The organism is Nodosilinea sp. P-1105 (assembly GCF_012911975.1).
Classification (GTDB): Bacteria; Cyanobacteriota; Cyanobacteriia; order Phormidesmidales; family Phormidesmidaceae; genus Nodosilinea.
This window is the reverse complement of the sequence record NZ_SMDQ01000029.1, coordinates 1-56,881: the sequence shown is the minus strand read 5'-3', so window position 1 is coordinate 56,881 and position 56,881 is coordinate 1. Positions and strand designations below refer to the sequence as shown.

Below are 56,881 nucleotides of genomic sequence, written 5' to 3'. Positions count from 1 at the left end.
GAATAGAGTCGCAGGCTGGGCTCAAAGGGGCCTTTGGGAGCAGGCAGCCAGTTCGATTCGCGCTCGGGGCCGGGTGACTCCGCCTGCACATAGATGTCCAGGGAGCCATCGGCGTTAAAGGTCAGATCGCTGTGGCTGCTGAGCGCGAATCGGTCCAGGGGATTGGGCACCTGGAAGCCATCGTGGTCATACATGGTGAGCGACCAGAAGGCATTGGCGGGGGGAGTTTGACTGGGCTCAAAGTGCAGCACATACTTATTCTCGCCGTGCAGCGGTTGGCCTTCGCCATCCACATAGGCGGTGGGGTAGACCGCATCCTCCGGCAGGTTGCAGCCCAGGCCCGCCAGGGCCACGAAGGCCCGACGCAGGTAGGAGGTGCCGTAGGTGCCCATGTTCTCGGTGCCAATGTTCCAACCGTTGATGAAGGCTCCAGCTTTGCGCATGGCCGCAGGCATTGAATCCAGAGCATCTTTGGCCGCCTGATTGATGGTGGCGATCGCCCCAGCGTCTAGCTTGCTGGCATCGAAGGGCTGCCCCGGTGTAATGCCCAGCGCCCTCAGCCGAAACAGCATCGGGTAGTCGTTGGCGTGGGGCGGGTGCTTCCGCATGAGATCCGCTAGCCGGGTGAGCACGGCAACGCCATCTAACTGGTTCACCTGAGTTTGCGGAGGGGTTTGGTTATCAACGGTGGGATCAGTCTGGACAGTTTGGGGGGGCATATACCCTTTACCCCACTGGGAGAGGGGAGTTAGTTGATAGCCATCCTGGATCTGGTGGACGCTGGCATAGTCGGCGGGGCCATTGGTTTGGGTACGGCCGATAATCCAAACAATTGGGGTAGGGGCAACAATTTGGATAACGCCCTTTGGCAGCGTGCCCTGCCAACCGGGCGGCGTGATAGCGTAGGTGCCCACCTGGGTACCCGTGGTGCGACTACCCACCACCGCAAACACCTCGGTCCACATATCCAGCATAGGCAGCAGATAGTATCGCCCCTGGGTATCGGGGGCAGACAAGACGATCGGCCCTTCGGACAGGTCGAGCCAGGCAAAGGAGTAGAGGGTATCAAAGTTGAACCGCACCACGTCTTTTTCATGAGCTGCCGGATAGGCGCGGACATGGGCAAACTGGTTCACCGGGGCACGCATATTGACCGAGGACGCATTGGCCACGTTGGTAGCCTGACGCCTGGTCACATCCATCATCACGATGGGGTAAGCGTACAGGTAGGCATCTCTGGCAATAGCGTAGAGTTCGTCAACGGGTTTAGCTGCAATGGATTGATCTAAGATTTGCGAATTCATCACGGGCCTCCGAAAAACTGGATGACGTGTTGATTGCGCGATCAGGCGCACCATTATCGATTCCTATTTAAGTCGTATAAAAGCATCATCAACTAATTGATAAAATTACGAATTTAATGATGCCAGAATATCTCTTATAAGTCAAAAAATCAAAGTGAAAATAATTAGCCAAACCTAAATCTCAGTCAAACTGGAGTCTAACACTATAGTTGCTAGTTTGATTTGAAATTAATAAAAAGATTAGACGCAGATAGAATGATTGTGAAACTTAGGGAAAAGTTAAGCTCAGGGACACTTGAGAAAAAGACTTGAAACTATCCCTATGCCTTGACTTTAGCCCCTCCACTCGAAAGGAACTATATGTTTTAGTTAACTTTAAAACCTGACTCTGTCGTCTTCTGTAAACTGACGCCATCGCAATAAGAATGTTTCTTTAGACATTAAATAGACTGGTTATGACAAGCCATCACAGAGTGATCAAAAATATTAGTAGTTTCTGGGTAGTTTCTGGGTAGTTTCTGGAGTGATTTCAAAGATTTTGTAAATCAGGACAATCTAGTTGGCCTGGCCCTGGCGGTGGTTCTGGGGGGAGCCTTTGGGGCGATCGCATCTTTAGCTCTTTCATCACAGCCATCACGATTATGAAAACAGATTTTGACCAAGGCGATCGCCCGCCAATGACGATTACTGACTGCCTCTCCAGACCATCAACCCACGAAAGCCATTGCAACCCAGCCCACCAGCTTCGCTTTGGCAGCTTTGTGGCTGGCTGGCGGCTGTTCCCCTGATGCTAGGGAACCCCTCATCAGCTCATGCAGCACCTTCTACGAATGGCGAATGGGGAATGCCCCGCAGGTCAACTTTGAGGCGGCTGTGGGCACCTCAAAGGTCCAAGCATCGGGGTCAAATTTAGATTTTAAGCCTGGGCAATTTTTTTTAGCGCCGCCGACAACTCTATCAACTTATGGATAATCACCATGCGTTTACGCTCTCTCCTGGCCTTTTTGGTGGGTCTGATATTCAGTGTTTTTGTTACTCAGACGGTTACAGAGGTCCACGCCATGAGCACCCTAACTCCCACTGAAGCTCGTGCCATTGCCAAGGAAGCCTATATCTACGGCTTCCCGCTAGTAGATAACTACCGGATCATGCATTCCTATTTTGTGGATAGTGACGGCAGCGAATTTAAGGCTCCCTGGAACCAGATTCACAATGAGGCCAGGGTGTATACGCCAGCAGACAAAGCGATTCAGACCCCCAATTCCGATACCCCCTACTCTCAACTCGGCACTGACCTGCGCACCGAGCCCCTGGTGCTGACGGTACCAGAGATTGAGCCCGATCGCTACTACTCCCTGCAATTCATCGACCTCTACACCTTTAACTACGCCTATGTGAGCAGCCGCACCACCGGCAACGGGGCCGGTCGCTATCTACTGGCGGGACCCTACTGGCAGGGCGAAACGCCCGCAGGCATTGATGCCGTGATCCGGTCTGAAACCGAGCTGGGCTGGGTGCTCTATCGGACTCAGTTGATTGATCCTGACGACATCGACAATGTCAAAGCAGTGCAGGCCGGCTACGAGGTGCAGCCCCTCTCCAGCTTTATGGGACAGCCTGCTCCCGAAGCCGCCCCGGCAATCGACTTCATCCAGCCCCTCACCCCTGAAGACCAACGCACGTCGCCCCGGTTCTTTGAAGTGCTCAATTTTTTGCTGCAATTTTCTCCGACCCATCCCTCTGAGCAGGCGTTGATGGAACGCTTTGCTAAATTGGGGATTGACCCGGACAGCAGCTTTGATGTCGATGCGTTGTCTCCACCCATCCAGGAGGCGATCGCCCAGGGAATGGCTGATGCCTGGGAAACGTTCGCCGACTTTAAGCGGACTCAGATCGATACTGGGAAACGGACAGCTGCCGACGGCTTCGGGACTCGGGAATTTTTAGATAACGACTACCTGGGTCGCATGGCCTCGGCGGTGCTGGGTATCTACGGCAACTCGAAGGAGGAAGCCCTCTACCCCGCCTACTTTGTGGATGCCAGTGGGGAGCCCCTGGATGCCGCTCAGCACAACTATGTCTTGCGCTTTCCACCCGACGAGCTGCCGCCAGTGAATGCGTTCTGGTCAATCACCATGTATGAGTCGCCCGCCAGCTTGCTGGTGGAAAACCCGATTGACCGCTACCTGATTAATTCTCCGATGCTCCCCGACCTGGTGCGCGACGCTGATGGCGGCCTCACCCTGTATCTGCAGCACGACTCTCCCGGCGCAGAAAAAGAGGCCAACTGGTTGCCCGCACCCGATGGGGAATTTATTACCGTCATGCGCCTGTACTGGCCTCAGGAAGCCGCCCTGACGGGAGCATGGCAAGCTCCTCCCTTGCAAAAAGCAGACGCCGAGGCGACAGCAGGCGTGCCCGTGACGGTTGACAACTTTGTGCGGGCAGAGAGCGACCTCTATTTAGGGTCTGTGGTGCAGAGAGATGCGTTGGGGCAGTTAGACCATAACCGTGAGCCGACCCCCATTGATCAGCAAGACGTCATTCGGATGAACCGCGACACCCTGTACTCTGCCACTGTGTTTGATCTGGAGGCCGGGCCAGCAACCATCACGTTACCCGATGCGGGCGATCGCTTTCTGTCTATGCAGTTGATCAATCAGGACCACTACACCCCAGCCGTCATTTATGAGGGCGGCCCTTACACCCTGACTCAGGAGGACATGGGCACGCGGTATGTGCTGGCCGCGATTCGGATTCTCGCCGATGGGTCTGATCCGGCTGATCTGGCCCAGGTGCATGCCCTGCAAGATGCCATCACCATTGAGCAGGCCAGTCAGGGGACGTTTTCAGTGCCCCAGTGGGATCTGGCCAGCCAGAAGCAGGTGCGCGACGCCCTCCTGGTATTGGCATCAACTCTGCCAGATACCCGTGGCATGTTTGGTACGAAGGAGCAGGTCGACCCGGTGCGCCACTTAATCGGTACTGCCCTGGGCTGGGGCGGCAATCCTGAAACGGAAGCGCTCTACCTGAATGTCACCCCGGCTCAAAATGATGGCTCGACGGTGTATCGGCTGACGATAGACGAAGTCCCCGTCGATGGCTTCTGGTCAATCAGTATGTACAACGCTGAAGGTTACTTTGAGCCCAACGACCTCAATGCTTACTCCATCAATAACTTGACGGCAGATAAGGGCGAGGATGGCTCCGTCACCGTCCAGTTCGGCGGCTGTGATGGCAATACCACTAACTGTCTGCCCATCACCCCGGGGTGGAACTATATGGTCCGCCTCTATCGCCCCCGCAGCGAGATTCTGGATGGTACCTGGACTTTCCCTGAGGCCGAGCCTGTTCAATAAGGCCGACATTGACATTGCCGATCCAGGCATCGCAAGCTCTACATCCCCACATACTCTTGGATGGACTGCACCTGCAAGGGCTGCTGCTGTAAGGAGCGAATCGCTGCAGCAGTGGCTTTAGCGCCAGCAATCGTGGTGATAATTGGCACCTTATATGCTAAGGCAGTGCGGCGAATGGAACGATCATCCTCTAGGGCTGTACTCCCGGCTGGGGTATTAATAATCAGCTGAATTTCGTTATTTTTGATCGCATCTTCGATATTAGGCCGCCCTTCATGCACTTTAAGAATTAAATCAACGGTGAGGCCTTGATGTTTGAGCGCTTTGCAGGTGCCTGCGGTGGCAACTAGCTTAAAGCCCAGATCGGCTAAGTCTTTGGCCACAGGGATAACAGCAGCCTTATCGCGATCGTTCATGGAGATAAAGATGGTGCCTTGCAGGGGCAGCTTTTGGTTGGCCCCCAGCACCGCTTTAGCAAAGGCTTTACCAAAATCCATATCAATCCCCATCACTTCTCCGGTGGAGCGCATTTCAGGGCCTAACAGGGCATCGGTACCCAGGAACTTGTCGAAGGGTAGCACCACCTCCTTCACGGCAATGTGGTTGGGAATCACTTCTTCGGTAAAGCCCAATTCGTCCAGGGTTTTGCCAGACATCACCCGTGCCGCCAGCTTGGCCAGAGGATGGCCGATCGCCTTGGAGACAAATGGCACGGTGCGGGAGGCGCGGGGATTGGCTTCCAGGATGTACACCTGATCACCCTTGACCGCGAACTGAATGTTCATCAACCCAATCACATTCAGCCGTTTGGCGAGTTTGATCGTCCAATCGCGGATGGTGGCCAGCGCGGCGTCAGACAGGGTAATGGTGGGGATGGAACAGGCGGAGTCCCCAGAGTGAATACCGGCCTGTTCAATGTGTTCCATAATCCCACCAATCACCACCTGGCCGGTGTGATCGGCGATCGCGTCTACATCCACTTCGGTGGCATTTTCCAAAAACTTATCAATCAAGATCGGGTGATCCGGCTCCACCAGCACTGCGTAGGTCATATAGCGCTCCAGGTCCGCGTCTGAATAGACGATTTCCATGGCTCGCCCTCCCAGTACATAGCTGGGCCGTACCACCACCGGGTAATCGATCGCCTGGGCGATCTTCAACGCCTCTTGATAGCTGCGGGCAATCCCATTGGGGGGCTGGAGGATATCCAGTTCCCGCAGGATGGCCTCGAATCGCTCCCGGTCTTCGGCGATATCGATGGAATCTGGTGAGGTACCCCAAATGGCAGTGGGGGGGTGGATGAGTGGATGGGTGGATGGATCGGCAGCGGGGAGGGAGGAAAGGTATTGCTGCAGGGGTAGAGCCAGTTTCAGGGGGGTTTGACCACCAAACTGGATGATAATCCCCACAGGGTTCTCGGCCTCAATGATATTGAGCACATCTTCTTTAGTAAGGGGCTCAAAGTAGAGGCGATCGCTGGTGTCATAGTCCGTCGAAACCGTTTCCGGGTTCGAGTTAACCATGATTGTTTCGTAGCCATCGTCCTGGAGTGCAAAGGAGGCATGACAGCAGCAGTAGTCAAACTCGATGCCCTGGCCAATCCGGTTAGGGCCACCGCCCAGGATCATCACCTTAGGGCGATCGCTGGGCAGGACTTCGGTCTCGTCTTCGTAGGTGGAGTAGTAGTAGGGGGTAAAGGCTTCAAACTCGGCGGCACAGGTGTCCACGGTTTTATAGACAGGAATCACCGCTAGGTCCTTACGATACTGGCGCACGGCATCTTCGCTGGTGCGGGTGGCATAGGCAATCTGGCGATCGCTAAAGCCCTGCCGCTTAATCGCTCGCATCTGGGCCGCATTGAGGTCAGCCAAGGCGGTGCGCTTCAAGAACTTTTCAGTCTTCAGCAAGCCAGCCAACTGGTTCAAAAACCAGGGGTCGATGCCCGTCAACTGGTAAATGTCATCCACTGCTAGGCCTAATTGCATCGCATGGCGCAGTTCAAAAATACGCTCAGGATGGGGGGTCCGCAGCCGGGGCCGAATTTCATTCAGGCTGGGTAGGGTTTCGGCGCGATCGCAGCCCCACCCTGACCGACCAATCTCCAAAGAGCGCAACGCTTTTTGAAACGACTCCTGAAAGGTGCGGCCAATGGCCATCGCTTCCCCCACCGACTTCATTTGGGTGGTGAGGGTAGCTGTGGTGCCCGGAAACTTCTCAAAGGCAAACCGTGGGATCTTGGTCACCACATAGTCGATGGTGGGCTCAAAGCTAGCCGGGGTTTTCTGGGTGATGTCGTTAGAGATTTCATTCAAGGTATAGCCCACGGCCAACTTAGCGGCAAACTTGGCGATCGGGAACCCGGTTGCTTTAGAGGCCAGGGCCGAACTGCGAGACACCCGGGGGTTCATTTCAATCACGATCACCTCCCCATCGTCGGGATTCACCGCAAACTGAATATTCGACCCGCCCGTTTCCACCCCAATCTCCCGGATGATTTTGATCGAAGCATCCCGCAGTCGCTGATACTCCTTATCAGTCAGGGTTTGGGCCGGGGCCACGGTAATCGAATCACCTGTGTGCACCCCCATTGGATCCAAATTCTCAATCGAGCAGATAATCACCACGTTATCTGCCAAATCCCGCATTACTTCTAACTCATACTCCTTCCAGCCCAACAGGGATTGCTCAACTAAGATTTGCGACACCGGGCTGGCATCTAGACCAGAGTTAGCGATAGTTTCAAACTCTTCCTGGTTATAGGCAATGCCGCCGCCTGTGCCCCCCAGGGTGTAGGCCGGGCGGATAATCAAGGGAAACGTGCCAATCTGCTGGGCAATCTGCCGCGCTTCATCCATCGTTTCTGCCAACCCCGAGGGGCACACCCCCACCCCAATTCGGCCCATGGCTTCTTTAAACAGCTTGCGATCTTCGGCCATCTCAATGGCGGCCAACTTCGCCCCAATCAGCTCCACCCCATAGCGCTCTAACACACCATTCTTAGCCAGGGTGACCGCAATATTCAGGGCGGTTTGGCCGCCCATAGTGGGTAGCATCACGTCAGGGCGCTCTCGCTCAATCACCCGCTCCACAATATCTGGGGTCAAGGGCTCGATATAGGTGCGATCCGCCGTCTCTGGATCGGTCATAATTGTGGCCGGATTCGAGTTCACGAGGATGACCTCGTAGCCCTCTTCCCGCAATGCCTTGCAGGCCTGGGTGCCAGAATAATCAAACTCGCAGGCTTGGCCAATCACAATCGGCCCAGAGCCAATCAGCAGAATCTTGTGGATGTCATCACGGCGAGGCATAGGCGGCAGGGGTGCTTATGGAAAATCCAAATCATTTTAAGGGGTATTAGTGGCAGTCGCGTGGTGATATTAGGACAATCATGGCCAAAAATCCCCAACTCAGTGGCTCTGAGAGCTGGAATGTCAGCACTTAGTGATATCAGCCTTGATTAAGGGAGCGATAGTAAACGCCCAACCCACGGTTGAGGGTTGACCCACCGCTTTTTGGCCAGTGGACCAAACGCTTTTTGACCAGTAAACGTGTTGGTCTAACCAGAACTAGTGTTAAGATAAGAGACTTATGAATTAAACCTAGTGCCTTGGGGCATTAGGATCATGCTCACCCTGCACTTTTGACAAAGGTTTTGCCACTATAGCCTTATGATTAAGCTCCGACTCAAGCGTTTTGGTAAAAAACGGGAAGCCAGCTACCGCATCGTGGCCATGAACAGCGACAATCGTCGTGATGGCCGTCCCTTGGAAGAACTTGGCTTCTACAACCCCCGCACCGATGAAACTCGGCTGGAGGTTCCGGCCATTATTCGTCGCTTACAGCAAGGGGCCCAGCCCACGAAGACGGTTAAGCATATCCTTGAGAAGGCGAATATTTTTGAGCAGCTCAAGGCTGAGTCATAGTCTTGCAACCTGCGCCGCTTTAGCCTTAAAACTCTCCCAGCACCACCATGGACAGGCCTGACTTTTCAGGGCTAGTACAGTTCTTAGTAGAGCCCTTTCTCGACTCCCCCGATTCCCTTCGCATTGATTGTGAAGAGAATTCGGCTCAGTCGAAAGTTTGGATTCGGATCGCCTTTGATGGTGATGAGCGGGGGCGCGTCTTTGGGCGGGGTGGCCGTAATATCCAGGCTATCCGTACTGTGGTGCGCGCCACCGCCACCTTGGCCGGTTGGTCAGCCCACTTTGATGTGTATGGCGCCGCTGAGCAAGGCGGGGGGGACGGTGCAGAAAAGTCTCGTGCGCCCCGTCGCGCCGATCAGCCGGGGTCCAAGCACCATCGTCCCAAGCCCCGGCCTCGCCCTAAGTCTTCCTAGCCCCAGCCGTAGGGTGGGCATTGCCCACCACTCGGTAGACAGGTTCCTAGAAGTCACCTTAGCCTCAGGCTTCTTAGTCCCAGGCTTCCTAACCCCAGAGCTTTACTCGCCAGTGTTGTGGCTGTTGGTTTCAAGTTTGCTTAAACGCCTAGTCGCTCCCTAGCCTTTGCCGCCCCTACTGCATGGTTTCTTCGGTTCGCGTTTCTATGCCCAGCCCAGAGAGCGCGATCGCGCTCTCTGGCTACCGAGACGAAAACTTAAAGCTATTAGCCCGTCAGACCGGTGCCTCCCTGGTGCTGCGAGGCCAAGAATTATTGATTTCCGGGACTGAAAACGGCGCTGATCTGGCCCGTCGTCTGGTAGCAGCCCTAGAACCAATTTGGGGGCCTGGGCAGGCCGTAACCACGGCAGATATCATGACCGCCCGTCATGCCCTGGACACCGACCAGGTAGAGCAACTCCAGGCTATTCACCAGGATGTGGTCGCTCGTACCCGTCGGGGTGATGTCGTCCGAGCCAAGACCTTTCGCCAAAAGCAGTACATTAAGGCCCTGCGCACCCACGATATGGTGTTTTGCATTGGCCCTGCGGGTACTGGCAAGACCTTTTTAGCCACAATGGTCGGGGTGCAAGCCTTACTGAACAACGAATACGAACGGCTCATTTTAACTCGACCCGCAGTAGAAGCCGGGGAGCGGCTGGGGTTCTTGCCTGGGGATTTACAGCAAAAAATCGATCCGTACCTGCGGCCCCTCTATGACGCCCTGCACGAGCTAATCGAGCCTGAGAAAATCACCAATTTAATGGAACGCGGCATTATTGAAGTTGCTCCCTTGGCGTATATGCGAGGTCGCACATTGAATAACGCCTTCGTGATTATGGACGAAGCCCAGAACACTACCCCAGCTCAAATGAAAATGGTGCTGACCCGGCTAGGCTTTCGATCCAGGATGGTAGTGACCGGAGATGTGACCCAAACCGACCTGCCCGAGATGCAGACCTCAGGGCTGATTCTGGCCCAAAAAATTCTCAAGCCGGTAGATGGGATTGCCTTTTGCCAGCTGACCCAGGCTGATGTGGTGCGCCACCCGTTGGTACAGCGAATTGTGGCAGCCTATGAAAGCTATGACACCCAGAAGCGCTCTAAGGGCTAAAACATCGGTGCAGTATGCCCAGATCCCAGGGTTCTTGGGCTGATTAGCCCGGATTGTTGGGGTATCCGAGAGCAGAATCCTGGGATCTGGGCTGGGATTTGGTCTAAACCGATGCCAGTTGGGGAACAGCCCCGGAGGTCAGGGGGCCGACAGCCGGGTTAGGCGTACAGTACACTTCGGCAGAGTTGTTTGGGCTCTCAATTAATTTCACCTTATGCAGACTGGCCCCTAGGTCACTGATGGGCTGTTGTAGGCGATCGCGAATATGTACCGCAATGTTCTCAGCTGTGGGCACCACCTCAGCAAAATAGGGAATATCCTTATTCAAAAAAGTGTGGTCAAAGGGTTCTACCACATGGTCATCAATGGCCGCCTGCAACTGGGCTAGATCCACCAACATGCCAGTGCGAGGGTCAATCGTCCCCTTGACCGTCACTTCCAGGTGATAGTTGTGACCATGGCCGTGGGGTCGGGCGCATTTACCGTAAATTTCGCAGTTTTCTTCGTAACTCAGGCGCGGCGAAGCCAACCGGTGAGCCGCACTGAAATGGGTGCTGACGGTCAGGTAAGCGTCCATAGTTTCTCCTAAATAGTCTGACCAGAGTTCTGGGTGTTCAAATAGCTGAATTTTGACCACGGGCAAATGGGGAGTCAGCCGATCCCAAATCGCCTTAGCCAGATATTCCGTAGTCGGCAAGGTTTGCTGAAATTCTGGCCAAGCCTCATTCAGATATGAAAAATCAAGCTGGCTGGTGACCTCCCGCTTGATCACCTGTTTCACCTCAGAAAGATTCAACACCATGCCATACTCATCCAGGTCCCCTGCCATAGAGACATAGAGCACGTAATTATGGCCATGGCCAGGCGCCTTGGCACAGGGGCCAAACCTTGCTGCATTCTCAGCCTCACTGAGTTCAGGCAGCCAATAGCGGTGACTCGCCGAAAACTGAGCCCTGCGATTGATAATGCATGTCATAAAATGTAAAGTCGCTTAGCAAAGCGTTAAGTTAAGTAACTATTCTCTTTTCAGGATAGTCTAAATCTCGTGCCTTTGGCGGTACTTGAGTTACCAGAGATCGACCCACCGCCAATTTTTCCGCCCATCCATCGGGAGACCATAGCCCCCAGCAGGTCTATCCCAAGGTTAAGATTTGCCCAGGTCACCGATCGCTCAACAAAGGTCAAAAGCCTTATCAAACAACGGGTTCAAGCATTGACCGCAAAATTTTCAAAATTCCTATGACTTGTTGACATTGAATTAATTTCGTAAAATTGAATACAGAAATACAGAAATACGTTCATCTGAGACTGCCTGTTAGCTCAAGCTGAGAATCAGGGCACTTAGTCTAGACGGAAGTAAGGAGTTGACTCCTGAAGGAACGCACTCTGGCCGAGCAGTTTGTTCAATCCTTTGGATGCAGGAGGCACTAAATGAAACTTTGTTACCGTGGTGTGGAGTATGACTACAATCCTCCATCCCTAGAGGTACATGAGAGTGAGCTAACCGGGTGCTATCGGGGTCGTCCCCTTCACTTCACCTATGTTAGTCATGTACCGGTTCCCCAGCCGGTGGCCACGATGACCTATCGGGGCGTGGGATATGCCACAACGCCTCAGGGCAAGGTGGTTTCCCCCTTGGCTGAGCAGCTTGGGCGACAGCCCGTATTCCAGACCGTGCAGTCCACTGACAATTCAGTCCTGAAAGCGCGACGGCACCTATTGAAAGATGCTGCAGAAGCGCATCGGATTAATATGCAGCGATCGCTGGAGCATCGGATTCAAGTCGCTCGCTCCCAGGGCAACAATTACTTGCTAGAGCAGCTGGAAGCCGAGCTTCATCAGCTGGCCTAGCATTGCTGCCTCGGGGTGATGGGCATCAGCCCTCCCCGGACCAGTCAAGCTTGTGCTGTAGCTGGAGCAGCGAAGGGTACTCTTTCGGAGTACCCTTTTTTTGCGTAGCCGTAAAGGGCTATGGCAGGATTTGCAGCTGAGGCTGGAGCGCAGCCTGGGAGTCAATCCACAAGACCCGGCCATGGGGTGCCGTCGAGGCTTGCCCCCACACCACCTGCTGACTCCCCGCAACCAGTTGGTGGGTCGCCTCTAAGGGGGTCAACCAAACCACCGCCTGGTCAGGCCAGTCAGCGGCATCAGCTGTGGCCAGGGGATGTACCTCCGCTAGAGCCATGAGCACCCTGTGATAATCCCGTAACAGCGTCTGGTGGGGTAGCCACAACGCCGCCGCCAATCCTCGATTCAGGCTATAGACATACAAAGACGCTGCCGCAACCACAGCCTGTTCAAAGTGGTCGGGTGACCAACGGGCCGCCGTATTGAGAGCCAAAATCACCTCTTGGCCAGCAATCACTTTTTCCAGTTCGCGCACTCGTAATTCGCCATAACGGGCACTCGTACGCCAGTGAATCAGCCGAGTCGGATCTCCCCAACGATAGGGTCGCAACGCTCGAGTTACGCCTTCGGTCGCGGGCTGTACCCGCGGGCTTTGGGGCCAATGTAAACCCGATGCCTGGCCCAGGGTGTCAATCATCGGGCAACGTTGCAACGGTAAAATATGCGGATAAACCACCGCTTCTGCAGGAGCAGCGGCCCAGCGGCGACACCAAAATAAGCCCAACGGTGCCGCCGATCGCAAATACACCCCAGCCCAGCGATAAATGCCTCGCTGTTGGGTAATCAACCGGTAGTGCCAGTCTTGGACTTGACCAGGGCCAATGGCACTGATGGCATGAGTGGGAGCATCCCCCAGGGGAGAGGGAATTTGATCAATTAGCTGAAACAGCCCTTTGGACCGCCCCCGGCTATTCTTAACCGTCAGGTTAACCATAATCGGCTGACCGACGGATACCGGCGCAATCCCCGATCGCTGCACTTCGAGCCCCTGCAAGTTACGCGGGGGCAAGATCACCGCCACCACCAGCAGGCCCATGATCACGCCACTCATGACGTATAACCAACCGGCTAGGGTATTGGTGGCCGCTGCGAAGAAGAACACCGCTAGACCCAGCAACACCCAACCGATATAGGCGGGTGCCACCCAGCGCTGCTCTAACCACCGACTTAACCGGGCTAACCGTGCCATCGTTAACGGCTCATCGCTTCACCAACTTCTTAGACAGCTTACGCAGGCGAATGGACTCTGGGGTAATTTCCACCAACTCGTCGGGACCGATATACTCCAGAGCCCGCTCTAGGCTCATCTCCTGGGGAGACTGAAGCTGCACCAGTTCATCGCCACTGGCGGCTCGGTGGTTGGTCAGCTGCTTGGTTTTACACACGTTCAAGTCCAGATCTTGACTGCGGTTATGCTCACCCACAATCATCCCTTTATATACCCTGGTGCCAGGGGTAATAAAGAACACCCCCCGATCCTCAGCATTCTTCAGGGCGTAGAAGGTGGCCACCCCTTCTTCGAAGGCAATCAGGACACCATTACGCCGGGATTCCACATCCCCGGAGAGGGGGCGGTAATCCAGAAAGCTGTGGTTCATAATGCCCTCACCCCGGGTTAGGCGCATAAATTCCCCCCGGAAACCCACGAGCCCTCGGGCCGGAATCACAAATTCTAGGGTAGCGCGGCCATCTCCCAAAACTCGCATATCTTGTAGCTCTCCGCGTCGCTGGCCAATGCGCTCCATACAGCCACCGACGCCGTCTTCGGGCACATCTAGAATCAACAACTCAAACGGTTCGCAGGGCTGACCATTCACTTCCCGGTAAATCACCTGGGGTTGAGACACCTGAAACTCATACCCCTCTCGACGCATGGTTTCAATCAAAATCCCCAGGTGCAGTTCGCCACGACCAGCCACAGCAAAGCGGTCCGGGGAGTCTGTCGGATCAACCCGCAGGGCCACGTTGGTTTCTAGCTCGCGCATCAGGCGATCGCGCAGTTGCCGAGAGGTGACAAAACTACCCTCTTGACCCGCAAAGGGGGAATCGTTAACTACAAAAGTCATTTGCAGGGTGGGTTCATCCACCTTGATCAGCGGCAGCGCTTGGGGATTGGTAGGACAGGTGATGGTTTCACCAATGTTGGCATCGGCAAACCCAGCGACCGCCACAATTTGGCCCGCCGACGCCTGCTCGATTTCAATCCGCTGCAAGCCCTCAAACCCTAGAAGTTTCGAAATTTTAGACTTAACTAGACTGCCATCTTCTTTGATCAGCGCCGCCTGTTGCCCCGCTTGAATAATGCCATTGTGAATTTTGCCAATCACAATTCGCCCCAGATATTCGGAGTAATCGAGGGTGGTCACCTGAATTTGCAGGGGCTTATCCACGTCGCCCACCGGCGGCGGCACGTGGTCTAAAACCGACTCAAACAGCGGCTGCATATCTTCACTGTCGTCCTCCATGTGCAGCTTGGCAAAGCCAGCCATACCGGAGGCGAATAGGTAGGGGAACTCGCACTGGTCATCGTCTGCCCCCAACTCAATAAACAAATCCAATACCTTATCAACCGCCCCATGGGGATCGGCTTGGGGGCGATCGATTTTATTAATCACCACAATCGGGCGCAACCCTTTTTCCAGAGCCTTTTTCAAGACAAAACGGGTCTGGGGCATGGGGCCTTCGTTGGCATCCACAATCAGAATGCAGCCGTCTACCATCCCTAGCACCCGTTCTACCTCGCCACCAAAGTCGGCGTGGCCGGGGGTATCGACAATGTTGATCAGCGTATCTTTGTAGTGAACCGCTGTATTTTTCGACAGGATGGTAATGCCCCGCTCCCGCTCCAGGTCATTCGAGTCCATGACGCAATCGGGTACCTCTTCGCCCTCCCGAAAGATGCCGGACTGCTTTAATAGAGCGTCAACCAGGGTGGTTTTACCGTGGTCGACGTGGGCAATGATAGCAACGTTGCGAATGGGGAGGGTCATGAGTGCGATAAAAGTCTAGGCAACAACAAACGGGCATCGAAACCACCCCAGAGCCCTATCCCAAAGGGCAAACGTTAGGAAGCTCAAGACAAGTTCCGAGATAAACAAAGCCAAGTCCAAACCTGAGTTTTGCCTGGGGAAAACCTCCAAATCCCGAGCTGAACTTGGCATATGCAAAAAGTCTTAACAATTGTAACTCAATTAACAGCCTGTTGACAGATATCCCTTCTAGCAGTCTATCGAGTTAAAGATGACGGACTGACAGGATTTACGGTTCACGGTTTAAGGTCTACGGCTGGTCTGGAACCGCAGGCCGTCAACCGTCATACCCCAGGTCGTAGACCCCATCATGATCAGATTGGCTGAGCACTAGCTTGAGGCCACAAAAAAGGGCACCCTGCGGTGCCCTTAAGTTGTGAAAGCAATGGTCATCAATGGTTAGAAGGTCATTTCGGCGGCTTGTACCCGCTCCACCTGCTTCTTCTTCAGCACCAGCATGATCTGGGTCAGCATGACTGCGGCCAGGAAGGCAATCAACCCTTTGATGCGGTTGGGGCTTTGCAGCACAATTTCGGTGTCCATCTGGCCAAAGCCGCCCACATTGGGGTTAGTGGTCAAGGGCTTACCCGCCTCAACCACATCGCCAACGGCCACCACCACCTCAGGCCCAGCTGGAATGGTGACAGCCGTACTGTCGCCCTGATCAGGCTGAATCGTTACCACATAACCGCCCGCTTCTTGAGCGGCGACATCGGTGACAGTGCCAGAGGCGATCGCGTTATAGACCGTGTTATTACTGGCTTGCCCCGTGGGATATACCTGCCCCCGGCCCCGGTTGGCCCCCACATGCACCTGGTACTTACCGAAGGACACGGCTTTGTTTTGGCCAGGATCGGGAGATAGCACCGGAAAAACAATTTCTTGGTACTGTTCGCCCGGCAAAGGACCGACTAGCACAATATTTTCTTGGTCCTCGCTGTAGGGCAAGAAGTAAGTGCTGCCGACTTCTTCTTGAAGGTCTGCGGGAATGCGATCGGCCGGGGCAATTTTGAACCCTTCTGGGAGGACCACCACAGCGCCCACATTCAGACCCCCTTTGCTGCCATCCCCGAGGACTTGCTGAGTATCTAAGTCGTAGGGAATTTCAACTTTGAGTTTAAATACAGAGTCGGGCAGCACCGCCTGGGGCACCTCCACCTTGGTCGGTTTCTCCGCCAAGTGACAGTTAGCACAAACAATTCGGCCCGTGGCTTCCCGGGGGGTTTCGTAGTTTTCTTGGGCCCAGAAGGGATAGGCCGCCGCTGGCTGAGGCTGAATAATCAAGCCGACCAGGACCATCAGCACAGTAGCGCAGGCCACAGCCATGGACCGCCGGTAGGTTGCGAATGAAAATAGTCCGTTCATGCGTTTAGATACGTTTGATCTCAATGGAATAGGTCATTGAACCTGGCTGAAGGTGAACCCAACCTAGGCCCACCAGGGCGCCTCACCAGTGCGGAAGTCAGTTTCCGTCCAGTCGCTGAGTACCACTTTGTCATCTTCGGTAACGTCAGCATGGGCCAAGGCCAGGGATAAGGGAGCCGGTCCACGTACAACCTTGCCCGTGGCATCGTACTGGGACCCGTGGCAAGGACACTTAAATTTGTTTTCACTGGCGCTCCAGGGCACCACGCAGCCTAGATGGGTGCAGATAGAGTTGATGCCATAACTTTCTAATGACCCGCTCTCTTGAACCACCAGATAGGTTGGATCCCCTTTAAGCCCTTGAACCAGGACGCGATCGCCGGGATTGTGGGTGTCTATAAACTGACTGGCAATGACATCATTGCCCAGTTCATTCTTAGCGGTGACCCCGCCCCCAGCAGCGCCACTAGAGGGAGGAATAAAATACTTAACGACCGGATAAAGCATGCCCCCAACAGCCCCCGCAGCGGCCCCTAAGGTCAGCAAATTCATAAATTGGCGGCGTCCCAAATCAGGGACATCGGAGGTTCCAGAAACTTGAGTCATAATCCAGACTGGTGTACCTGTTTGAATTTATCAGCGGCTATAATCAGCGCCCGGCGCCCCACCCAGATCACCACCTGTGGCCGAAGAGTCTCGACCTTAAGACCTTGACCTTAAGACAGATGAGCGAATCCTAGTGCCATTGGCTACACAGGACTGTAACTTTACCAATCGTATTATTGCACTTTGGTGTTCTTGGAAAAGTCGCGATCGCAGAAAAAACTGAAATAGTCTGGCTTTGCCTTTGGCGAGAATTGAAGGAAATGCTGGTAAGCGCTGGGTATTGTGGCTCTTGTTGGGCAAAAAATGACTCTAAACCTCATTAGACCTCTAATAAACAGACTTAAAGCTCATAAATCCCTATTTTTAGCCACTCGATTTCCACCATCCATCGATCGCTGACCTGAGAGAAGCCGTAAAGAAATGTATCAATGAAACTGAGGCGACCCTGGGAGATAGTGCCATGACCGGACCCGAACTACAGGCTGTGTTGATTGAAAAGTGGGGTTTTTCCTACGATGTACAGTTCCGCCGCACCCAGGGCAAGATTTTCTTGCAGGTGATGTGGCGCTATCTAGAACAGGCGTCGTTTCCCCTCAGTGAGGCGGACTATCTGGCCCATCTAAATCAGGTGGCTCTATATCTGAATGAATGGGACCAGGGGGACTATGTGCAGCAGTGGGTAGCCCAAACCCGCGAGCGCCCCCGCTTGGGCAAAGCCGTCAGCATCCCGCTGCAATTGGGGGAGCGAGCCTTAGAATGGCTGGCAGACGAGTTTTAGAGTGGTCCCACTCAAGCCTGCGGCGAAGCGCCTCCGGCGTGATCGAGTAGCGGGGCACAACGACTGGTACGACCGATAGATTGGAATCCCCCTGAGGCCATGGTTAAGCCCTTAATCACGATGCGATCGCGGCGGCAAGACTGGTTAACCTTGCTGGCGCTATGGGTTTTGGCGACCGGTTTTGGGGTGCTGTGGTTGTGGCAAGATCAGGCTCCCCCCGCCTGGGACCAGGGAGAACACCTGACTCGAGCCTTAAATTTTTGGCGGGTGTTACAACAGCCAGCCTGGTTCGACTCGGCCTGGTGGACTGAGCTCTGGCGGCAGTCCCCCGGGTATCGGGCTCCCCTGGTGTATTTGGCCACGGTACCCCTATTTAATCTACTGGGACCAGGATTAGAGCAGGCGATTCTGGTGAATCTGATGTTTGCCGGGTTGCTAATGGGGCTGATTTACAGCTTGGGCTGTTTGCTCTTCGGTCGCCAGACAGGGCTTTGGGCGGCCGGGCTTAGCCTGCTGGTGCCGGCTCTCTATGCCCTGCGGCTAGACTATTTAATTGATTTGGGACTGGTGGTGTGGATCACAGCCGCCTTTAGTTGTCTTACGGGCTGGCGGCGTTGGCCAGCGCTCCCCGCTGGCCAGTCCAAGGTACACCCTAATCAGTGGCTTTGGGCCGCTGGCTTTGGGCTGTCAGCGGGGCTATCAGTTCTGGCCAAGCCCACTGGGGTTTTGTTTTTGGTGGTGCCTGTACTTTGGGTGATCACAGAGTCGCTATTATCGCCGCACCGCTGGCGTTATTTGGGGCAATGGGTCTTGGCCGCTGGGCTAGCGCTGCTGGTTTGCGGCCCCTGGATACAGACCAACTGGCTCACCATTTTGACCAATAGCCAACATAGCAATGTTGTCTGGATTCCCCCTGAGGTGGTGCCCGGCAGCCCCTGGTCTGCAGTCAGCTATTACGCCCGCATGGTGCCCCGCATGGGAACCTATGCCTTTTTAGGGGCAGGCATCCTGGCTGCACTGGCGACCCTTGTGGGGCCATGGCGATCCCCATGGCAAATGTCGTGGAGAAAACCATGGGATCGACAGGCCCACCTCTGGCTGTGGGGATTTTTATTAGGTAGTTACGGCGTCCTCACCCTACTGCAAAACAAGGATGCTCGCCACATCGCCCCAGCCATGCCGATGCTGGTGTTGGGATTAACCTGGGGGTTAACCCAAGTCCCAGGGCGGCTGGGGTCAGGGTTGCGTTGGCTGATGGCTGGGTTGATGACCGTGTTAATGGTCACCACTTTGATGGTGCCCGGTCATGGTTTACCGTCTGGTCGCATGGCGCGTCCCTGGTATACGGGTGCCCCCTGGCCCCATACCGAAGTGGTCGAAACCATGGTGCAGACAGCCCCTTATCTGCAGGGGACGGTGGGGGTGTTACCCAACACAGCCCAAATCAACCCACAAAACATCGATTTCTACGGCAATCTGGCGGACTTTCGAGTATTTGGCCGTGAGGTGGGCTTTAACCCAGAGTTTGTTCCCCTGGACGCCCAAGCCTTGACTTGGGCGCTGACTAAAACTGGCGATCAGGGACCCACCAGTGACCCTAAACTGGCCCTTGCAGAGCAGGTAGAGCAAGATCCAGCCTTTACCGTGGTGCAAACGTGGGACTTGCCAGACCAGTCGGTTTTGTCGCTGCACCACCGTCGCGACCCCCCTGTCACCGTCACCCCCAGTCCCGATCCGGCCGCAGCCGTGGCGATCGCGACCGTAACCCTGCCCAATAGCGCTGCCCCTGGGCAAACCGTACCCGTGACCTATGAGCTGGTGGGCCCCTTAGCAGCCTTGCAGCAAGGGGTATTGCTGCTCAGTTGGCGATCGCAGGATCAACCTGATGACGCCCCTGCGGCCTTTATCCATGACCATGGCATTGGCCTAGGGCAGCTCCTGCCAACCCCTGATATCGAGGACGACCAAACCACCTTCACGGTCACCGAACGTTTGGGGATGGTGCTGCCCGCCTCCTTACCACCCGGAACCTATAACCTGAGCGCTGAATTCCTAGATCGGCGCACGGGTGACAGCTATCCGTTGACGATTCCAACCACAAGGTTGAGCATTACTACCGCCCCAGAGCCGCCCCAGCCGCCCCTAGCCCCTGATTTGGTTGGCACCCTACACCAACTCAGTCAGGGGTTGGCCACTGGGGATTTAGACCCGATCTTTACCACGGTGGGGCGGATTAACCAATATGATCCTCGGCAAGATTATTTATCTCAAGCCGAGGTGGCGATGACCCATCGGTTGGCTCAACAGCCTAACCACATGCCATGGCTGTATACCAAAGCGATGGCCCAGGTGCTACAACAGGATGCGGTAGGGGCGATCGCCACCCTGCAGGAAATCACCAGGGTTGAACCCAACAACATTTTTCACTGGCTGTACCTAGCCTTTGTCCATCTCTATCGCTGGCAACCAGGACGGGCCAGCGTCGCCCTGGATGCAGCGGCTGTGATCGATCCGACTCGCCCTGAACTGAAGGCTTTGCAGGCTGTGGCAGCCCTGCAGCGGTTCAACCTTTGGCAGGCCTGGCAAAGGCTTCAGGCCAGCGGATTGATGACGGCAACCAGTGAATCAGGGAAAACTCGGATCTAAACTTTTTTGAATCTTTAACAGATAACGCTTATTTAAGAATAAATGCTCTGAAGGTTTGGAAACGAGAGTGCTAGGATTTCCTAGGTGAACATGCTCAGAGGGCCTGCTGTGATTCGCTCTGCCACCCTACCGCTTCAGACTCCGTCCTTGCCCAGTTTTGGGGATAACAGCCGCCTGAAGCTCTTTTCCGGTTCGGCTAATGTCGACTTGGCTCGGGAAGTTGCCCGTTACCTGGGACTTGACTTAGGCCCGATGGTACGGAAACGCTTCGCCGATGGCGAACTGTATATTCAAATTCAAGAATCCATTCGAGGCTGTGATGTCTACTTAATTCAGCCAACTTGCCATCCGGTGAACGATCACCTGATGGAATTGCTAATTATGGTAGATGCCTGTCGTCGGGCCTCTGCCCGGCAGATCACCGCCGTGCTACCCTACTATGGCTATGCCCGGGCTGACCGTAAAACCGCTGGTCGAGAGTCGATTACGGCCAAGTTGGTGGCTAACCTGATGGCCAAAGCCGGTGCTAGCCGAGTACTCGCCATTGACCTGCATTCTGCCCAAATTCAAGGCTATTTTGATATTCCCTGCGATCATGTCTACGGTAGCCCCGTATTAATCGACTATATCGCCAGCAAAAACTTAGAAGATCTGGTAATCGTTTCTCCCGATGTGGGCGGCGTGGCCCGGGCTCGGGCCTTTGCCAAGAAGCTGAATGATGCCCCCCTAGCGATTATCGACAAGCGGCGACAGGCCCACAACGTCGCTGAGGTGATGAACGTAATCGGCGATGTGCAGGGCAAGACCGCTGTGCTGGTAGATGACATGATTGACACCGCAGGCACCATTTGCGAGGGGGCGCGCCTGCTGAAGCAAGAAGGGGCCAGACAGGTTTACGCCTGTGCCACCCATCCCGTCTTTTCGCCCCCAGCGGTAGAAAGACTGTCGGCAGGGCTATTTGAAGAGGTGATTGTGACCAACACAATTCCGATGACCGCCGCCCGTCAGTTTAAACAGTTAACCGTGCTGTCAATGGCTAATCTGCTCGGGGAAGCGATCTGGCGCATTCATGAAGAAAGCTCGGTTAGCAGTATGTTCCGTTAAACGGTTTCGTTAAACCATCAGGCCGTGGATACCTATCCCCCTTAAAACTCTTCTCCCACAAACTCGGGTTGGCCACTGCCTGGGATCGGCCAGTCCGGGTTTTCCCCGCCCACAAAGCAGGTTTCAATCACTACATATTCGCGACTGAACTGCTCTAGGGCGTTGATTAGCACATCCAGGGCCAGGGCATCGCTAGTGCCCAGGTCAATCCAGCAGCGGGCCCATACCCCCTGATACTCGACTTCGCCGATGTTGTGCATGACTGAGAGCATACTGTCGCTCAGTTGATCTTGGTCGTAAGGCAGATAGCTAATATCGAGGCCCGTATCTTGAACCTGCAAGTTTTCAGCATTAAAGCCCCCTAGCTTGCCAATAAAGAACCAGGACGAGAAGACCTCGTCAATGTACTGCTGCTCTAAATTCGAGGGAACCGTTTCAAACCTCAACCAAAGCCAGAGGTTAAAAAAATCACATTCACGAAACTCAACCTGCATACATTCCGCCCTTGGAGATCATGGTTAAGGCTAGCTTGCTAGTGCAGCGTCACGCTAAAAATCAGGGTGCCGTAGGGTGCATTCGCGACCGCGGGGGGGCCATCTAAAGCACAGACTTACCCTAAATCTCAAGCTTGACAGAGCACTAGCCCTAGACTACAGAATCAGGTGATTTCTGGAAAACGTTCTCCCCAGTGGTGGGGAATGCCCACCCTACGGTAGCTGCGATCGCTGACTTGCAGCGGGGATATTTTTCCGCAGAAATCTCCTAAGTCAAGTGCCCCCTGGCCTAGCCAGCCTCAAAACCAGGTGCAGGATCGTCTCCCACACCTGGTTTTGAGGTTATGTGTTTCTAGGATAATGCCTTCTGGGGCACTACCCTTCATTAATGCCTGAACGATCGGCACAGGTGGGCCCGTCGAGCCCTTCAGCTTGACAGGCCTCAAACTTAATTTGGCGCACCGTGGAAGCCGGTAACTGATCGGCATAGGCCAAGGCTTCCTCATACAGGGGCAAGCTATCAGCCCGCTGCTGGTTGAGGAACAGAATTTGGGCCTTGAGGTACAGCAAGTCAGGGTTGTTGGGGGCCAAGGCCAACGCTTGGTTCACTTCTGCCAAGGCTTCGTTGTAACGGCCGAGATCCCGCAGGCCGATGGCCACCCCTCGGTGGACTAAGTAGGGTGGATTGCCATTCTGCAGCCGGGCGATCGCCTGATCGGGATTAGCAAAGGGTAAATTCACGGCCAGCAAAAGGTCCATAAACCCTTTTAGCAGGCTAAGCTCTGGATCGTTGGGGTCAATGTTTTCGGCGGCATCCAATTCCCGAAAAACCCGCTGTAGGGTGCGTAGGGCTGTGGGGGTACCCCGAGCAATGCCCTGGGTTTGCAGTGCATGGGCCCCTTCTAAAAATAAGCCCACCGCCGTGTATAAATGCCCCCGCAGTGGATCCGAGTCTTTGAGAGCAGTGGCGGCCTCTTGGGTGCGCTGAGCCTGACGAGACAGCTGACTTAGGTCACGATTGAGGTAGCTGAGGGCAGCGGCGATCGCATAATTCATCGGTTCTTCAGGTTCTTGGGCGATCGCTTGACGCACCAGCACCTGGGCCTGTTCGTAGTTACCCTCAAAGAATAAGGCTTCAAAGGCGGCCTCAGAGGCATCACCAATATCGTGGGGATTGTTCGGACGGAACGGATCCCCGGCCAGGGAAGGAAGCGCCGAGACCCCTAACACAACCGGGGCTAGGGCACCCGCGACCAGTGCCTGCCACCGAGGCCGCCTGACCGAGATGGGGCGGCTAGACCATTGGGATTGAGAAACCATAAACATTTCACTAGAACGCTTCAAATGAGGACCTGAGACGGGGGCATAGGGTAGAGCACAGAAAAATATTGAGTTAGTCTGGCTCTATTGTGGCCAACGAAACCGGTTATGACCCAGACAGACTGTTCCAGATTACACATTGTCCCTCAAGCAGGTGCCCCTCTGCACCCGGGTCTTAAGTAGGGCACACTGGAAGAACGACGTTCTCGGCTTTGTTTCAGCGATTAAGGATGACATGCTCTATCTGCGCCAACTTACGTATCATCCCCCGGCTAGCTCAGTGGCCATCTTGAATCATATTGGTCTAGAGCTAGGGGCTCAGCAACTGGGCCTGATTTACGGCCCCAGTGGTTCTGGCAAAAGTACCTTGCTAGAGTTGATGGCAGGGTTTGCCAAGCCCACCGAAGGGAGCATTCAGTGGCGGGAGCAGGATTTGGATCCAGAATCTCTGAGACAATTGGCGGGTTTGGTCTTTCAGTTTCCAGAGCGCCATTTTTGTGGCCGCACCATTCTAGACGAGCTGAGGCTGGGCCATCCCGATCTCAAAAAAGAACAGATTGATCAAGCACTGAAGGCGGTTGGGCTAGACACATTGCCCCTCACCAGCGCGCCCCATTCCCTTAGCGGCGGGCAACAGCGTCGACTGGCCCTGGCGGTACAACTAATTCGTAAGCCCTATGTGCTGCTGCTAGATGAACCCACCGCTGGGCTAGATTGGTCGATGCGCCAACAGATTATTAGCCTGCTGAAGCAACTGAAGCAGCGATGGACCCTGCTGGTGGTCTCCCACGATGCGGATGAGCTGGCGATGTTGGCCGATCGCAGTTGGCAGCTCAACCACGGCACCTTAACGCCCATGGCGAGTACCCCGATGGCCGAGGCCGGGGTGTAGAGGGATGGCAGATCTGTGGCCCAACTACGACAACCTTTGGCAAAGCACGTTGCACTGGCGGCCCAACCAGCCCCAAGAGACAGCATTTGCCCAGCTCTACCAGGCGTTGCTGGTGGCGAATCAACAGGTCAACTTAACTCGCCTGACCACCCCTGACGATTTTTGGGAAAAGCACCTATGGGATTCGCTGCAAGGGGTAGCCCCCTGGCTGGTCACCGCCGCAGATGAGGCTGGTCCCCTAAAGGCGCCCCTAAAAGTGATCGACATTGGTACTGGTGGTGGCTTTCCAGGGCTGCCCTTAGCCCTAGTGTTTCCCCACTGGCGAGTCACCCTGATCGATGGGACCCGCAAAAAAATTGCCGCTATTGAGGCCATGGTGCAATCTTTGGGGACAGCCAACGTCGAGCTGTTAGCCGACCGGGCCGAGCATCTGGGTCACCAACTGAACCATCGCGAAGCCTATGACCTGGCCCTGATCCGTGCCGTGGGCGGGGTCAACACCTGTGCCGAGTACGCCCTACCCCTATTGAAGCGGGGCGGACAGGCGATTTTATATCGCGGCCAGTGGACCCCAGACGAGGAGGCCAGCCTAACGGCAATCCTGCCGCGTCTCGGGGGCAAGCTAGGGATAGTACGCACCATGACGACCCCCTTAAGTGGTGGGGTGCGGCATAACGTTGAAATTTTGAAAGTAGCCCCGACGCCGGATACATATCCCCGCCTGCCAGGGATGCCAGCCAAGCAGCCGCTAGAGCATCGGCACAGGATGCCAAGATCCCAGGGTTCTTGGGCTGATTAGCCAGAAACTTTGGGGTACCCAAGGGCAGAACCCTGGGATCTGTCTGGCGCTCTACCGCCGTCGCCCTTGCAGTTTGCGATACACCGCTTTGATATCCACCCCATGGTGGGCCAGGGCTACTAGAGTGTGATACATCAGGTCAGCCACTTCTGAGGCGATCGCATCGGCGTCATCATCCTTGCAGGCCATCACCACTTCGGCGGCCTCTTCGCCAATTTTTTTGAGGATTTTGTTGTCACCGCCGTCCAGCAATGTGCAGGTATAGGAGGCTGGGTCGGGATGGGCCTGGCGATCGCAAATTACCCTGTACACCTGGGATAGGGTATCGGCAGGGGGTGAGACTTTGTGGTCGTCCACCTGGTGAAAGCAGCTGCGCTCCCCCGTGTGGCAGGCAATGTCACCGATTTGCTCGACGGTGACTAACAGGGCATCACTGTCGCAGTCATAGCGGATAGCCTGGATTTTCTGGGTATGCCCTGAGGTGGCCCCTTTATGCCAGAACTCCTGGCGAGAGCGGCTCCAGAACCAGGTTTCACCAGTCTCCAGCGTTTTTTGCAGGGAGGCTGGGTTCATCCAGGCCATCATCAGCACGGTGCCATCCAGGTAGTCTTGGACGATGGCTGGTACCAGTCCCTGATCGTTATAGCGGATGCGATCCACCGGCACAGCGGCAGCAAAGGAGGGGGAAGAAGGGGACGCCATAGGGCCAAGCCAAACGAGAATCTACTTTCCTACTCTAAATCAAATCCCAGCCCAGACCTGGAGGTCTGTCGGGGGGAACCTCCAGCTCCCGAGCTGGACTACTGGTCTGTTAAGGCTAAAAATTAGGATAAGCGCTTTGCAAAAGCCTTTTAACCTTCAGGGAGGTTGCTTCAACACATCAGGACTTACCATCCCCTCCCACGGAGGGGTGCCCGGAGGGCGGGGTGGGTTCCTTCGGGCTTGCTTGACCCACCCCTACCCCTCCAAAGGAAGGGGATCTCGGACCTTTTTTGACTAAGCATTACCGACGGGCCACCCCATCCACCCGGGCGGCGTGTTTAACCGCTGAGGCCACCGCTGCCGCTACCCGCTCGTCAAACACCGACGGGATGATGTGCTCTCGGTTGAGCTCTTGCAGGCTAACCAGGGCGGCGATCGCATAGGCGGCCTCTAGGTACATCGAGGGTGTAATCTCTTGGGCACGGCAGTCTATAGACCCCCGCAGTACCCCCGGAAAGGCCAGCACATTATTAATTTGGTTGGGGTAGTCACTCCGCCCTGTGGCCATCACCGCCACCTTGCCTGCCACCAGTTCCGGCTGAATTTCGGGGATCGGGTTAGCCATGGCAAACACAATCGGCTCTACCGCCATGGATTCCACCATGTCCACCGACACCACTCCGGGGGCACTCACCCCTAAAAACACGTCTGCCCCCACCATGGCGTCCGCCAGCGTCCCCGCCTCAGCCACTGCGAAGGTTTGCTTCTGCGAATTTAGATCGTCGCGGCTATGGGAGAGAATACCCTTGGAGTCGCACAGCACGATGGCGCTGGCTCCGGCTTTTTGCAGCAGCTTGGCAATGGCCACCCCCGCCGCCCCGGCCCCGTTAATCACCACCTTCACCTGGGTGAGGGACTTGTTCACCAACTTTAGGGCATTAATCAACGCCGCCAGGGTGACAATCGCCGTGCCGTGCTGGTCATCGTGAAAGACGGGAATATCCAGTTCCTGGCGCAGCCGGGCTTCGATGTCAAAACAGCGGGGTGCGCTGATGTCTTCTAGGTTGACCCCCCCAAAGACCGGGGACAGGTGTTTGACGGCGGCGACAATCTCATCGGTGCTTTGGGTCTCCAGACAAATGGGAAAGGCATCGAGGCCAGCAAATTTCTTAAACAGCAGGGCCTTGCCTTCCATCACTGGTAGGGCGGCGGCTGGGCCCAAGTTGCCTAGTCCCAGCACGGCGCTGCCATCGGTGACAATGGCGACGGTGTTGCCTTTAATCGTTAGATCAAACACCCGATCGGGATGTTCGGCGATTTCCATGCAAACCCGGCCTACCCCAGGTGTGTAGGCCATGGCCAGGTCGTCCTGGTTAGTGAGTTCTAACTTGCTTTCAACGCTGATCTTGCCTCCTTCATGAATTTGAAAGGTGCGATCGCAGATCTCCAGAATTTCAATTTCAGTCACCCCCTTCACCGCACTCACGATGTCTTCCACATGGTCTTCACTAAAGGCGTCCACATGTAGCACCCGCACCATGTTGTAGCGGTTACGGCTGACCAAAAAGATATCCCCCAGATTGCCGCCAGCCTCGGCGATCGCCTGGGTGACTTGGGCCAACATCCCGGCTTTGTTAGGAATTTTAAGCCGCAGACTAAGACTGTAACTAGAGTTGGGGGTGAGTTTTGCCATGCAGAGACCTTTCGCAATCAGAGTATCGACGACGAACTATAGCACCCCCCTAGGCGTTAGACCACCCGCCTGGTTTAATGCTGTCCAGCCGACCCAAGACATCCTAAGTCTGTGGGAAAATAAAGGTAACGTCTGTTACTGGCGTACGGTTCTTAACGCCAGTCCCCCTGTTGCCCCTATGCCCAACCTCTATAGCGAAATCACCATTAACGCCCCCCGCTTTGCCGTGTGGGATGCCCTTGTGCGCAAGGAAGAGTGGCATCGCTGGAACACTTTTTTGTATGACTGCGACCCCAACTTACCAATCCGCCAGGGAGGAGAACTTTTTCTGGCGTTGCGTCGGGTTGAGGGGGAAGATGAAACGGAGTTTCAGCCCCGGGTGCTGGTGGTCCAGCCTAACCGTTGCCTGCGTTGGATTTCCAAGGTGCCAGGGTTCAAGAGCGAGCATGTGTTTGAGCTGGAAGATGTGGGCCCCAACCGCACCAAGTACATCCACCAAGAGCGGCTATCAGGGGTGCTGTCCCGGGTATTTTTGCCGTTCATTCGCAAGGATGAAAAGGAAGGCATTCGCCGGATGAGTCGCCAGATTAAGCGGTATGTGGAGCATCGCTACCGCCGCCAGTGGTGAGGTGGGAGACAGGGGACAGGAGATAGGGGATAGGGGACAGGGAACAGGGAGTTGGGCTGGTTGGCTTAACTTGCGGCATAATCGGGGCATGCTTGATTAGCCTGTTGTCCATCTCTAGTCCCAGCATGAAGCTTTGGTTCGTCTGCTTTTGCCTGTTGTTTTTTACTGTAGAAGGGTTGCAGTGGCTGGGGCAGGTGCACTGGTTTAGCGGTGTTGATCTAGGAATACCCTGGGCGATCGCAGGGGGGGTCGGCCTGGCGATCGCCTCCAACCGCGCTTACTGGAAAACCCTAAATCTTCCCACCCCCCCACCCACCAGTCCTCAACCTGATGTACCGACTCCGGGGCCACCGGCTGCACCTAGCCCGCCTCAGACGACTCAGCCGTCCTCCATCTCGTTTGAAATCAAGAAACCGCAGCGGTAACCAGCCCCCCTACTTCCCCATCTTCCGCTTCAGGTCCTCTAGTTCCTGGTCCGTCTCCCACCGCTGAAACGACTCTTCTAAGGGATCCACCTGGGACTGGTTAAACACCTCAAAGGGGGACTGCTGCCAGCCCCTGTCCCAGCTGGTGGTGCGTTGGGCCGCGCGCTGGGCGTCTACCTGGGCAATCTTGGCTTTGAGCTCCCGGCGGCGATCGTGAATTTGCTGTTGCAGAGCCCGGGTTTGCTGAATTTGCTCTTTTACCCCCTGCATTTGGCCCCAGTACTGGTTGCCCTGGCGCAACAGGGTAGCCTCTCGGACTTCAGCTGCCTGGGCCAGGTCAGGACGATTGGCAGCTCTGGCTTTGTCAACCCGCCCATGCCATCGCTGAATGTCCTGGGCGGTGGTCAAAATACTATCTTCGAGTTGCTTTTCTCGCCGCTTTAGATCTCCTAGCAGTCTAATCGCATCTTGCTCTTGCCCCCGCAGCTGATCTTCAAGACCCATCAGTTCTAAATGAGGGTTAGCCTTGAGGAACTCATCAAGGCGGGTTTCTAAAAACCGGCTGAAGTCTTCAAACAGCCCCATAGCGGTACGCTCCTGCGGTAGTCTGGCTCGATCGTCTGACTCCAGAATAGCGACTTGTGGACCAGCAATACTCTAGAATCGCTGACCAATATAAATCGAGCGCACCTCGCCGTTGCGGCGAATCACCGCTTCTTCGTTGGAGACGGACACTAGAGTCCAGCCACTGCTGCCTACCCGTTCGCCGATGTATACCCGTTGGGAGACTCCGTTAATTTCAAATAGTGCAGCCGAACGACTACCCAGCTCTAAAACCCCCACTAAGACATGGGCCGCCGCCGCTGGAGCAGTAGGCTGACTGGGCACCTGAGTCGTCGCTTGGGGTGGCACTGGCTGTGGAATGGGGGCGATGGGCACCGGTTGCTGGGGGGAAGGGGCCTGGTCGGTTTGGTAGGGAATGTAAACCCGCTCAATTACGTTGACTGGGCCACTGACGGCCCCATTAGCGGGATTGCTGACCCCCGTCGGCGGCAACATGGGAGGCAGAGCACCAGGGGGGACCATATCTGTAGAGGATGTTCCTTGGCCAATCTCACCCCGTTCTACTTTGCCCGCAACCACCTCCAGCGATCGCTGCAAGTAGGCCAGAAACTCTGCATCCGACTGCCCCGTGGAGGAGGCTGGGACTGGGGTCTGGGTCACCGAGGCGCCATTATCTAACCGTTGCTGACTGATCCACAAAAAGGCGGCCATGCCCAGTAGCGATAACGCGGTTGTAGCCAGCAAGAGGCGATCGAAAAACTTGCCCAATCGAGTTTTAGCTGGTGGGGCGGGGGGCGTAGTCTGGGCACCATCGGCCGATGCAAAAAAGTCTAGATCCCCAGTTGTCGTTACTAGAGAGGTGTCTGCTGGGTCCAGGGAATCGGCGGTGTCTCCATCGGTCCCCAGTGTAGAGTCCTCGACAGTGGATTCTGCGGCCACATCAATTGCAGTTGTGTTCGGGGTTGAGATAGTCTCCACTGCGGCCAGGGCAGCCTCATCGCCGTCTAGCAACTTGTCTACATCTTCAAATAATCCAGAAATTAGGGAGTCGGCATAGGTGCTGACCAGGGTGTCTGGGTCAACCACGGCCTCATCTAAAGGCAGCGTAGCCGTATCGCGAGTGTCTTCCTGGTTCATAAGTACATTCCTAGCTATGGCCTCGCAGCCCTAAACCAAGGGCCAGTTCAACAGTTGTATAGAGCACCCCGCAAGGGATTTATCAACGGCAACCCACTGATAGCAACAGGTCTGATGATAAGTTTGCTGAAGTGTACCCCAACTTACCAAATCTTTCACTAGTCGATGGCATCCTCAGACATCTTTTTCCTGAGTTCATCGTTTTTAGCCTAGGACTGCCTGGCAGAAATCTGCCCACCCTGAATGAGGGGGCCAGGTTTTAGGGGTCAGGTCTCAGGCATGGTTGGCGACTGAGGCCGCAGAGCACTAATTGCCAATCAAAAAAATAATGACGAGAGATGTGTCCTAGGGTTCACGGTATGCAGTTTCAGGCGAGCCGTAAACCTTGCACCGCATACCGTAGACCCCGCCAACCCGTCATCTTGAATCAGACAGAGACCACGAGAAACCATCGCCCGTCTTCCCCTTGGGCTTAAAACCGCTTAGCCGTCTGACTGCCCACATCAAAGGCGTACCGTTGCTGAAAATTGGTTACCCCGTACAGGTTAAAGGAGACCGTGGGCTCATCTCCAAGGGGTTCGACGCTATGGATGGCATTGCTGGTCAGAGCAATCACGTCACCAGGGTTAAGAATCACTTCGTCCGCTTGATCAATATGATCGGGATGGTCAGGCTGGGGCTGACGACACCACAGCCGGTTACGCTCCTGGCCACCAATTAGGGCCACAATCCCCCAGGTGCCGTGGTTGTGGATGGTGGATGTTTGCCCTGGTAACCAGCAAACCATTTGCACGGTCAAGGGAAAATCGTGTTCACGATACAGAAAGTGTACGCTCCATCCCTGGTCTGGGGAGGGTTGCTTGTACTCCATTTGCAGCCAGTAGGAGCTAATCAGCAACTTACGCACCAGCGGGGTAATCGCTTGCAGGCGGCTGACGTCGTCATGGAACGTGGCTAGAATATCTTCGACTTCGGTTAAGAATCGATATAGGCGATAGTAGGAGGCCGGTTCTGGAATATCGGGATTGCCGAACGGTTGGCGATCGCCGTGGTCAGTTACTAGCCAGTTTTGATTCGTCATAAGGCTGTCAGATCCAACCTCACCATGCTAGTACTGGTCGGCAGAAATATGACGCCCCTTACTTAAGGGGTTCAAGGGTTAGGTTTCAGGGGTCATGAACCGTTGGCCGACGTGTGCCGCAGGATGGATGCTGCTAGTGTCAGCCTTCATCAGCCGCGCGCGCGACTTGATGACCCATGGCCCGCACAAATTGATCTAAGGAAAACAAGGTCCGTTGCTGCTGCAACGAGTCCAGCAGGGTGATCTGCCGTTGGGGATTGGCCAAGACGGCAACAATTTTATCCACCGCCTCTTGAGCTGACTGAAAAATGATGTCAGTATTGGCACCGTTGACAATTTCGATTTGCCCCCCTCGGTTAGTCACAAAGGGGATCATCCCCGCCTGCACCATTTCGGCCACAGCAATGCCAAAGGGTTCGGGTTTGTGGTGCAGACCATAACGGCAGCGGGTTAACAGGGTCAGGTAATCGCTGTGGGGCAGGTCGTAATACAGCTGCACCCAGTCGGCGTGGGCCGTTGCCAAGTGCCTGACTTTACGGCCATAGCCCCAACTGTAGGTGCCGCCGCCACCGCCAGTAATATACAGCTTGATGTCAAACCCTTGGCGACGCACGGCGGCTAAAATTTCAATCACACGGTGGGTGTACTTGGCCACCACCACCCGACCACTGCACACAAAGGCCTGTTCTTTTTGCGCCCAGGGTAAGGGCGTCAGGTCAGTGGTTACCGGCGGATACACCACTTGAGCCCCTAGGCCATAGGCTTGCTGTACCGCCTGGGCGGTGTGGATGGAGTTGGTGAGCGAGACATTCCTGAGCATCCGCTCTGGGGAAAACTTAAACCACCACAGCATCAGCTTCATCGCTGGGGTGGCCTGGGCCCAGGGCTGCTCGACCACATACACCCAGTGGAGGTATTGCAACCCAGGGCGGCCTAAGTCCACAGCGTTATAAGTCGACATAACCAGGTCGTAGTCGGCGCTAATGGCCCTAAAGCGGGCCAGAGACCAGTGAATCAGCGCCAACCGCACCCAGGGAACATTGGCAATCAGGCGATGAATCCAGGGACGTAGTCTGGGGCCCAACAGTGGCTTAACCTGAATCACGGTTTCCCCTGGGGGGCGGCTGACTAGTCTGGCTGGTGCCGTGATGGGGCGATCGCGGCTGAGGGCGGTACCGTACATGGTGTTAAGCCGGTCCAGGTCAATGTCGACCAGGGTATGCAGGGCAATGTCGTAGGTCGAGCCCAGGGCCACCAGGGTCCACAGAGCCACGGCTTCAGCTCCCCCACCTAAGAAGTACGGCTGCCATATGGCCATGGTTTTGCGCTGAGTCATGGAGCCGTAGGGGGGTGAGAAGAAACATCTGGGGTAGCCCATTGGCTGGCATACAACTGAGCATAGTGCTGCCCCTGGGCCAATAGCTCGGCATGGGGTCCCAGTTCCACCACCCGCCCTTGGGCTAAAACCGCAATTTGGTCCGCGGTTTGCACCGTTGAGAGGCGATGGGCAATCACCAGGGTGGTGCGATTCTGGCGCAGGGCATCTATCGCCTGCTGCACCCATTGTTCTGACAGCGTATCAAGGGCGCTGGTGGCTTCGTCCAAAATCAAAATATCGGGATTGCGAATCAGGGCTCGGGCGATCGCCAGCCGCTGCCGCTGCCCCCCAGACAGTAACACACCGCGATCGCCAATCAGCGTGTCATAGCCCTGGGGCAGCTGCAGAATGAACTCTTCTGCGTGGGCCTGACGGGCGGCCATCATAATCTCAGCCATCGTCGCCTGGGGGTTACCATAGGCAATATTGGCCGCCACCGACAGATTAAACAAGACCGGATCCTGGCTCACCACCCCCAGGCGACGACGGTAGGTCTGAAGCTCCCACTGCCGCAGATCGACGCCATCCAGCTCAATCACTCCCTGGGTCGGGTCATAAAACCGGCATAGCAGGTCAGCCAGGGTGGACTTGCCAGCCCCGGAAGTCCCCACCAGGGCCAGGGTTTGCCCCCGCAGCAAAGTTAGGGAAATATCCTGCAAAGCCCAGTGGTTGGCCCTGGGGTAGCGAAAGGAAACCCGCTTCAGGCTGATCCCCTGCTGCAAGCCGCTAAACGACCGCTCCCCCGATGCCATAAAGGGTTTGTCCTGGCGATTCAGAAACCGACTCAACGGCCCAGCACTGGCCCAGTAGCTGGCAAACTGGCTGCGGCTGCTATTCAACTGACCAATCAATGGCAGCAGCCGAAACAAAACCACCAAATAGATCAGCAACACGGGGGCCACCGTTTGCAGCTGGTCGGCAAATAGGGTCCGGCCCGCCACCACCAACCCGAGCAGCGCCAAAACGCTCAGCATCTCATTCATCGGCCCAATGCTGGCAAACACCACCTGCGACTGAAAGTCGGCCTGTTCTCGCTGGTGAATCAACGGCTGGATGGTGGCATATTCCTGGGTTTCACTGGCGGTCACTTTCACCAGGCGAATGCCCCTCAACATCTCGATCGTGCGGTTGGATAGGGCGGCTGAGGCGGCCGACAGATCGTGGCCCAGCCCCCTGGCCCGGCGAATCGCCAGCTGATCGACTAAACCCACCGCCCCAATCAGCAGCACGGCCACCAGGGTCAACGGCCAGGAAATGGCCACTAAAATCACCCAAAAGACCAGAATCGTGATTGCCAGGGTTGCCAGCCGGGCCAGGGTGCGCACAGCGGTGGCAACCCGGTTGACCTCGGTATTGAAGTAGTTCATCAACTCCCCCAGGTGAGCGTTGGCATGGTAATCCCAGTCCACCCCTAGCAACAGCTGTAGCCCGTCCTGGCGCAGGGCACAAACGTAGTCTCGGCTGAGCCAACTGGTGACGATGGTGCTGCCGTAGGTGGCCAGATTTTTCAGCAGCAAGACCAGTACAAACACCCCCACCAGGGCCAGGGAATGCTGGGGGCCAGCGATACTCTCGATACCGGAAAACAGCGATCGCAACAGGGGTGGCAAGCTGGTATCGCTGAGCATATCCTGGCCCAAAAAATCTAACACCAGTGGGATAATCAGCGTTACCCCAATGCCATTGAAAATGGCTCCAGCCAGCCCCAGGCCAATGGCTGCCAAAAATCCGAGGGGAGAGGTTTTAATGACTTGCAGCAGCAGTTGGTTGGGATGCATGGGAGGTGGGGGAGTGGGGGAGTGGGGGAGTGGGGGAGTGGGGGAGTGGGGGAGTGGGGGAGGTGGGGAAGTTTTGGATTTTGGATTTTGAATTCGTAGTCAGGCATAGGGAGGGTGGCGTAGGGGCGGACCTGTGTGTCCGCCCTGGCGGGGAATGGCAACGCAGGTAAACAGTTGAGGCCGTAGCGTGGGTTAGGCGGTTGGGGTTAGGGCGATCGCCAGGTGATTGAAATGCCGCCGTAACCCACGGGTGAGAAATAGGGACGGTGGCGTAGGGGCGGACCTGTGTGTCCGCCCTGGCGGGGGAATGGGGAAGGAGGAGAATTTTGGATTTTGGATTCTTCCCTTTTCGTTTTTCTTTTTTCGTTCTTCAAATCCATAAGTAAGGCAGCGATTCAGGCCTCTGGTCTGGAGCCTAACAAAGGGCGGCAAATGCCCTATGCAGCTGGGTGGCCATGGCATCCAGGCTGTAATGCTCACAACAGCGCTGTCTGGCTTGGCGGCCTCGGCTCTGGGCGGCGGGCCAGTTGGCGAAAATAGCCTGGAGCTGAGCCGCCAAGTCGGCTGGCTGGTCGGGGTCGGCCAGATAGCCTGTGCCCCCCAAGATAGCCGGTAAGGGGCCGACTCGGGTCGCTAGGATAGGTTTAGCCATGGCCATACCATCGGTTAGCTTTAGCGGGAACTGGGCCTGGGCAGCTGGTTCGGCCCGCTGGGGCACCACCACCACATGGGCGGCGGCCATTACCCGAGGCATGTCCCGGTAAGGCTGCTGGCCCAGGTGGACAATGCGATCGGGCCAGTGCTCCATCAGGGTGCGATCGTAATCATCGTAGGGGCTACCGCCGACAACCACCAGCTTTAGATCGTCTTGGCCAAGCTGATCTAGCGCCATCAATAGGTCCTCTAACCCTTTGTAGGGACGGGGTGCCCCAGGAAACATCAGCACCCGATATCCCCTGAGGCCGTAGGCGGCTCGACTGGCCTCAGGGCAGTAGCGATCGGGGTCAAATAGCTCAGTATCTTTACCGTTGGGGATGATTACCCCACCAAACCGCTGCTGCAAAAATGGGGTGTGGGTCGTGACCAGGTCGGCCTTGGTCACCCAAGCTTCCAGCGTTTTGAGATACAGGGGATGGTCTGGCTGGCGCAGCGCCCCCTGGGGTTTCAGCAGATCCCGGGCCAATTGCTGAGGGGTAGGCCGATAGCGGTAGTGATCCCCCCCATGCCAACTCAGTTCCCAATCATCGATATCCAACACCAGGGGCCGACGATACCGTAACCGATGCAGCAGCGCCAGACCAAAACTACTGGGCTTGAGTTTGTAGGCATAGATAATGTCGCCCGTCAGGTGCTGCCAGAGGGCCTGGACAGCTCGCAGGTTGGACTGGCCCCAGGCTAGGGGAATCTTGCAAACGGGCAGATCTGTGTCCCACCCAGGGTTTTCCACAGTTGTGGAAAACCCGACGATCTGAACCGGGTAACCCGCCCGCTGTAACGCTTGCCCCAGCAGAAAGGGGCGTACCCCACCGCCCCAGCGGCCGGCCCCCTGGCGGGATAGGTCACTCACCAATAGGGATACCGTTGGCTTGGATAACCTGCCAGACGGCCCTGTCCCATCGTCCCTCTCTGGGGTGCAGGCGATGAAGCGGCGATCGGACATGACGAGTAGGCCACTGGGAATGGCTGATGTTTTACTGTGGTCTAAGACCTTCTACCTGGGGTGATCATCCGCAGGGGGCCATTCTAAGACCCAATTACCGAGCAGGCCAGTACGAAAGTCATTGAGCATCCGCTTGGCGGTGCGCTCACGGTCATCTTGAAATTTTTGGGCCGCCACCTGGGCCACAAACCCTTCCCCGGTGTACTCATCTAACGACAATCCGTAGCGGTCTTGCAGGATGGAGATATAGCGATCGGCAGATTGGTTCTGCTGCATGGCTTTGAGTAAATCTATAAATCCAGCAACCGTGCGCTGGGTGTCGTAGGCGGCTTCCCCAATGTCGTCGCAAATGGCCAGCTTCAGAGCCGCATCTTGATCCTCTAACCGGGAGGGAATCACCCCTGGGGCATCCAACAAATCTAGATCCCCCGATAGGCGAATCCATCGCAGTTGGCGGGTAATTCCTGCTCGCCGGGCACTGGCGACTACTTTGCGCTTCAGCAGTCGGTTAATCAAGGCTGACTTGCCCACATTGGGGAAGCCAATCACCACGGCTCGTACGGGGCGAGGCTTCATCCCTCGGGCTTGACGCCGTTGATTGACCGCAGCACCCGCCTCACGGGCGGCGTTGGCGATCGCGTTTACCCCCTGCCCATGTTGGCCATTGCTGAAGTAGGGCACCTGCCCTTGCTGGCGAAACCACTTATCCCAAGCGGTTTTGGCTGCCTCAGAGATCATATCCACCCGGTTTATGACTAAAACCCGAGGCTTATCCCCGACCCAGGTGTCAACCTTGGGGTGACGGGTGGCCAGGGGAATCCGTGCATCCCGCACTTCTAACACCACATCCACCCGACTGAGTTGATCGACCAGGGCGCGCTCTGCCTTGGCGATATGGCCGGGGTACCACTGGATGTCGGGGGTGGGCATGGGGTGGGGGGATGATGGGGGGATGGGGGAATGGGGGGATGGGGTGGGGGAGGGTGGGTAGATGGGTGGATGCGTAGGGGCGGGCCTGTGTGTCCGCCCTGGCGGGGGAGTGGGGGAGATGGGGGAGTGGGGGAGTGGGGGGGATGGGGGGGTTTTGGGTTTTGGATTTTGGTTCTTTAATCCCATCATACTGGCAGGGCTGACTATCTCGTGCCTGAGCTGATGCCCTCAGCCAGGGTAGCTGTGGGTTGGTGCTCAGGATTAGGTGAGTTCCAGGCGATCGCCGCCGCCGTGCAACAGTGACACCATCAGGGTCATATATTCCCGCAGGTGGCGGGTGAGGAGAAAGTTTTCGCGCACAAACTCCTGGGCTTTGTGGCCAAACTCCGTGATTTTGTCGGGCTGGTTTAATAGGTAACGAATCCGCAGGGCGGCTCCTTCGGGGGTATTGACCAGAAACCCGGTGTGGTAGTTCACGACTTGCAGGCGAATGCCGCCAGTGTCGCCACCAATGACGGGCTTTCCTTTCCACATGGCTTCGGTGACCGTCAGGCCAAAGCCTTCCCGGGTTGATTTTTGCATGACAATATCAGCGGCCCGCTGCAGGGCGTTGATGGTGCGATTGGCATCGGGGGGCAGCATCAGAATATGGATGTCGGGGTCGTGGTTGGCTTCGGCTTTGACCTCTTGCAGCACCAGGACTCCTTCCGGGTCGTCGTCGGCACTGCCCCCAGCCAGCACCAATTGCAGATCGGGGTGAAATTTGGTGGCCATTTTATAGGCCCGAATCACCCCCACCGGGTCTTTAAACCGGTCATATCGAGAGACTTGCACCACCAGGGGGCGATCGGGGTCAATCTGAAACTGCCGCAGCACCTCTCGGACTTCCTCTGGGGGCAGGTCGATGTTTTTGTCGCTGAGGGGGTCGATGCTGGGGGAAATGATGTACTCCGGGTGGGGCAGGGCCTGGGCAAAGGCCGGTAGAGAAAAGATGCTGGCTTCGTAGGGCTCAATGAAGGGGCGCAAAAACTTCCACACGGGTCGGTAAGGATGGCTGGCGTCAATGTGGCAACGCCAGATCCAGTGCCCCTGGCGATCGGGACAGAGGGACAGTTGGGGGGCTGGCTGCGGATCGTGGATAAAAACGAAGTCGGCGTCTACCAGATGCGATCGCAGCCGTTCGGCATTCTCCCGATTGATCGCTTCGTAGTGCTCCAACAGCCCGTGGGGCAGGGACACCTGGTTCCCTTGCAGCGCATTGTGCATCCCCTTTGTGCATTGGAAAAAAGGTTCATCACCGGTAATCACCTGCCAGTCGGTGTTGAGCTCTAGCTCCTGCATCAGGGGCACAAGCTTGGTCAAAATTTCGGCCACACCCCCCCCGAGCTTAGTGGAGTTGACATGCACCACCGACTTGCCCCGCAAGGGTTTGGCCAATTGTTGTAGTTGATCAATCACATCGTCGCCCACAATCTGGGCGTACTGCTCCAAAATACTCATGGCTGGTTCCCCGGACAGTACTGTTTAAAGGCGGTAGCAAGCTGGTGACGAATGGTGGTCAAGCCATTGAAGTAAGGGTCGATAGCAGCCAGGTGATGGTTGAGTTCGGCGTAGCGATCGCCCCAGCAGGTCAACCAAAAGCGAAAATCGTCCTGGCTTACGGGTAAACGCCGCCGGGCATCGATGAAGTGGTAGAAGATACTGCTGGTAGACAAGTGCGGAATCAGGGTGATCAGCTCCTCTGGCTGCTCGACCCGCTTGGCCGTGTCAAACACCACAATGGTGGAGCGAATAAACTCAAAGGGTTCGGTGGCCTGGGCCCAATGCAGGTATTCCCGCTCTTCCAGGCGCTCGGCCATTACCTCCAAGAATTCCTGCCGCAGCTCTTCTAAGTCAGCGTATTCATTCGGGTCAACCATGGCCAGCCGTTCCGCCAGGGTGTCGTCGTGTAGCCCCCGCCGAGCCCAAGAGGCGAAGTGGTTGTTGTATTCCCGTACTTCAAACTGGGGCTCTAGCAAGCTGCCCCACACATGCAGATAAATACTGTCAATGTCGATGCTGCTGAGGTGGGCTTGCAGTTCTTTCAGGGTGGTGGCTTTTTTGCCAGTGGCAATGGCCAGCAGGGCGCAGTCTTTGATGGCGAAGGCGTCTGCCGCCACGGGGGGACAGAACGGAGCATTGTCGGTAGCCATGGGCAACACCTTGACTGTCGTTGTTTCCAACATACCCAACGGGTCTGCCCCAGCTTTGAACCGTTAGCATTTCGTTAATCTCAGGTCATGTCAGCGTGAATACGCTGGATTACCTGCTAGCCCTCAAAACCTGTTCAGCCGTTAATTTCAACTCTGGGAAGGTCGGAGAGATGCTCTCTCGTTACCTCGAAGCGGCTGAATGTCATACTCTCCATCAATCAGTTCGGAACGGTTGTCATCACCATAACGAGCGAGGAACTGGTCAACGCTGGGCGGCTGTTGTTGTAGGTGCTGTTCGTTCGGCTGTGCCGTTCCAGAGGGAATCGCAAAAGCCATAGGCCTAATCCAATAACCAAGCAAACAAGTCTTTGATTGTTAGCTTTAAATCCCTTGCAAATGACGGCACAGGAATAACGTCATCTGGCTCGTCCAGTACTTCAGGCTCTTGCTTTGGAAAATAGACAAACACAGTTTGCTCATCCGGATCGATTAACCAGCCTACTTGGGTTCCATGGCGTAGACAGTGAAGAATATTTTTTATCCCCTTAGTTTGACTTTGATCAGGAGACAGGATTTCAATGGTCCAGTCCGGCGCAATAGGAAATGTGTTGGCAACCTCTCCATTCTGATCGCGGGGAATCCGATCCCAAAGAAATACTGCAATGTCAGGAACGGTTGAACGCCCCCCCAAGGTACTGCGTAGCTCAGGAAATGCCCGAGCAATACGTCTGGATTTCACCGCCCCATTGATAGCAGGTACAAGTTCTCCCTGAAGCACGCTGTGCTTTCCTTGGGGCATTGGCTTCTGTATAACTTTGCCATCAACGTATTCCCTGGCAGGCTTCGTTTCTGGCAATTGCAGGAATTCCGCCAAGGACAGTGTTTTAGATGGTGTTTGTACCATTTGGGTTGACCTCTGCATCGGCACAAAAGGTGATGGGGCGATCGCCGCACCTGACGCCATTCTAGCCTCCAGTCTGCCCATGCTAATCCCAGTTCGATAGGTAAAATGACGTGGCTGGGTTATGTTGCTCGACTCGCAGTTGAATCAGGCCGACCCTGACTCCCGGCTCAATCTAAGCGGCCTGATCAGACCAGGTTTGGGGTCGTCGCTCCAGCAGATCCAGAAATTCCGACACCACCCCATTGGTCCAGCCGAAACCAATTTCGTTGGAGCTGTAGCCGAACTGAATTTCATCGGAGACATTGGCCGAGCAACGCTCGACGTCATACTTTTCCACCAGGGTGCCGGTTTTCTCAAACTCTTGCACCGCCATGTGGACAAACTTGGCAGCGATGCGGCGGGCATCAGCACCATAGCCCGTACGCTCTAGGCCACCGACGGCAAACCATTGCAGCGGTGCCCAGCCAAAGGGGGCATCCCACTGGTTACCAGAAACATGGGTGCTGGTGAGCAGGCCACCGGGGGCTTCAAATTTTCCCAGGTTATCGACAACCCGCTTAGCCTGATGGGGAGAGGCGATCCCCGCCCACAGGGGCATGAAGGTGGTGACAAACTCGTAGGGGCGGCGCTGACCAGTATGGGGGTTGTAGTCAAAATATAGCCCGGCCTCTTCATCCCAAAGGTATTGGTCGATTAGTTGATGGCGACGCTGGGCCCGGGCGTGCCAAATTTTGGCTTCCCAATTGTGCTCCAGAATCTGATAGCACTCAGCCATGTCCTGCTCCATTTGGTAGAGCAGCACGTTGAGACAGACCGGGGCATGATGAATGATGTCGGCACTGAAGGGACCAAACCGATTGGTAATGTCAAAGCCTGACTCGCGCATGGAGCGATCGCCCTGGTAATACAGTTCGGTCAACTCGTCGGCCTCGGCGTCATAGAACAGGCTGACATCGTAATCGTCGATCGAGTGCTCTCGGAAATACTCTCGCACTCGATCGTAGTGGGTGCGACCGGCTTCATCCCGCTCGGAACTGACCACCTCAGGGGCTGGGCCATGGCCCAGGGCATGGTAATGGGAGAGCCCGGTGACTGGGTTAAAGTGGGGGGGCACCATCCAGTAGTAGTAGTAGCGCTCTAGTACTGGCAGCAGCGAGTGCAGCCAGTCGCGATCGCCCGTCTGCTCGAACACCGCCATCGCCATTAACGACAGCACTGGTGGTTGGGAGCGGTTAAGCATATAGGTGCGGTTGGCGTTGAGCACGGTGCCATAGTGCTGCACCTGGTAGATAAACTGATCCACCATGCTTTTGGCCATCAGCAGCTCCCCATCCCGCAGCAGCCCCAGCAGAATGAAATAGCTATCCCAACCGTACATTTCGTTGAACCGACCACCGGGCACCACGTAGTCGTGGGGTAGGTACAGCAGCCCGTGGTCAGTAATTTGGTCGTAGTCTGCAGGCAGCACCCGCAGTTCAATTTGGGCGAATTCGTCCTGGCTGAGTACGTTCAGCAGCGCATCTTCTACGGTGTAACGATCTTCCTGGGCCGAAATGTAGACGGGCCAAGGGGTATCGGGGGTATGGTCGATCTTCTCATCCTGAGCGGCTTCTAGCACATGGCTGAGGGAGCGCGACAGGGTCTGCCAGGAGGTCTTGATGTAGTGACGAACAGCATGAATCTGCCAGGGGGTGATCTCGCTGGCAGGGGCAGGAGCAGATATTTTCACTGGTTACAAAGCTTAACTTCTACAGTTACAGCTTAGCGGCTCTTGGCCGGAACGAGTAGAGCGGCGGGAAAGGTTTGCAAAATCTTGGCGATGGGCAACCGCGACTGATCCCGATGCTTTACATCCGTGAGGGCGTCTTGCCAGGGGCCTTTGAGGCCAGCGGGTAGCACCAGGCTGGTGTCGCCCCAGACAGCTTTGCCATAGGGGTCTTGGTCGGGGGTAATCAGACGGGTCAAAAACCGGGGCACAACGGCGATCGCGCTTTGCCCTTTATAGGTTCTAGAAAAGGCCACAATGTGATCAGCTTGTTCCCCTTCCACCGAAATCGGTTGATAATCGCCTCGCTCGAACACCGCCTGATACTGTCGCCGGGCTGCCAGGGCGCGGGTAATCAAAAACAGCTTCAGGCGACCATCATGGCGGGTCGCCTTCAGATCCCCCAGCAGGCTTTTTAGATCGGTCTGGCAACGGCGCTGAATTTCCTGCAAAAAGGACAGCCGCTCGTCATAGTTAACCGGGCGACGATTGTCTGGGTCCACCAGGCTAAAGTCCCACAGTTCGGTGCCCTGGTACAGGTCGGGCACCCCAGGGGCTGTCAGCTTCAGCAGGGTTTGGGAGAGGGAATTATAGATGCCATATTCAGCAATCTTTTGCTGGAAAGGGCAAAATTCGGTCAGGAATTTATTTTTTCCAGAGCTGTCTAAAATTCGCTCCACAAAGGTGACAAATCCCTCTTCGTACTCCGTATCCGGGCGGAGCCAGGCGGTGTACACCTTGGCTTCGCGCACCGCCTTGACCACATAGGCTTTGATTCGCTCCACAAAGGTCTGGTACTCCTGGGGATCGTCGCCAAAGGGAAAGGCCCCCACCAGGGTTTGGTAGAGAAAGTATTCGTTGTTGGGGTCGGGGATGGTGCGCTTGTGGGTCACCAGCTTATGGGACTGGTTCAACTGCTGCCAGTGCTGCACCTGCTGGTCCCACTCCTGAGGAATTTCGGACAGCACATTCAGCCGAGCGCGCACATCTTCGCTGCGCTTGGTGTCGTGGGTCGAGGAGGCGTTGAGGGTATGGGGCCATTGGGCCAGCTGCCGCTGGTTGTACTGGTGGAACTCTGCAGCGGTGACCCCAAAGGTGCCGGGATCGCCCCCCACTTCGTTGAGGGAAATCAGCCGGTTGTAGACGTAGAACAGGGTATCTTCTAGGCCCTTGGCCATCAGTGGCCCAGAAAACTGCTGAAACCGCATGGCGAAGTGCAGCCACTCGGCCTGGTCTTCCTCGGTGAGCACATCTTCGTAGTCCAGGGTTAAGACCTTTTCCACAAAGGCCAGTTCATTTTGCAACTGGGGAATCCGCTTGTGGGCTTTGGCCACCGCCTGCTGGATGTAGGCGCGATCGCGATCGCTGACCTCGGCGCTATTGATATAGGTGCAATACACCGGAAATTGCACCAGCACCTCTAAAATTGCCTTACGTAAGCCACTGAGGGTAAAGTCGCGTCCGTAGCGGTACTTTCCAGCAATGCCCTTGAGCAAATGGCCCAGATTATCCACATCCCCCACCAAATTGGTAGCGGCAATCAACCGTTTCTTATCCACCACCCAGGCCTCATAGTCGGGGGTGTGGACCACCTGCCGTCGGTAGATGGCATCAAAGGCCTTGGCATGGGCTCGCTGGCAAAACAGGCCATTCACCTGGTTCAAAAAGTCGTAGCCGCTGGTGCCCTGAATCGGCCAATCCTCCGGTAGGGTTTCCTCTCGCTCCAGAATTTTTTCTACCACCACGTAGATGTCGTCGCCGCATTTGGTGCGCAGCCGTCGCAGGTAATGGTCTGGGTCGTAGAGACCGTCCAGGTGGTCAATGCGCAGCCCCTGAATCTGGCCAGCTTTGACTAAATGGGCGATCAATGAGTGGGTCTTCTGGAACACCTTAATGTCTTCAATGCGCAGACAGATCAGTTCATTGACCGTAAAAAAACGGCGATAGTTGAGTTCTTCGGCTCCCACCTTCCAAAAGGCCAAGCGAAAGAACTGATCGGCAAGTAGATCGTCGAGTAAGTCGTAGCGATCGCTGCTGGTGTCGGTTTCCCCATTAAACAGAGCCAAATTGTGCTGAATAAAGTCCCGCACCGCCTCGTTGCCGTTGTACAGTTCCCATAGCAGTTCCTTGATGAACTGGGCCTGGTCCTTGCGTTCGCGCCCCGTGGTTTCACCAGACAGATTTTTGAGCATGTAGAGAATGCCCAACAGCTTCACAAAGTCGGGATCGCTGCGGCCCAGGGAGCGAGCCAGGCGATCCATATCGTGGGTCAAAAATTGAGCGTAGGACTCGATTCGCAGGGGAATCCAGAGGTCGTAGTAGTTAACAGTGAGCCCGTCTTCGTCATAGTCCAGGCTCAGCTCTCCTCGTTCCAGGCAGCGACCGTAGAAATCCCCCAATAAGGGCGCCAACAACTTGCCCCGGAAATCGTCGAAGGGGTGCTCCCACTCCACATCAAAGTAGTCGCTGTATTCAGAGTGGGGTCCATGCTCCAGAATATCCATCAACAGCGGGTTTTCGCTGTCATAAGCCATATGATTGGGGACAATATCTTGCAGCCAGCCCATACCGCGCTGCTGCACTGCCTCAATTAGCGCCCCAAAGGCCTCTTCTCCCCCCAGTTCTGGGTTGAGCTGAGTGGGGTCTACCACATCGTAGCCGTGGGTACTGCCAGCTCGGGCCTTGAAAATGGGAGAAGCGTAAATGTCGGAAATGCCCAGGGTCTGGAGGTAATCCAAGATGTCTTGGGCGGCGTCAAAGCCGAAGGTGGGGTTGAACTGGAGGCGGTAGGTGGCGAGGGGGATGTGCATGGGGGGAGGGGGAGTGGGGGAGGTGGGGAGGTGGAGGTGGGGGAGGTGGGGGAGGTGGGGGAGGTGGGGGAGTTTTGGGTTTGAATTTTGGATTTTGGATTTTGAGTTTGGGTTTGAATTTTTAATTTTGAATTTGTTCATGCAGCCCTGCTAAAGAAAAAAATTGCTGGGCTTTGCCCTTTCCGCAGGATATTGTGAACCTTCAGTCTCTTTTCGTTCTTCGTTCTGCTGCGCACGGGCTACGCCCTTCTGCCTTCTTCAATTTCTTTTATAAAGGGCAAAACTCAGGGGAGCGAGGACGATGGTTTGGGAGACTGCGATCGCGGGGGGGAGTGAGGAGCCGGGGCCTTGCCAGGCGGCGGTGGCGGAGTCAATTCCTAAATACCAGGGCTGGCGGGGGGGCGCAACCGCGATCGCGCTTTGGGTGGGGTTAAAATTCATCACCACGAGTACGGAGCCTTGGGGTAGCGATCGCTGGTAATACACCAACCCTTTGGCATCGTCATAGCCGACCTGCATATCGTCTGCCCAAGCGGGTGCTCCTAGTTTCAGCTGCTTTCGCAGGGTTAACAGTTGCTGATAATACTGCCAGAGGGTTTTATGGTGGCCTTGGTGGCGCAGATCCCAGTTCAAGGTCGATTGCTGAAACGTCGCCTCTTCGTGGGCGGGAGGTGGTTCCCCAATGGCATGGAAGTCTTTGAATTCCCGCTTTCGTCCCTGGAACACCGCCTGCACCAGGTCGGGATCCCCGTGGTCGATGAAGTAGAGAAATGGGGCAGTTTCGCCATACTCTTCCCCCATAAACAGCAGGGGCACGAAGGGGGAGGTCAAGGTCACGGCTGCCGCCAGCTTCAGGGCTTCAAAGGGCACCAGTTGGGACAGGCGTTCCCCTAACATGCGGTTACCCACCTGGTCGTGGTTTTGGGCGCAGACGACAAACTGGGTGGTGGGCAAATCGGTGGCGCTGTTACCGTGACGACGGCGACGAAAGGGGGAATAGGTGCCGTTATAAACGTAGCGATCGCGGAGGGCTTTAGCCAGCGCCTGACAGGAGCCAAAGTCCTGGTAATAGCCATTGTCTTCCTGGGTCAGCAGGGTGTGCAGGGCGTGGTGAAAGTCGTCGCTCCACTGGGCGTCGATGCCGTAGCCCCCTTGCTCTGCGGGACGCAGGATGCGACTGTCGTTCAGGTCGCTTTCGGCAATCAGGTAATGAGGTTTGTGGAGCTGGGCGGACAGGGCGGCCACGGCCTCGGCCATCTCCGCCAGCAGGTGCTTGGCCCCAAAGTCGTAAATGGCGTGGATGGCATCTAGCCGCAACCCATCAATGTGGTAGTGCCGCAACCAGTAGAGGGCGTTTTGCACCACAAACTGGCGCACCCCGTCACACCAGGCGTCATCAAAGTTGATCGCCCCACCCCAGGGGGTGTTGTATTTCTGGGTGATGTAGGGGCCATAGCAGCCGCTGTAGTTGCCTTCGGGGCCAAAGTGGTTGTAGACCACATCCAAAATCACCGCCAATCCTTGCTGGTGGCAGGCATCCACCAGGCGCTTCAGCCCTGCAGGACCGCCGTAGCTGGTTTGCACCGCGTAGGGAAAGACGCCGTCGTAGCCCCAGTTGCGCTGGCCGGGAAACTGGGCCACTGGCATGATCTCAATGGCGCTAATGCCCAGGGCTTTCAGGTCGGGCAATCGGGCGATCGCAGCCTCGAAGCTACCCTGGGGGGTAAACGTGCCCACATGCAGCTCATAGATTACGTAGTCTGGCAACGGAATGTTGCCCCAAGCCCCATCCCCCCAGTCGTAGGCGCTGTGATCCACTACCGCTGACGGGCCATGTACCCCCTGGGGCTGGTACTGGCTGGCGGGGTCGGGATAGGCGCTGTCGCCGTTGAGCCGATAGCGGTATTGGGTACCTGGGGCGACGCCATCCACAGTCACTGACCAGAAACCGCGATCGCCGGGCTTCAGGGGCACCGTCACCGCCTGAGGCAACAGCAGCTGCAACTCAACCGACTGGAGTTCTGGCCCCCACAGCCCAAATCGACAGCGCTGGTCGGCTTGCAAAACGGCTCCGATCTGCAAATCTGTATTGGCCATCATGGTTTGCCAGTAGGAGTGCTAGATACGCTACCACAACCCTACCAAGGGTCGTCGGCACTCACGATACGTCCAAAGACCGATTTAACCGATTTATTTAAAACAATGGATTTAATAGAAGTATCGACCTCGGGACATCAGCAACTTATAGCCAAAGCCCATGGAGGTTAGGGATAGAAACAGTTGCCACAAGCTGGTTGGGTTCAAGATGGCGCGGCTGCTGACAAACACACAGACAATCCCAAAGGCCACCGCCAGCCACCCCAGGTCCTTGAGGCTGGAAGGCAAAAACACAAGGGCAAACACCCCCACGCACAGAGACAGTACCGATAGATCGGCGGCAACGCCCCGCCACCAGGGATAGGCTCGGGTGGTAAAGATAATGTTGTTGCCCAGGAAATAAACCCCTAACAAAATCAAGGCAATGCCTAGGAGATATGTCAAAAATCGCATAGTGACCTCTTAAATAAAATTAGCTATAGAAGCAAACGGCGTTGATTAGAGTAGAGTCAATCAGAGTTAATCCATCGAACGCTGGCTGGACCGAGTGGGACGCATACTCCAGGCAATCAATAGGGGTACGCCAATGCCGATCGCTAGGTTAACAAACAACCACAGGTAAGACGCAGATCCGCCAAAACCTCGAATATAAAAGCCCCGCTTCAAGGACGACAGCAAGGCATCCCAGACCAGATGGGCACTCATGCCCACAGACAGGCCAATGGCCCCGTCACGCAGCAGGTTAACACCAGTCCGCTGCCACGGGCTAACGTACCGCTGCTGGCTGCACCAGAACCATCCCCCCAGCAATCCCATCGGCAACAGCACAGAATGAAACAGCCAGCTCCGGTGGATCAAGAACCGCAGGCCGGTGGCGTCATACAAAGGAATATCCCAATCAGGAACAGCCATGTAGAAGAAGGTGCCGCTAAGCAGGGGAATGCCCAGCTTGCGGAAAAAGAACAACCCGCTGGCGCCCCAAATCAGCATGATCAGGAAAATCAGCGGGTTAATCGAGCGGGCAGCCTGCTTGGCATAGCGTTCTAGCCACCACCAGAAGCCGACGCCCATGGCTAGACCGGTGACAAAGTGCAGGAGTTTGTCGAAAGAAAGGGTCATGGGCAAGGGTCATAGCAACAGGTTGCTGCAGCAAACGTTAGGGAGTGCTATGGGACTAACCCCTAGGATTCCCCATATGACTCTAATCTTTCAGCAGGTAATTCACTCAGGCGTCGCCGACGAGGCCTCATCCAGCCACTGGATGTCATCTAGCAGATGCCGTAAGGGCGCATCATCTCCGTCGCAAAGCCGCTCCCCCACAGCACCTGAGCCCGGTGACCCTGGGCCGCGCCGCTGAGTTCTTCCAATAGGCGGGTTTTGCCAATGCCCGGCTCCCCAGTCAGTAACATGACGGGTCGGGCAGTGTTTGGAGCTGTTGGTTGCCACAGCCCCTCACCCCACTGCCGCAGCACCGCCCACTCTGCCTGCCGCCCCATCAGGGGAGAGGGGGGGATGGGGAGAGGGGGTGATGGGGTGATGGGGTGATAGGGTGCTCCTACTCCCTGCCTTCCCACTCTCCCACTCATCCACTCTCCCACTTTCCCCTACCCCCTTCGACAGCACCGCCCGGGCATTGACCTTACTCACCTTGCGACCGTACACCTCGCTCAGCCGATTCCAAAACCGGGGGCCAAAGTCGCGCTGCAGGTAGTTGAGGGAATAGCCGGATGCGGCGGCGATTTGCTCATAGGTGCGGTTGTCCCAAGCACCGCGCAGTAGATCGATCTCTAGGTCGGTGAGGGAGCGATCGCAGTGGGCTTTTAACGTGGCGTTGACGGCGGCGATCGCCTGCTCAAAGTCCATAGGGGCAGTGTGCTAAGACTGAAATCTAAACCCACCAAATCTTACAACCCAAATTTTACAGCTCCAAATCTGCATAGAAGTTGGTGCAGCTATTAAGCTACGCCGGAACAATATTAGAAGGAGTTCAATCAGCTCGCTAAGGGTTAGCAACCATAGGTGAGGGAGATGAGCTGGCGCTCAAACCGTTATCCTAGATATAAGGTCAGATAAAATCTCAACCCATGACCACCCGCGAACAACTCCTCCACGAAATCAACAACGCCTCAGACTGGCTGCTAGAAGAGGTGCTTGATTTTCTGCTGTTTGCCAAAACCCGGCAACACCAGCGGGCCCCAGAACCCACCGTCACAGAATTAGCCTCACCTCAGTCTTCATCTCCTATTTGGGAAACCTTTGAAGTCTTTGCTGACACATTACCCGAATCTGTGGCCGCTACCTTACCAACCGACGGGGCTACTCAGCTGGATCACTACCTCTACGGTTCGCCCAAACGTGACGAATGAGAACCCTCTTCGCTGATACCTTCTACTGGGCTGCCCTGCTGAATCCCAAAGATCAGTGGCATCAAGAGGTACGCCGCTTTAACCAGACGCTGGGAACAGTTCAATTGGTCACCACCGACGAGGTGCTGACCGAGTTTTTAAATTTCTTTTCTGGTTTTGAGCCCCCTATCAAACAAGGGGCCGCTCAGCGAACAGAACTGATCCTGCAAAACGCTATGGTGCAAGTTATCCCCCAAAGTAGAGATACTTTCTCGTCTGGGCTAAGACTCTATAAGTCAACGCCTGGATAAAGGCTACAGCCTGACCGACTGCATCTCAATGCAGATTATGAAGTCCTTTAACATTACAGAAGTCTTGACCCACGATAAGCACTTTGCCCAAGAAGGATTTACTGTTTTGTTTTGATGCCCTTTAGTACCCTACCCGCACCATCACAAACCTTTGCGGCAGCAGACTCCATACCTAGAACCATGCTTTTCTGTAAAGACAGCCCAGCGGGGCTCTCCTATGGTTAAACCATGCGTTAAAGGAGAACCGCCATGAGCACATTTGTCTTAGTTCACGGGGCTGGGTCTGGGGCCTGGGTGTGGCACAAGGTCGCCCCCCAATTGGAGGCCCAGGGTCACAGCGTAATTACCCCCGACTTGCCCGGCCACGGCCTCAATCCCCTGCCCATGGCGGAGGTTTCCCTAGAGCGCTACGTGGACTGCGTCTGCGATATTCTCAAGGGGCAAGCCGAGCCAGTGGTGCTGGTGGGCCACAGCCTGGGCGGTGCCGTGATCACCCAGGCTGCAGAATACTGCCCCGATCGCATTCACACCCTGGTGTATCTGTCGGGCTACCTGCTAGCCCACGGCGAAAGCGCCCTGGATATTCCCAGGCCGACACCGAATCGCAGCTGCTGGCCAATGCGGTTTTTTCCGAAGACCAGCTCTCGGCCACCTTCCGGCCCGAGGCCCTGCAAGCGCTGGGCTACGCCGACTGCTCCAAGGAGGATATGGCCCTAGTGCGATGGCCCCTCAGGGCCGGTCTTTGACCATCGCTGCTGGCCCCCCAGGCTCTAGCTCCCCTGGCTACCCCTGTGCAGATCACCCCTGAGCAGGCCGGACGGGTGCCCAGGGTCTATATCACCTGTACCCAGGATAGGGTGATTGGCCCAGCGGCCCAGCGGCGCATGTACACCGCTCTGCCCTGCGAACGAGTGATTGCCATGGAGACGAGCCACAACCCCTATCTCTCGGCCCCCGAAGCGTTGGCCAATCATCTCCATGACTTGGACCACGGCGTCCCATCGGCAAAGACATTAAGATAGGTAAACACTCTATCTACCTGTCACTGGGAGCTTGATCCTGTCGTGCAACTTGCCCGTTGTCCAACCGATGATTGGACTAACCATTCCTCCCCCGGTTCTATCGTGCTCGACACCCGCGACCTCTCCAAGGTGTACGGGCGGGGCAAACAGCGGTTTGAAGCGGTGAAACAGGTCTGCTTGACCCTGCACCCAGGGGAAGTGCTGGCCTTTTTAGGCCCCAACGGGGCTGGCAAAACCACCACCATCAAAATGATCGCTGGCCTGGTGCGCCCCACCCAGGGACGGGTGGCTGTGATGGGAGAAGACCCCCACCGCCAACCCCGCGCCCTGCGCCACATTGGGGCCGTGCTAGAAGGCAACCGCAATTTGTACTGGCGTCTGACCCCGGCAGAAAATCTGGACTATTTCGGTGTCCTCCGGCAGGTGCCGCGCCAGCTGGCCCATCGTCGGGGACTAGAACTACTGGCCCGGTTTGGGCTGGAGGAAAAGCGGAATACCCCGGTGCAAAAGCTCTCCCGTGGCATGCAGCAAAAGGTGGCGATCGCCGTCGCCTTGATCCATAATCCCCGGCTGCTGCTGCTGGATGAACCCACCCTGGGGCTGGATGTGGAGGCGGGCGAAATGGTCAAAGCCCTGGTGCGCCAGATCGCCCAGGAGGGTCGCGCCATTCTGCTGACCACCCACCAGCTCGATGTGGCCGAAGAACTGGCTGACCGGGTGGCGATTATTCGCCGGGGGCGGATCATTGCCGAGCAGTCGACTGAGTCATTACTGAAGGAATTTTCGGGTTCCACCTATCACCTGGAGGTGGACGGCGAGCTTTCCCCCCAGCAGATTCACACCGTGACCCAGTTGGGGGCGACGGTGCAGGGAACGCAGCTTACCTACGCGGGCACCCCAGAAAAACTCTATGCACTGCTGGGGGCGCTGAGCCCGGTGCCGCTGGTGTCGGTGCAGCGCGATCGCGCCGACCTCACCCAGGTGTTTCTCAAACTGGTCAAAGACTAATACTGGAAGGCAGAAGTCAGAAGGATGAAGGCAGAAAGGGGACAATTCATTTACTAAGGCCTTCCAGCCGCATAAATTGGTCTACCGTTCCTGACACCCGATACCCGATACCCAACACCCGAATTAACCCACCCCTGCCCCTCCCAAGAGGGGATTACCCGACACCCGGCTTGCCATATTTCTGTCAGCCGACATTAACCCTATATTTTCCCTATGATCGATCTGCTCTACGCCGAACTCAAGCGCACCTGGATTCAGTTCATCCGCTACCCCACGGAGGTAATCTCAGGGATCGTCATCATCATGGCCGTTTTCTACGGGCTGTTTGCCAGCGCCCAGTACATGGCCGGGCCAGGGTTTGCCTTCGGCGATCGCCTCGATGCCGTGGTCCTCGGCTATGCCCTATGGACCCTAATTATTTCCGTCAACAACGACATTGCCATCAATCTGCAGATCGAAGCCGAAACCGGCACCCTAGAGCAGGTTTTTCTATCGCCCTTTGGGGCACCGCGAGTCTTTTTGGCCCGTGCCTTTGCCAGCCTGGCTCTGCGGTTGGTCATCCTGATGGTGGTGTTGCTGCTGCTGATGGGGATCTCCGGCAGTCGCCTGGCCTTTCCGCCAACATTGCTGTTGCCGCTGGCGTCGCTGCTGCTGGCTGGTTATGGTCTGGCCTTTTTGATGGGGGCAGCGGCCCTGGTGTTTAAGCGGGTACAGCAAATTTTGGGCATTTTTCAGTTCCTGCTGCTGTTTCTGCTGGCCGCCCCCCTGGAGGAAGCCACTGGCCCGATGCAGTATCTACGGTTCCTGTTACCCATGCTGCCCAGCACTGGCCTGCTGCGCGACCTGATGGCCCGAGGCCTGAGTCTGGACTGGTTTACCTACACTCTGGCCCTGCTCAACGGACTGGTCTATTTTGCCCTGGGGATGCTGGTTTTCCGCTGGGCCGAAGCCACCGCCAAGCAGCGGGGTTCCCTGAGCGGCTATTAATCGCCGATGAAAATCAGAAGACTGTTTATTTAGGCGCCACGCCCTTAGGCCAGGATTTCCATCAGCCAGCCCATCAGGGTGGTGTCGTCTTCGCTCTGAGATCGCCCCAGCGCCTCTTCCACCAGCGATAGCTCTAACCCCGGCAACACCCCCGACAATCGAATCTGTCGGCTGCCACCCTCGGCCACAGCAAAGGCCAGCACCTGCTGTTCCGCCACGTTCACCACCCAGTATTCGCCCACCCCCAGCCGTTCGTAGAGCAGTCGCTTGGCCCCCAGGTCGTCTTTGAAAGAGCTGCCGCCGATCTCAATCGCCAGGGTCGGTGGGCCAAAGACATTGACATCAATGGGTGAATTGTCTTGGGGAGGCAGCCGAAAGTCTGGCCCAATGTAGAAGGCGACATCTGGCTGGCAGCCTCGCTCTCCGGTCTTGTGGAAGCTGCCGTTGGTAAACTCGACGCACCGCAGCGCTTGCACCATAGCGAAGAGGCTGACCACTTTAGAAACAACGCTGTTTTGTCGCGCATGTCCACCACCTAAAGCCGCCATCTCAATCCTCATGTAGCCGTTGTCGAAGTAGCCTCGACCCTCGTCGTAGGGGGCGGTGTCTAAGGTGGCGACGAAGTCATCCCAGGTGGCTTTGACCCAGGTGTCGGTCTGTAGGACGGTTGACGTGGAGGGTGCCATTGCAAAATTCCCTTGGGGCAGGGTGGCCAGTGATGTTGATCCTAACCGATGCGGCGGCGGTGCTTTTACCCGGCACTGGCCTGACGCTCTCGGCAAAAACTTCACCGGGGTTTACCCTACGGAAAGCCGCTGCGCGTCTACATAGCCTCGGGGGGGTGATATTGCCGAGGGCGATCGCTCGCAGACACCTACGGACTGACAGGTGTAGTCTAAAATAATCATCCCCCAGCATCGTTATTTTTAGACCTAGAATGCTGAACCAAACCTACACCGCCCCCTTAAATAGGCTCCTGAGCTATGGCGATGCCAGAGGCTCTAGCGCCAAAGACTGGCCAAACTATGTGCAAGAACTTGGGCTGACCGCAGAGCATATCCCAGCCCTGATTCAAATGGCTGAGGATGATCAGCTGTGGAGTTTTTTCTTTGCAGACCCCGACGCCCCTGACAACGAACCTGTTGAAGAGGGCGCATTGGACCCTGATATCGCCCTGTGGGCACCCATCCATGCGTGGCGGGCGCTGGGGCAGCTGCAAGCAGCCGAAGCGGTTAAACCGCTGGCGCAGGTTCTACAGCAGCGCGATATTGACTGGTGCTGGGAAGAATTGCCCGACGTCTTTGGCCTAATTGGGGCCGAAGCGATCGCCCCCCTAGATGAACTGCTGTCAACCGACAACATTGACTACAACAGCAAAATTACGCTGGCGTCTGGGCTAACCCATATTGCCCAAGCCTTTCCCGACCAGCGCGATCGCTGTGTAGAGGTGATCACCCGGCAGCTGAGCCACTACGACAATCACCATATCTCGGTCAACGGGGCGCTGGTGCTAGCCCTATTCAAACTCAAAGCGGTGGAATCTGCTGCGGTGATGGCGGCGGCCTACGAAGCGGGGAAAGTTGACGAGATGTTTGTTGGCTCCTGGCCCAGGGTGCAGGTAGATCTTGGGCTCAAGCAGGCGTCAGACTTTACCGCCGAAGAGCTTTCTATTCACTACACCCCTGAGCAAGAAAAGCTCATGGCCAATATTCGTGCCTACGTAAATCGGCACCAGCCCAGTGCTGCTGAACTGGGGCTACCCATCAAGCGAGAGGCTTTTGGGTTCGATAAGCCTCCCAACTTTAAAGATATTGCGGCCCAGTCAGGCTCCCAAAAATTGCCGAGCAAATCTGGATTTGGCAGTGGGGCTAAATCTAGCCGCAAGCAGGGTAAAAAAAAGAAGCGATAACCGTGGGAAGCACCCCCGCTAAAGTTGTCAGAGCCCTCAAATCTATGAACCCTATCGCCGCTGAGATGTTGATCAATCTCTATGAATCGTTCATCTAAGGAGAGCGGTTGACACGCACGAGTTTGCCAGCCAGCAGAGCGGCGTCTTCAATGGTGTGATGAATGCGTTCAGCCTTTAAACTTGTCACCATCGTCCTTTACAACGACAATCCCGCCGTGTTCAGGGGTCTGCTGATGCAGGCGAATGAAGTCGCGGCGATTCAAGGTCAGCACAGCTCGTTTTTGGCTAGTGGCAAAGGCCAAAACGGCGTCATCGGGAATCTTCTGGTTGGCGTTCCCGGCCTCTTGCGCTGTGAGAACGTCGTGCTTAAGCTGCCGGAGCCGCTGAGTAGCCTGCAAGGGAAATTGTTCGTCGGCGTAGAGGGTGACCATGCCTAAGCTTCATTATTTTCGTGAATGGCCTGGTCTATTTCGTGACCGTGGGCGGCGGCATAGGCCCAGGCGTTGGCCAGATCGCTAGCGCTAATGGTGGGATAATTTTGCAGCAGTTCGGCTTCGCTGTTGCCCAAATTGCGGGCCTGCACCAGGACCCAAACGGGAATGCGGGTAGTGGCGATGCAGGCGTCGCCACCGCAGACACCGGGGGTCTTTTCGATGCCTGGCCAAGTATCGTTGCTTTGCTGAATGGAGGTCAGCAGGGTTTGCACCAAGTACCACCGATCGCTGATGGGTAGCTGCAACATCTGCTGTTGAAGTTCTTGCAGTGTCATTGAGTGCTGCTCCTAGCTGCTAATCACATTGTATTTTGCCGCTGTGCATCCAGCACCCCACCATCTTTACCATCCCTACTCCCTCGGCAAATACTTGACCATTTGGCGCTCCAGATCGGGCGATCGCCGAATGGCCTGGTTTAAGGCTTCTTCAATGGTGATGAACTGACGCTCTACAGCCGATCGCAGCATGGCATCAGCGCAATAGCTTTCAGTCGTATCCACGGTTGAGCTTCTGATGGAACAGGAGCGGTAGAGATTTAGCTGCTCCAATTGTAACGACTGCGTTGGCGTGGAAAGCGAAAGATATGGCAGGTACCGCCCCCCATCCACCCCAGCGACTAACGAGAAGCCCTAAAGCTTTCACTCTCAGCCCTACAAGATAGCACTGCACTACCCCAAGATGTTGGTCTATAGCGGCAGCGACAACGAAAAAACGATGTGTGGCAGCGGCGGTTTTGGGAACACCAAATCCCGATGCAGCCAATTGGGTGTGGCATTTAAATTGTTTGCACTACAACCCGGTGAAGCATGAGTTGGTGCGGTGCCCGCACGAGTCAGAGTTTTCGAGTTTTCGGTGGTTTATGGGTGAGGGAATGTATGGGGAGGATTGCAAGGCTATTTCATTCTAAAAATGGTCTTGAGGGTATCCAGGCCAAATTTGCAGAGTCGTTCAGCCTGAGCCATGTTGGAGAATGCGTTGGAGCGATAGAGGTTGAGGGCGAAGTTACGAACGACAGCGAAGATTTGCGGCAACTGATGCATGCGAATGCGCGAGGCATCCTCACCCTGGGTCGCATCTCGGACGTGGTGCACCTTGTTTTCGACGCCCCAATAGCCCCGAATACGCTGAGCAAAGGCTTTGATTTCATTGGTTTTGCCGTCGACCTGATAGGGCTCCAGAATCAGACCCCGCTCCACCAGATAAGCACTGACCAGTATAATTGCTGGGTGAGGGGAAGAGTCAGAATTGTCGGTCTCCAGCTGATACGACCCGCGTAAGACCTTCCCGTCGACCGCTAGGGTCTCGCCGGGTAAGGGCTCAATGCCAAAGGACCGATCTAAAGCGGCTGAATATTGCCCATAGTCCAACTTGAGGAGGACACGGCGAATGGTGCTGTAGGAGGGGAGGCGGTCCTTGGGCGGGTTGAAGAGCGCTAGGCATAGGGCCATGTGATGCCGCTTGCCAGCAGCCCGACGGACATCGGGCAGGTCAACGAAGGCTTCGAGGATCTCGATCCGCTCTACAGCAGACTCAGATCGTGAGTCGATAACAGCAGGATTTGGGGTTGGAGGCAGACGCATAAACGCTAGAACCATTGAAACTAGCCTGAAACTCTAGCATCTTTAGGCTCCCTTGAGAATGAAATGGCCCTGGGTGAAAGGGCGGAGACTGGAGAGCGGAAGGCGGAGAGCGGAGAGCGGAAGGCGGAAGGCGGAGAGTTTGAGAAACAGGATTTTTGACGCGGCCAATGACTAACCATCCTGGTTGACTGACAAATCTTGTTTCCCCTCATCCCCCAACCCCTGCTACGCACGTCCTACGGCCTACTCCCACAAGGGGCGAAGGGGAGCCGGAAAAGTAGCTTGATTTTCAAAGTCCCTCTCCCGCTCTGGGCTACTAAGTACACATAAGTCCTGTGAGACCCTTGTGGGCAGGGCTTTCCCTCCATCCCCCAGCCCCTTCCTCCC

Annotated in this window: 53 protein-coding genes, 2 pseudogenes and 1 riboswitch (1 of these 56 cut by a window edge); of the genes and pseudogenes, 22 read left to right on the top strand and 33 right to left on the bottom strand. The window is 56.0% G+C overall.

The features are described from left to right. Positions 1–1,304, bottom strand: the 5' portion of a protein-coding gene (locus tag E1H13_RS13805) for a DUF1254 domain-containing protein (protein ID WP_206070482.1). The gene continues 61 nt to the left of window position 1, outside the view; 1,304 of the gene's 1,365 nt are visible here — the first part of the coding sequence; it begins with the start codon at positions 1,302–1,304; its stop codon lies beyond the left edge, outside the window. Positions 1,305–1,811: 507 nt separating this feature from the next. Between E1H13_RS13805 and E1H13_RS27990 the strand changes: the two genes are divergently transcribed. From E1H13_RS27990 to E1H13_RS27980, 4 genes and pseudogenes are all read left to right on the top strand, one after another. Further along, the gene (locus tag E1H13_RS27990; RefSeq protein WP_169614004.1) at positions 1,812–1,949 is read left to right on the top strand and encodes an MscL family protein; all 138 of its coding nucleotides are present in this window, start codon (positions 1,812–1,814) and stop codon (positions 1,947–1,949) included. Then, complete coding sequence (locus E1H13_RS13795; RefSeq protein WP_169613991.1) at positions 1,946–2,092, top strand: hypothetical protein; 147 nt, start codon at positions 1,946–1,948, stop codon at positions 2,090–2,092. Before E1H13_RS27990 ends, E1H13_RS13795 begins: the two co-directional genes overlap by 4 nt. Before the next feature lie 273 nt (positions 2,093–2,365). After that, positions 2,366–3,694, top strand: a pseudogene (locus E1H13_RS27985) (DUF1254 domain-containing protein); the annotation flags it as partial. A 24-nt stretch (positions 3,695–3,718) separates the two neighbouring features. Next, complete coding sequence (locus tag E1H13_RS27980; RefSeq protein WP_347404161.1) at positions 3,719–4,663, top strand: DUF1254 domain-containing protein; 945 nt, start codon at positions 3,719–3,721, stop codon at positions 4,661–4,663. Between the two features lie 38 nt (positions 4,664–4,701). Here the strand turns inward: E1H13_RS27980 and carB are convergent, their stop codons facing one another. Next, a complete protein-coding gene (gene carB, locus E1H13_RS13785) occupies positions 4,702–7,971 on the bottom strand; it encodes a carbamoyl-phosphate synthase large subunit (protein ID WP_169613990.1) in 3,270 nt (1,089 codons plus the stop codon). Positions 7,972–8,331: 360 nt separating this feature from the next. On the opposite strand from carB, the gene rpsP reads away from it, so the two are divergent. The 3 genes from rpsP to E1H13_RS13770 all read left to right on the top strand — a co-directional run bounded on the left by rpsP (position 8,332) and on the right by E1H13_RS13770 (position 10,153). Beyond that, the gene (gene rpsP, locus E1H13_RS13780; protein WP_169613989.1) at positions 8,332–8,586 is read left to right on the top strand and encodes a 30S ribosomal protein S16; all 255 of its coding nucleotides are present in this window, start codon (positions 8,332–8,334) and stop codon (positions 8,584–8,586) included. 47 nt (positions 8,587–8,633) lie between these two features. After that, positions 8,634–8,999 carry a KH domain-containing protein gene (locus tag E1H13_RS13775; protein WP_169613988.1) on the top strand — a complete coding sequence of 122 codons (366 nt, stop codon included), beginning with the start codon at positions 8,634–8,636 and terminating at the stop codon, positions 8,997–8,999. A 182-nt stretch (positions 9,000–9,181) separates the two neighbouring features. Next, positions 9,182–10,153 carry a PhoH family protein gene (locus tag E1H13_RS13770; RefSeq protein WP_169613987.1) on the top strand — a complete coding sequence of 324 codons (972 nt, stop codon included), beginning with the start codon at positions 9,182–9,184 and terminating at the stop codon, positions 10,151–10,153. 103 nt (positions 10,154–10,256) lie between these two features. On the opposite strand, the gene E1H13_RS13765 is transcribed toward E1H13_RS13770, so the two are convergent. Further along, positions 10,257–11,129, bottom strand: a complete 873-nt coding sequence (locus E1H13_RS13765; RefSeq protein WP_169613986.1) for a 6-carboxytetrahydropterin synthase — start codon at positions 11,127–11,129, stop codon at positions 10,257–10,259. 317 nt (positions 11,130–11,446) lie between these two features. Next, a riboswitch (Glutamine riboswitch) is annotated at positions 11,447–11,539 on the top strand. 45 nt (positions 11,540–11,584) lie between these two features. Here E1H13_RS13765 and E1H13_RS13760 point away from each other — a divergent pair. After that, complete coding sequence (locus E1H13_RS13760) at positions 11,585–12,004, top strand: DUF4278 domain-containing protein (protein WP_169613985.1); 420 nt, start codon at positions 11,585–11,587, stop codon at positions 12,002–12,004. Between the two features lie 118 nt (positions 12,005–12,122). Here E1H13_RS13760 and E1H13_RS13755 read toward each other — a convergent pair whose 3' ends face one another. The 4 genes from E1H13_RS13755 to petC all read right to left on the bottom strand — a co-directional run bounded on the left by E1H13_RS13755 (position 12,123) and on the right by petC (position 17,061). Continuing rightward, the gene (locus E1H13_RS13755) at positions 12,123–13,250 is read right to left on the bottom strand and encodes a DUF58 domain-containing protein (protein ID WP_169613984.1); all 1,128 of its coding nucleotides are present in this window, start codon (positions 13,248–13,250) and stop codon (positions 12,123–12,125) included. A gap of 10 nt (positions 13,251–13,260) precedes the next feature. Next, positions 13,261–15,051 (bottom strand): translational GTPase TypA, encoded by a 1,791-nt coding sequence (typA, locus tag E1H13_RS13750; RefSeq protein ID WP_169613983.1) that lies wholly within the window; start codon positions 15,049–15,051, stop codon positions 13,261–13,263. 438 nt (positions 15,052–15,489) lie between these two features. Continuing rightward, entirely contained in the window at positions 15,490–16,416 is a 927-nt protein-coding gene (gene petA / locus E1H13_RS13745) for a cytochrome f (RefSeq protein WP_240966629.1), read from the bottom strand. Positions 16,417–16,518: 102 nt separating this feature from the next. Beyond that, positions 16,519–17,061 (bottom strand): cytochrome b6-f complex iron-sulfur subunit, encoded by a 543-nt coding sequence (gene petC, locus E1H13_RS13740; protein WP_169613981.1) that lies wholly within the window; start codon positions 17,059–17,061, stop codon positions 16,519–16,521. A 460-nt stretch (positions 17,062–17,521) separates the two neighbouring features. On the opposite strand from petC, the gene E1H13_RS13735 reads away from it, so the two are divergent. The 3 genes from E1H13_RS13735 to E1H13_RS13725 all read left to right on the top strand — a co-directional run bounded on the left by E1H13_RS13735 (position 17,522) and on the right by E1H13_RS13725 (position 21,589). Continuing rightward, positions 17,522–17,839 carry a DUF3067 family protein gene (locus E1H13_RS13735; RefSeq protein WP_169613980.1) on the top strand — a complete coding sequence of 106 codons (318 nt, stop codon included), beginning with the start codon at positions 17,522–17,524 and terminating at the stop codon, positions 17,837–17,839. A gap of 99 nt (positions 17,840–17,938) precedes the next feature. Next, positions 17,939–20,485 carry a glycosyltransferase family 39 protein gene (locus E1H13_RS13730; RefSeq protein WP_169613979.1) on the top strand — a complete coding sequence of 849 codons (2,547 nt, stop codon included), beginning with the start codon at positions 17,939–17,941 and terminating at the stop codon, positions 20,483–20,485. A gap of 90 nt (positions 20,486–20,575) precedes the next feature. Then, a complete protein-coding gene (locus E1H13_RS13725; protein ID WP_240966628.1) occupies positions 20,576–21,589 on the top strand; it encodes a ribose-phosphate pyrophosphokinase in 1,014 nt (337 codons plus the stop codon). 41 nt (positions 21,590–21,630) lie between these two features. Here the strand turns inward: E1H13_RS13725 and E1H13_RS13720 are convergent, their stop codons facing one another. Together E1H13_RS13720 and E1H13_RS13715 are read right to left on the bottom strand one after the other, a co-directional pair. After that, positions 21,631–22,083 carry a DUF3531 family protein gene (locus tag E1H13_RS13720; protein WP_169613978.1) on the bottom strand — a complete coding sequence of 151 codons (453 nt, stop codon included), beginning with the start codon at positions 22,081–22,083 and terminating at the stop codon, positions 21,631–21,633. Positions 22,084–22,458: 375 nt separating this feature from the next. Next, positions 22,459–23,403: a Sll0314/Alr1548 family TPR repeat-containing protein gene (locus E1H13_RS13715; protein ID WP_169613977.1), complete on the bottom strand. Its 945-nt coding sequence runs from the start codon at positions 23,401–23,403 to the stop codon at positions 22,459–22,461. 235 nt (positions 23,404–23,638) lie between these two features. Between E1H13_RS13715 and E1H13_RS13710 the strand changes: the two genes are divergently transcribed. Next, entirely contained in the window at positions 23,639–24,295 is a 657-nt protein-coding gene (locus tag E1H13_RS13710) for an energy-coupling factor ABC transporter ATP-binding protein (protein WP_169614001.1), read from the top strand. A 4-nt stretch (positions 24,296–24,299) separates the two neighbouring features. Next, positions 24,300–25,094: a 16S rRNA (guanine(527)-N(7))-methyltransferase RsmG gene (gene rsmG, locus E1H13_RS13705; protein WP_169613976.1), complete on the top strand. Its 795-nt coding sequence runs from the start codon at positions 24,300–24,302 to the stop codon at positions 25,092–25,094. A 51-nt stretch (positions 25,095–25,145) separates the two neighbouring features. Here the strand turns inward: rsmG and hisIE are convergent, their stop codons facing one another. Next, positions 25,146–25,796 carry a bifunctional phosphoribosyl-AMP cyclohydrolase/phosphoribosyl-ATP diphosphatase HisIE gene (hisIE, locus tag E1H13_RS13700; protein WP_169613975.1) on the bottom strand — a complete coding sequence of 217 codons (651 nt, stop codon included), beginning with the start codon at positions 25,794–25,796 and terminating at the stop codon, positions 25,146–25,148. A gap of 301 nt (positions 25,797–26,097) precedes the next feature. After that, on the bottom strand, positions 26,098–27,489 hold the full coding sequence (locus E1H13_RS13695; RefSeq protein ID WP_169613974.1) for an NAD-dependent malic enzyme: 1,392 nt from the start codon (positions 27,487–27,489) through the stop codon (positions 26,098–26,100). Between the two features lie 178 nt (positions 27,490–27,667). Here E1H13_RS13695 and E1H13_RS13690 point away from each other — a divergent pair, with 178 nt between their 5' ends. Then, entirely contained in the window at positions 27,668–28,117 is a 450-nt protein-coding gene (locus E1H13_RS13690; protein WP_169613973.1) for an SRPBCC domain-containing protein, read from the top strand. Between the two features lie 125 nt (positions 28,118–28,242). Continuing rightward, on the top strand, positions 28,243–28,542 hold the full coding sequence (locus E1H13_RS13685) for a hypothetical protein (protein WP_169613972.1): 300 nt from the start codon (positions 28,243–28,245) through the stop codon (positions 28,540–28,542). A 9-nt stretch (positions 28,543–28,551) separates the two neighbouring features. Here E1H13_RS13685 and E1H13_RS13680 read toward each other — a convergent pair whose 3' ends face one another. From E1H13_RS13680 to E1H13_RS13595, 17 genes are all read right to left on the bottom strand, one after another. Further along, entirely contained in the window at positions 28,552–29,127 is a 576-nt protein-coding gene (locus tag E1H13_RS13680) for a TIGR04376 family protein (protein WP_169613971.1), read from the bottom strand. Between the two features lie 72 nt (positions 29,128–29,199). After that, the gene (locus E1H13_RS26905; protein WP_206070478.1) at positions 29,200–30,243 is read right to left on the bottom strand and encodes a hypothetical protein; all 1,044 of its coding nucleotides are present in this window, start codon (positions 30,241–30,243) and stop codon (positions 29,200–29,202) included. A 472-nt stretch (positions 30,244–30,715) separates the two neighbouring features. After that, on the bottom strand, positions 30,716–31,324 hold the full coding sequence (locus E1H13_RS13670; protein WP_169613970.1) for a cupin: 609 nt from the start codon (positions 31,322–31,324) through the stop codon (positions 30,716–30,718). 139 nt (positions 31,325–31,463) lie between these two features. Continuing rightward, positions 31,464–32,660, bottom strand: a complete 1,197-nt coding sequence (locus tag E1H13_RS13665) for a glycosyltransferase (protein WP_169613969.1) — start codon at positions 32,658–32,660, stop codon at positions 31,464–31,466. After that, complete coding sequence (locus tag E1H13_RS13660) at positions 32,657–34,480, bottom strand: ABC transporter ATP-binding protein (RefSeq protein WP_169613968.1); 1,824 nt, start codon at positions 34,478–34,480, stop codon at positions 32,657–32,659. Before E1H13_RS13660 ends, E1H13_RS13665 begins: the two co-directional genes overlap by 4 nt. 415 nt (positions 34,481–34,895) lie before the next feature. Beyond that, complete coding sequence (locus E1H13_RS13655) at positions 34,896–36,140, bottom strand: glycosyltransferase family 4 protein (protein ID WP_169613967.1); 1,245 nt, start codon at positions 36,138–36,140, stop codon at positions 34,896–34,898. A 51-nt stretch (positions 36,141–36,191) separates the two neighbouring features. Then, positions 36,192–37,070, bottom strand: a complete 879-nt coding sequence (gene ylqF / locus E1H13_RS13650; protein WP_169613966.1) for a ribosome biogenesis GTPase YlqF — start codon at positions 37,068–37,070, stop codon at positions 36,192–36,194. A 261-nt stretch (positions 37,071–37,331) separates the two neighbouring features. Further along, positions 37,332–38,570, bottom strand: a complete 1,239-nt coding sequence (locus E1H13_RS13645) for a glycosyltransferase (RefSeq protein WP_169613965.1) — start codon at positions 38,568–38,570, stop codon at positions 37,332–37,334. Beyond that, entirely contained in the window at positions 38,567–39,262 is a 696-nt protein-coding gene (locus E1H13_RS13640) for a DUF5752 family protein (protein ID WP_169614000.1), read from the bottom strand. Before E1H13_RS13640 ends, E1H13_RS13645 begins: the two co-directional genes overlap by 4 nt. 340 nt (positions 39,263–39,602) lie before the next feature. Then, a complete protein-coding gene (locus tag E1H13_RS13630) occupies positions 39,603–40,166 on the bottom strand; it encodes a Uma2 family endonuclease (RefSeq protein ID WP_169613999.1) in 564 nt (187 codons plus the stop codon). Positions 40,167–40,338: 172 nt separating this feature from the next. Further along, entirely contained in the window at positions 40,339–41,895 is a 1,557-nt protein-coding gene (locus E1H13_RS13625; RefSeq protein WP_347404160.1) for a trehalase family glycosidase, read from the bottom strand. Positions 41,896–41,927: 32 nt separating this feature from the next. Further along, the gene (gene treY / locus E1H13_RS13620) at positions 41,928–44,741 is read right to left on the bottom strand and encodes a malto-oligosyltrehalose synthase (RefSeq protein ID WP_169613964.1); all 2,814 of its coding nucleotides are present in this window, start codon (positions 44,739–44,741) and stop codon (positions 41,928–41,930) included. Between the two features lie 258 nt (positions 44,742–44,999). Continuing rightward, entirely contained in the window at positions 45,000–46,841 is a 1,842-nt protein-coding gene (gene treZ, locus E1H13_RS13615; protein ID WP_240966625.1) for a malto-oligosyltrehalose trehalohydrolase, read from the bottom strand. Positions 46,842–46,949: 108 nt separating this feature from the next. Then, positions 46,950–47,291: a hypothetical protein gene (locus tag E1H13_RS13610; protein WP_169613963.1), complete on the bottom strand. Its 342-nt coding sequence runs from the start codon at positions 47,289–47,291 to the stop codon at positions 46,950–46,952. Positions 47,292–47,357: 66 nt separating this feature from the next. Next, positions 47,358–47,957 carry a hypothetical protein gene (locus E1H13_RS13605; protein ID WP_169613962.1) on the bottom strand — a complete coding sequence of 200 codons (600 nt, stop codon included), beginning with the start codon at positions 47,955–47,957 and terminating at the stop codon, positions 47,358–47,360. A gap of 149 nt (positions 47,958–48,106) precedes the next feature. Next, positions 48,107–48,334, bottom strand: a complete 228-nt coding sequence (locus tag E1H13_RS13600) for an ATP-binding protein (RefSeq protein WP_169613961.1) — start codon at positions 48,332–48,334, stop codon at positions 48,107–48,109. Then, positions 48,291–48,701 carry a hypothetical protein gene (locus E1H13_RS13595; RefSeq protein WP_169613960.1) on the bottom strand — a complete coding sequence of 137 codons (411 nt, stop codon included), beginning with the start codon at positions 48,699–48,701 and terminating at the stop codon, positions 48,291–48,293. The genes E1H13_RS13600 and E1H13_RS13595 overlap by 44 nt, the downstream gene beginning before the upstream one ends. A gap of 221 nt (positions 48,702–48,922) precedes the next feature. On the opposite strand from E1H13_RS13595, the gene E1H13_RS13590 reads away from it, so the two are divergent. From E1H13_RS13590 to E1H13_RS13570, 6 genes and pseudogenes are all read left to right on the top strand, one after another. Continuing rightward, complete coding sequence (locus tag E1H13_RS13590) at positions 48,923–49,204, top strand: hypothetical protein (protein ID WP_169613959.1); 282 nt, start codon at positions 48,923–48,925, stop codon at positions 49,202–49,204. After that, positions 49,201–49,609 (top strand): annotated as a pseudogene (locus tag E1H13_RS13585) (nucleic acid-binding protein). Before E1H13_RS13590 ends, E1H13_RS13585 begins: the two are co-directional and overlap by 4 nt. Positions 49,610–49,743: 134 nt before the next feature. Next, a complete protein-coding gene (locus E1H13_RS27290; RefSeq protein ID WP_240966624.1) occupies positions 49,744–50,211 on the top strand; it encodes an alpha/beta fold hydrolase in 468 nt (155 codons plus the stop codon). Between the two features lie 74 nt (positions 50,212–50,285). Then, entirely contained in the window at positions 50,286–50,516 is a 231-nt protein-coding gene (locus tag E1H13_RS27285; protein ID WP_240966623.1) for a hypothetical protein, read from the top strand. Between the two features lie 102 nt (positions 50,517–50,618). Beyond that, entirely contained in the window at positions 50,619–51,524 is a 906-nt protein-coding gene (locus E1H13_RS13575) for an ABC transporter ATP-binding protein (protein ID WP_347404159.1), read from the top strand. Between the two features lie 213 nt (positions 51,525–51,737). Then, positions 51,738–52,511, top strand: a complete 774-nt coding sequence (locus tag E1H13_RS13570; protein ID WP_169613958.1) for an ABC transporter permease — start codon at positions 51,738–51,740, stop codon at positions 52,509–52,511. 44 nt (positions 52,512–52,555) lie between these two features. Here E1H13_RS13570 and E1H13_RS13565 read toward each other — a convergent pair whose 3' ends face one another. After that, on the bottom strand, positions 52,556–53,197 hold the full coding sequence (locus E1H13_RS13565) for a Uma2 family endonuclease (protein WP_169613957.1): 642 nt from the start codon (positions 53,195–53,197) through the stop codon (positions 52,556–52,558). Between the two features lie 251 nt (positions 53,198–53,448). Between E1H13_RS13565 and E1H13_RS13560 the strand changes: the two genes are divergently transcribed. Further along, complete coding sequence (locus tag E1H13_RS13560; RefSeq protein WP_169613956.1) at positions 53,449–54,420, top strand: hypothetical protein; 972 nt, start codon at positions 53,449–53,451, stop codon at positions 54,418–54,420. Between the two features lie 167 nt (positions 54,421–54,587). On the opposite strand, the gene E1H13_RS13555 is transcribed toward E1H13_RS13560, so the two are convergent. The 4 genes from E1H13_RS13555 to E1H13_RS13540 all read right to left on the bottom strand — a co-directional run bounded on the left by E1H13_RS13555 (position 54,588) and on the right by E1H13_RS13540 (position 56,494). Next, complete coding sequence (locus E1H13_RS13555) at positions 54,588–54,851, bottom strand: DUF5615 family PIN-like protein (RefSeq protein ID WP_169613955.1); 264 nt, start codon at positions 54,849–54,851, stop codon at positions 54,588–54,590. Between the two features lie 2 nt (positions 54,852–54,853). Then, complete coding sequence (locus E1H13_RS13550) at positions 54,854–55,189, bottom strand: DUF433 domain-containing protein (RefSeq protein WP_169613954.1); 336 nt, start codon at positions 55,187–55,189, stop codon at positions 54,854–54,856. Positions 55,190–55,264: 75 nt separating this feature from the next. After that, complete coding sequence (locus E1H13_RS13545; protein ID WP_169613953.1) at positions 55,265–55,414, bottom strand: hypothetical protein; 150 nt, start codon at positions 55,412–55,414, stop codon at positions 55,265–55,267. Positions 55,415–55,807: 393 nt separating this feature from the next. Further along, on the bottom strand, positions 55,808–56,494 hold the full coding sequence (locus E1H13_RS13540; RefSeq protein WP_206070474.1) for a transposase: 687 nt from the start codon (positions 56,492–56,494) through the stop codon (positions 55,808–55,810). Positions 56,495–56,881 lie beyond the last annotated feature (387 nt).

What these genes read in the sequence shown, in the direction of transcription:
- E1H13_RS13795 (WP_169613991.1), top strand. Translation starts at nt 1,946, where the DNA reads ATGAAAACAGATTTTGACCAAGGCGATCGCCCGCCAATGACGATTACT.
- carB (WP_169613990.1), bottom strand. Translation starts at nt 7,971, where the DNA reads ATGCCTCGCCGTGATGACATCCACAAGATTCTGCTGATTGGCTCTGGG.
- rpsP (WP_169613989.1), top strand. Translation starts at nt 8,332, where the DNA reads ATGATTAAGCTCCGACTCAAGCGTTTTGGTAAAAAACGGGAAGCCAGC.
- E1H13_RS13775 (WP_169613988.1), top strand. Translation starts at nt 8,634, where the DNA reads ATGGACAGGCCTGACTTTTCAGGGCTAGTACAGTTCTTAGTAGAGCCC.
- E1H13_RS13770 (WP_169613987.1), top strand. Translation starts at nt 9,182, where the DNA reads ATGGTTTCTTCGGTTCGCGTTTCTATGCCCAGCCCAGAGAGCGCGATC.
- E1H13_RS13765 (WP_169613986.1), bottom strand. Translation starts at nt 11,129, where the DNA reads ATGACATGCATTATCAATCGCAGGGCTCAGTTTTCGGCGAGTCACCGC.
- E1H13_RS13760 (WP_169613985.1), top strand. Translation starts at nt 11,585, where the DNA reads ATGAAACTTTGTTACCGTGGTGTGGAGTATGACTACAATCCTCCATCC.
- E1H13_RS13755 (WP_169613984.1), bottom strand. Translation starts at nt 13,250, where the DNA reads ATGGCACGGTTAGCCCGGTTAAGTCGGTGGTTAGAGCAGCGCTGGGTG.
- typA (WP_169613983.1), bottom strand. Translation starts at nt 15,051, where the DNA reads ATGACCCTCCCCATTCGCAACGTTGCTATCATTGCCCACGTCGACCAC.
- petA (WP_240966629.1), bottom strand. Translation starts at nt 16,416, where the DNA reads ATGGCTGTGGCCTGCGCTACTGTGCTGATGGTCCTGGTCGGCTTGATT.
- petC (WP_169613981.1), bottom strand. Translation starts at nt 17,061, where the DNA reads ATGACTCAAGTTTCTGGAACCTCCGATGTCCCTGATTTGGGACGCCGC.
- E1H13_RS13735 (WP_169613980.1), top strand. Translation starts at nt 17,522, where the DNA reads ATGACCGGACCCGAACTACAGGCTGTGTTGATTGAAAAGTGGGGTTTT.
- E1H13_RS13730 (WP_169613979.1), top strand. Translation starts at nt 17,939, where the DNA reads ATGGTTAAGCCCTTAATCACGATGCGATCGCGGCGGCAAGACTGGTTA.
- E1H13_RS13725 (WP_240966628.1), top strand. Translation starts at nt 20,576, where the DNA reads ATGCTCAGAGGGCCTGCTGTGATTCGCTCTGCCACCCTACCGCTTCAG.
- E1H13_RS13720 (WP_169613978.1), bottom strand. Translation starts at nt 22,083, where the DNA reads ATGCAGGTTGAGTTTCGTGAATGTGATTTTTTTAACCTCTGGCTTTGG.
- E1H13_RS13715 (WP_169613977.1), bottom strand. Translation starts at nt 23,403, where the DNA reads ATGGTTTCTCAATCCCAATGGTCTAGCCGCCCCATCTCGGTCAGGCGG.
- E1H13_RS13710 (WP_169614001.1), top strand. Translation starts at nt 23,639, where the DNA reads ATGCTCTATCTGCGCCAACTTACGTATCATCCCCCGGCTAGCTCAGTG.
- rsmG (WP_169613976.1), top strand. Translation starts at nt 24,300, where the DNA reads ATGGCAGATCTGTGGCCCAACTACGACAACCTTTGGCAAAGCACGTTG.
- hisIE (WP_169613975.1), bottom strand. Translation starts at nt 25,796, where the DNA reads ATGGCGTCCCCTTCTTCCCCCTCCTTTGCTGCCGCTGTGCCGGTGGAT.
- E1H13_RS13695 (WP_169613974.1), bottom strand. Translation starts at nt 27,489, where the DNA reads ATGGCAAAACTCACCCCCAACTCTAGTTACAGTCTTAGTCTGCGGCTT.
- E1H13_RS13690 (WP_169613973.1), top strand. Translation starts at nt 27,668, where the DNA reads ATGCCCAACCTCTATAGCGAAATCACCATTAACGCCCCCCGCTTTGCC.
- E1H13_RS13685 (WP_169613972.1), top strand. Translation starts at nt 28,243, where the DNA reads ATGAAGCTTTGGTTCGTCTGCTTTTGCCTGTTGTTTTTTACTGTAGAA.
- E1H13_RS13680 (WP_169613971.1), bottom strand. Translation starts at nt 29,127, where the DNA reads ATGGGGCTGTTTGAAGACTTCAGCCGGTTTTTAGAAACCCGCCTTGAT.
- E1H13_RS26905 (WP_206070478.1), bottom strand. Translation starts at nt 30,243, where the DNA reads ATGAACCAGGAAGACACTCGCGATACGGCTACGCTGCCTTTAGATGAG.
- E1H13_RS13670 (WP_169613970.1), bottom strand. Translation starts at nt 31,324, where the DNA reads ATGACGAATCAAAACTGGCTAGTAACTGACCACGGCGATCGCCAACCG.
- E1H13_RS13665 (WP_169613969.1), bottom strand. Translation starts at nt 32,660, where the DNA reads ATGACTCAGCGCAAAACCATGGCCATATGGCAGCCGTACTTCTTAGGT.
- E1H13_RS13660 (WP_169613968.1), bottom strand. Translation starts at nt 34,480, where the DNA reads ATGCATCCCAACCAACTGCTGCTGCAAGTCATTAAAACCTCTCCCCTC.
- E1H13_RS13655 (WP_169613967.1), bottom strand. Translation starts at nt 36,140, where the DNA reads ATGTCCGATCGCCGCTTCATCGCCTGCACCCCAGAGAGGGACGATGGG.
- ylqF (WP_169613966.1), bottom strand. Translation starts at nt 37,070, where the DNA reads ATGCCCACCCCCGACATCCAGTGGTACCCCGGCCATATCGCCAAGGCA.
- E1H13_RS13645 (WP_169613965.1), bottom strand. Translation starts at nt 38,570, where the DNA reads ATGAGTATTTTGGAGCAGTACGCCCAGATTGTGGGCGACGATGTGATT.
- E1H13_RS13640 (WP_169614000.1), bottom strand. Translation starts at nt 39,262, where the DNA reads ATGGCTACCGACAATGCTCCGTTCTGTCCCCCCGTGGCGGCAGACGCC.
- E1H13_RS13630 (WP_169613999.1), bottom strand. Translation starts at nt 40,166, where the DNA reads ATGGTACAAACACCATCTAAAACACTGTCCTTGGCGGAATTCCTGCAA.
- treY (WP_169613964.1), bottom strand. Translation starts at nt 44,741, where the DNA reads ATGCACATCCCCCTCGCCACCTACCGCCTCCAGTTCAACCCCACCTTC.
- treZ (WP_240966625.1), bottom strand. Translation starts at nt 46,841, where the DNA reads ATGATGGCCAATACAGATTTGCAGATCGGAGCCGTTTTGCAAGCCGAC.
- E1H13_RS13610 (WP_169613963.1), bottom strand. Translation starts at nt 47,291, where the DNA reads ATGCGATTTTTGACATATCTCCTAGGCATTGCCTTGATTTTGTTAGGG.
- E1H13_RS13605 (WP_169613962.1), bottom strand. Translation starts at nt 47,957, where the DNA reads ATGACCCTTTCTTTCGACAAACTCCTGCACTTTGTCACCGGTCTAGCC.
- E1H13_RS13600 (WP_169613961.1), bottom strand. Translation starts at nt 48,334, where the DNA reads ATGGGGCGGCAGGCAGAGTGGGCGGTGCTGCGGCAGTGGGGTGAGGGG.
- E1H13_RS13595 (WP_169613960.1), bottom strand. Translation starts at nt 48,701, where the DNA reads ATGGACTTTGAGCAGGCGATCGCCGCCGTCAACGCCACGTTAAAAGCC.
- E1H13_RS13590 (WP_169613959.1), top strand. Translation starts at nt 48,923, where the DNA reads ATGACCACCCGCGAACAACTCCTCCACGAAATCAACAACGCCTCAGAC.
- E1H13_RS27290 (WP_240966624.1), top strand. Translation starts at nt 49,744, where the DNA reads ATGAGCACATTTGTCTTAGTTCACGGGGCTGGGTCTGGGGCCTGGGTG.
- E1H13_RS13570 (WP_169613958.1), top strand. Translation starts at nt 51,738, where the DNA reads ATGATCGATCTGCTCTACGCCGAACTCAAGCGCACCTGGATTCAGTTC.
- E1H13_RS13565 (WP_169613957.1), bottom strand. Translation starts at nt 53,197, where the DNA reads ATGGCACCCTCCACGTCAACCGTCCTACAGACCGACACCTGGGTCAAA.
- E1H13_RS13560 (WP_169613956.1), top strand. Translation starts at nt 53,449, where the DNA reads ATGCTGAACCAAACCTACACCGCCCCCTTAAATAGGCTCCTGAGCTAT.
- E1H13_RS13555 (WP_169613955.1), bottom strand. Translation starts at nt 54,851, where the DNA reads ATGGTCACCCTCTACGCCGACGAACAATTTCCCTTGCAGGCTACTCAG.
- E1H13_RS13550 (WP_169613954.1), bottom strand. Translation starts at nt 55,189, where the DNA reads ATGACACTGCAAGAACTTCAACAGCAGATGTTGCAGCTACCCATCAGC.
- E1H13_RS13540 (WP_206070474.1), bottom strand. Translation starts at nt 56,494, where the DNA reads ATGCGTCTGCCTCCAACCCCAAATCCTGCTGTTATCGACTCACGATCT.